This is a genomic window from Martelella sp. NC20 (genome assembly GCF_013459645.1).
In the GTDB taxonomy this organism is placed as follows: domain Bacteria; phylum Pseudomonadota; class Alphaproteobacteria; order Rhizobiales; family Rhizobiaceae; genus Martelella.
Genome location: NZ_CP054861.1, coordinates 912948 through 969664, shown reverse-complemented (window position 1 = coordinate 969664; position 56717 = coordinate 912948). Strand labels below are relative to the sequence as shown.

Genomic DNA, 56717 nt, shown 5'->3' with positions numbered 1-56717 from the left:
ATCGGGCGGGTCCATCGGGTGGTGCTTCGCTTCATAGACATCGATCAGCGTCGCCAGCACGTCGAGCCGGTCGCCGTCGGGCGTTCCGCTCTTCGCCCCCCAGAGGCGTTCAACTTCCTCAAGCGCTGCGTCGTAATCCGCCTCGGTGCGGATGGGTTTAAGTTCAGTCACCATGCTTCACCTCCGTCACGTCGATCTTGTCGTAGGCCTTGTGAGTGCCGATCCACTTGATCCAGACGATGCTCTTCTCGAAATCGACCGCCACCACGAGGCGGTAGTCGTTGCCCTTGATGTTGAAGACGATCCGCTCGGCCGTGACGATGCTGGCCGTCGCATAGTGTCTCTTCACATCCGCGGAACTCGCCCACTCCGCCTTGCTGACTTCGTCGAACCAGGCATCGAGTGCGGCCTTGACCGCCGACTGGTTCTTTTGCCCCGCGAGGCTGTCGATGAATTGCCGCAGCGTGCGGCGGGCGATGATCCTCATTCTAACCTCTGTACCACGTTACCATAATGGTAGCAATTGAAATATGCCAAGGCTCCGACGGTCGGAGCCGCAAGGGGGGTGGTCAAGTGGAAGAGTGCCTCTTGCACCGACTTGCTTTCCGTTCCTGCGCTTCTTTGCGCTCGAATTGCTCTCGGGCGATCTGGTGGCCGATCAGACGGGCCAGGGCTTTCAGGGCAGCGTCTTTACACGCGGGATCACTCCGGTCCGCTTCCGGTCCACTCGAGGGGCTGACCTCGATATTGATCTTGTTCCGCTTGACTGCCATCGTCTCCAAAATCCAAGGCCCCGGAAACGGGGGCGACATCATGGAAACGGGGAATGCCTTTGTCGGGAAGAGCGCAAGGCAGGCCATGCGGTCAATAGGATACCTTAGCGCAGGAAAGGGATGGGTTAGTCGGAAGTGATATATTCCACTATTGTCCGGTCGTCCTTGGGTGAATTCGAATCCCACATGCTCCGGCGGGTCGAGCGGCGATCATCGAAGGGCCGTACCCGGTGAGGAAGAGCACTACATCGACGCTATAGCCCTCTCAGCCGCGCGATGCGACTTCCAATGCTAACTGACGCAGTATAGCTAGCGGTTTTGCCCATTTTCGAACGGCTGGATCGGCGCAGGAAACGGAATGGCAGGTTGCGAGCGACGGCGCTGTGAAGCCAGTCCAGTAATTAAGGCCGTTTCCACAAGCTGATCACGTCTCCGCTAATCTCTATATTGAACACAACGATTTTGTTGTGTAAAAGGAGATGATGGAGATTTCGGTGATTCTTAATGAACGGGAAGCACGCGACGCTCGGGCAATAGCTTCCGAGCTCGATCAGCTATTGTCTTCGGCACGGGCGTTCGAACCGATAGTCGCCGGTCTTCCGCCCCAGGTAGTTGACGGCTTCCGAAACGCCATCAAAGCCGAAAGAGGCGAGCTCGAAGCTCTGGTCAAGGCGTATGAGGCGGCGAAGTCTGGGGACTTTGAAGATCTTGAGCATCGGGCCGACAACGACCCTGGCCTCACGCTGATAGTCGCTCGTATTGCGCGGGGGCTGACGCAAAAGGAGTTGGCAAGAAAACTGGGCCTAAAAGAACAACAAATTCAGAGATACGAGGCCGACAGGTACAGTTCCATAAGCCTCGCCAACTTTCGACGCATAGCGAGGTTCTTGGGCGTCGATTGGAAGATGAGCCTATCCAGCTGGTTCGGCGGCGGCTGGAACATCGCTCGCGATGTTTCTGCGGCCGAGGTTAGGAAGGTACTGAAGCATGCTCGCGCGAACGGCTGGTTCGGGGATGATAATCCGGCGGTTCTGGCCGACGAGGAAAGCTTCAACTATCTTCAGCGCTACGTGTCGGACCACATATTGAAGTACGGCAGCCCTTCTCTGCTGCGAACTGGCTTGAATGTGCAAGACCACTCTGAGGACCTCCTGCTGCTTGCTTGGAAGGCGCGGATGACCCGCCGCGCCGAGCAGATCATTACCGCCCACGCCGTGGTCTATCGTCCGCTCGATATAACATGGCTCATGGACCTGGCTAGGCTCAGCCAGCACAAAGACGGGCCGGCGCGTGCGCGCGACCTTCTACTGAGTAAGGGGATCGTGCTGGTGGCCGAGCCGCAGATACCCGGAATGAAGGTCGATGGTGCCGCATTCTTGTTGGAAGGCGTGCCGGTCATCGGCTTGACGCTGCGGCGAGACACGGTGGACAACTTCTGGTTCACGCTACTGCACGAGGTCGGGCACGTCATCCTCCACTACCGGACCGGCCTTCGCACGGGTTTCTTCGACGACACGGACACAACCGGCGTCGACGAGATCGAGCAGGAGGCGAACGAGTTCGCCTCCAACGTGCTCATCCCCGAAGAGCAATGGAAGCGGTCGCCGGCCCGCATCACGAAGTCCCCCGCAGTAGTCGAGAAGTTCGCGAAGGAGTTGGGGATAAATCCCGCCATCGTCTTCGGTAGGATACGAAAAGAGAGGGGAAACTACGCGATCTTCTCGAACTTGATCGGAAGAGGCGCGGTTAGGAAATACCTGATCGAGTTTTCGAAAGGAACCTAGGCCCATGGCTCGCACTCGCCCCATCTACGTGCCGGCGCTTCGCCTAAAGCAAGGCGAGTATCGCGGTCTGCAGCGTCTCGCTCCTGACGTGGCGGACAAGATCGTCCCGCGTCTCGTCGTTCCTCCTCCCAAGGAACGCGACGCGGAGAAGCACCGGCCCCTCACCAAGGACGAGATCGTCCACGAGACCGGCCGACGCATCGCCGATCACTGGAAAATGCGTGACGCCCTCCTCGACGTTCGCTTCCTCTTCGCCGAGTTCGGAGAGGCGGAGTGCGTCGAGTGGCTGCCTAAGATGTTCGATGTAGCGCGCAAGGCCCATGCCCAACCGATCCCCATCATGGGGCTCGCAGATGCTCTCGGACCTCGAGCAGCTGCCTTTCGCCTGGCCCTGGCAACCGAGACCACGACAAAGGTCGCGATACGGGTGGAATCCGGCGAAATCGACAGGGATCTCGGTGACCGCCTTGTTGCGGCCGTGTCCGCGCTCGGAGTAACCCCGGAGGGGTGCGCAGTCCTAGCGGATTTTTCGGACGCCGATTTTTCCGACGCACTCGCGGTGGCTGGGATCGCGCAAGCCGCCCTCGAAGACCTGCAAGGCATTGGCCGCTGGCACTATGTGGTGTTCCAAGGAACGAACTACCCGGAGGTGAACCCCGCGGAGTCGGGAGGCGACGCGGTCGTCCCCCGCAACGAGTGGCTAGCTTGGAAGGAGGCGATCAAGCTCGACGGAGCCTCGCCCGAGCACTTGGTGTTCGGCGACTACGGAGCAGACTGCGCGAAATTCGAGTTCAATAAGGCCTCCGGCGGCATTCCTATCCGGCACTACCGGTACACGACCCCCGACAGTTGGCTCGTCGTCAGAGGCTCAGCTGAGGGACAGGCCGCGGCCGTTATGCGCGGCGTCTGCGAGCGCATCCTGCGGAGCGGTAAGTTCGCCGGGCGAGGTTTCAGCTCGGCCGACGATTATATCTTCAAGACCGCTAAGGGGTGGGACGGCCCAGGTAATGGTTCGACGTGGCGCGAGATCAACACGACCCACCACATTACGCGGGTGGTCCGCGACATAGGCGACATCAAGGGGATGGCCTTCACGGAGACAACTTTTAGCGATCCTTCCGATCAGCTTTCATTTATCTGATGTGGATTTGCCCCCCAGCGTAGCATCGCGCAACGTTACCAGACTTTTCGGACGTCGCCAGTGACTTTCGAACGGCCGCAAGAAGCTCGAATCCTGGTAGTATAAGACTTCCCGTATGTCATTGTTGAAAATCCGTATCTCTGGCCGTTTGGCTCTCGACGGCGTCTGCTAGGTATGTCGCAGAATATCGCGCCATAGAGTGAGGCGGCCCGGGAAATCTGCACAGCTGGGATAAGTGGAGTTTCTGCCTGACTTCGGCTTAGATGCCGGGAACAGGAGATACCATGACGAGACGACCGCGCCGGAACCATAGCCCGGCTTTCAAGGCGAAGGTGGCGCTTGCCGCCATCCGAGGTGAGCAGACGCTGGTGGAATTATCTCAGCAGTTCGATGTGCACGCCAACCAGATCAAGCAATGGAAAGATCAGCTGCTTGAAGGGGCGACCGGCGTTTTTGGCGATGAAACCAAGGCGGAACCGGCGGGACCAACCGTCGATGTCAAAACCCTTCATGCCAAGATCGGCGAGCTGACTCCGCGACACTCCACCTGTGAAGCTTGCGCTGCATGTCGAGGACGAACACGGTATTCACCGCATCGGGCTTCATCGACCCACCTCCTGCCGGCTTGCTTCACTCACTGTCTCCCTTCGCCATGTGGACGGCTTTCCCACCCTCGGACTACTACGAAGACTCCGCCCCCTGCCGCGCCGATCATCGGTCGCCTCGATCATCTCGCGCAATCCTGCGGGAGAAAACACGGCAAGGTTCCCAAGTTCACCTGCTGTCCCTTCGCCTGCCTTAGGGACCGACTCTACCCCGTGAGGATTCCGGCCACCGGCCACCGCAAGCTGGGCCGCTGGCTGACGCGCGCACCAGCACGCGCCCCTGGTCCCCGTACATCCAGCGGGGACCGGCACTCCTCCGGTCTTTCGACCGATCCGCCCACTTCCGATTTGGCGGATTCCATGTTGCAACGAGGCTTCAAGCATCGGTTCGATCACCCTTCCCATAACAGGCACGCTCACCGGACCGACTACGGGCGGAAGTCCCTTATCGTCCGGCTTTGACGGGTTCTGCTTATTTATGGTTCGCCGGAGGCACCCGGTTTACCTCACCCGTCTGCTTCACCCCCGCGCTTGCGGCGCGTTGGCGTCGGGGTCTCCCACCCCGCAGGGGCAACAAGTGCGCGTGACGGTTTCCAGCCGTCACTCTTGGCGCACGAACACGACAATGGCAACCATCGGCACTTTCACCCGGAACGAGAACGGCGCGGGCTTCACCGGTGCAGTCAAGACCCTGACCCTCAACGTCAAGGCCAAGTTCACCGCCACCGAGGGCGACAGCGAGCGCGGTCCCGATTTCCGCATCTTCGCCGGAGCCACCGAGTTCGGCGCGGCCTGGAAGAAGATCGCCCGCGAGACGCAGCGCGAATACTTCAGCGTCAAGCTGGACGATCCGAGCTTTCCGGCCCCGATCTACGCCAGCCTGGTCGAAGCCGAAGACGGAAAGTCCCACAACCTCATCTGGTCCCGCCGCAACGGCGACTGAGACCTAAACCCGAGACCGCCCCGCTCATCCGAGCGGGGCTTCTTTTTGCTCATTGCCGCCGCCGCTCTTGGTACAAGGAGATCGGGATATGGGGTTCCGGCTTTCAGGCTTTGCGTATCCCGATCAGATCTTCTCCCCCGGCCGCCGCTACGCTTTGGCCGGGCCGGTTCCTTGGGGGCGCTGCCCCCTGGCGCGGCACAAGGGCGGACGGGCGGTATCCCCAGCCTTCCGCGCGGATACATGCTTCGCATCTTCGTCACGACTTCGATCCGCTTGTGCAGGCCGGGTGATCCCCCTCCGCCCGTCCGCCCTTGCGCCTTGCACCCCCCGGTCTCGCCGACGGGCAGGGTTGCAGCGCAGCGCTGCGCTCCAACCCAAGCCCATGAAAGGAAAAGACCATGAACACCATGACCCTGAACCCTCAGCAGCAGCCCGTTTCCAAAGGCTTCCGCGTGGACATTTCGCGCGGCGAGAATATCAGCCGAGTTTCGTCGGAATGGTTTTCGCGCCCGGATGATGAACGCTATCTGTCGCTGACCGAGCTTTACGACGCCGTGAAGACCTGCGCGGATCGCGCCAAGGCCCGCACCGTGGAAAGCCGCGCCGTGCGCGTGGAGGCGAGCCGCGACGACGCGGAACGGCTTTCGCTGATCGTTCCCGGACAGGAGCAGCCCGTCGCCCCGACGCATTGGAGTTTCGCCCAGCTTTGTAGCCTTGTCGGCGCACCGGCCCGCTACCTGCGCGACCTTCCCGCACCGCTGGCGGGCATCAATCTGCAACATGGCCTTGTCAGTCATCGCGGCGAATTGGTGAAGACGCTGGAAACCGGGGACGGGCGCGTGGAGCTTCGTGCCGTGACCGGCCCGGATTATGGCCGCATCTGGGACCATGAACTTGTCGCCGCCGTCATGAAGATCGCGGGCAATGGCGTCGGCGATACCATGTGGAAGGTGCCGGGCGTGCTGGATTGGGCGACCATGACGCACAATCCATTCGTGGACGTGACCAAGGACACAACCACGCTTTACGCCAGCGACCGGGATGTGTTCCTTTTCCTCGTGGACGATACCCACCCCATCGAAGCCGGCCGCCTGCCGAACGGCGACCCTGATCTTTATTTCCGGGGCTTCTATTGCTGGAACAGCGAAGTCGGATCGAAGACCCTCGGCATTGCCTCTTTCTATCTCCGGGCGGTTTGCATGAATCGCAACCTTTGGGGCGTGGAGGGTTTCGAGGAAATCAGCATCCGGCACAGCAAGTTTGCCGCGCAGCGTTTCGCCCATGAAGCGGCCCCGGCATTGACCAGCTTCGCCAATTCCTCGCCCGCGCCCTTCGTCGCCGGGATCAGGGCGGCGCGGGAACGGATCGTCGCTCGCACCGACGAGGACCGGGAAAGCTTCCTGCGCAAGCGGGGTTTCAGCAAGGCGGAGACCGGCAAGATTATCGAAACCGTGTTGCAGGAGGAAGGTCACCCGCCCGAAAGCATCTTCGATTTCGTGCAGGGCATGACGGCCCATGCCCGCAGCAAGGCCCATCAGGACAACCGCCTTGAACTGGAGGCGAAGGCCAGAACCTTGCTGGAAAAGGCCGCATAACCGGCAGAGCCGCGCAACCAGAAACCCGGTTGCGCGGCTTTCCGCTTTTCAGGTCTTCCGACCTCCCGAATTTCCGCCGATCCGGCATTGCGGATCGGCGTTGCGCCCATGCCCGAAAACATGGCCGCCGCTCGCCGGGCTGCGCCCGGCTCGCGAAATCATAGCAGAACCATTTATCTGAGCGGCGACAAGTGTTCGGATTAGGCGAACAACATATCGCACTATTCCCTCTACTGGCCGATTGATCCGTGGTGGAAACTCATGGATCGGGCGTGGTCTCGCACGTCCGTGAGGAGGACACGCCATGATCAAAATCGATTGGCGGACGCCAGCGGCTTACGGGCATGCGAAGACCCTTCCCGCTGCCGGTTTCGCCTGGGAGTATCTTCGTCGCAATGACGAGTATCATAGGGATTTTCAGCGTCTGGCCCGGACCGGGCGTTCGGATGAGAGTGAGCTCGAAAACTTTGTACGACGGTGGGGATTGCGGTTTCCCGCACGATCCCGAGACATCGCCAAAGCACGATCCGCTGTTCTGGTCACCCCGGTTTCAGCCGCAGGCCGTCAAACTGGTACCGACCGTACCGGACGAGGTGACCCGCCAGCCAGTCGTCGTTCTCGCCCATCTCGACGGCCTCGAACTGCGCCGCGCCGCCGATGGCTGGCATGGTATCTGGCAGATGGATGGCGTCGAACATCAGTTCTGGCTACCCGAATCCTTGCCTAATACGGCTGCATTCTACGTCGTCACTCTTCCGATGGACGAATTCCTCGAATTGCGCGCCCACGCAGCACGTCGCCTATGGAGGGCCCTGCGCGGCAGAAAGCCGGGGCCGGACTTCAGGAATATTCCCGATCAACTCCGCGCGTGGCATATTATGTCATTGCGTGCGCTTGATGCGCGCCTGCAGGGTGAGAGCTATCGATCCATCGCCGAAGGGGTGCTCGGGTTTCACGGCACGAAGGAGGATTTCGAGAGCGACCCGCGAAAGAATAGGGTGCGTCGCCTGGCTGCCCACGGCATCAGGATGATGCGCGGCGGCTATCGGCTTATGCTGCACTATCCGATCAAGGTCCGACAAAGGTAAGGTAATATGCTGTCTTCGTCGTCCCGCGGGTAGCTGTGTCAATTGCCGACCTTGGAGCAATGCGCAGCGAATGGCTCCTTCAAGCCCAAACTGACCAGAGCGCGTCAGGCCGATTTTGCACGCGCAGCGACGCGCTCAGCTTATCGACCGGCCCTGAACGGACATTCGAACCAGGTACTGGGCATGACCAGTGTCATTCCGAAGCGGAAGGCCAACCAGAGCGCAGTACCGACAAGGGCACTCGTTTCAGGGACCTTTCAGTTGACGCAAAGTCGTAGTCAAATGTCCCCCCAAAAGCTCTCCTAAGGGAAAATCCCACTACTTTTCGAAGTCTCAGGTCGTTGTGGCTGACCAGTCAGCTTTATACATATTGGCCCTACATTTATCGGCATACACCGAGTCTATCTGGCCTGCGAACGCGATCAGGCCTAGCAGATGTTGCCGTAAACCCTCGACTGAAGTGAAGCCTCGTACTTTTGCATGTCGACTTGGGCCATGCTCGTCATGGGTAATGTGTTATAGATGCATTCGAAGCCGTGAACGAAACTCCCTCGTCAAGCGTGGACGCTGACCATCGACCAGCAAGCCAAGAACCACTTTCCTGGCCCCAGGTGCTATTATCGAGGTCTTGGATCGATTCGGAGAAAGGCCGCGTGCGATAATTTCTTGGTAAATCTCACCCACCAATCTTATAGAGTTGCTGCGGCCAAAGGATTTCTTAGTCGTGGAGAACGTCAGATCATCTGCATAACGAGAATATCGAAGTCCAAACTTCTCTGCAATAAGGTTTAGATTTGCGTCTAAGTCAGAAACTGCAAGGTTGGAAAGCATTGGACTCGTCGGAGCTCCTTGTGGGAGCACGCCCAAATGCTTGCGAGGATACAGCGCTTCGATGTCAGGTCCACGATATCGCGACCGCCGGCGTGACGGCAAGTAACTGGTCGGAACTCGGTGCTTGTCTCGCAGGCGGGTGCATAGCCGCGCCAATTCAAAAGCAACCAGGGCCTGATACCCCCTGTCGCGAAAAACCCGAAACGCATCTATTTCTGTTATCGACTCGAAAAAATCCTGAACGTCAAACTTAATCATCCACTGAGCCTGACAGTGTGGTCTTGCTGCAGCAACCAGCCTGCTTCCAGGGGCAAAAGCTGTACTGGCCGGATGGCAGGGCGCACGGTTCAGAATTTCACTTGCGATCCAGGATTGCACCCTAGGCCTTAAACCCATAAACGGTTTCACTTCTCCGGAATGATTTGATTCAATGGTCTCAGGAAAGGAGACCCTTGATGCGCCGACGTTTTGACCTGACGGATTTCGAGTGGGCGGTGATCGAGCCGCTTTTGCCCAACAACAGCCGCGGCGTGCCGCGGGTTGATGATCGTCGTGTGATCAACGGCATTCTCTGGCGCTTTCGCACCGGCAGCCCATGGGCGGATGTTCCGGAACGCTATGGTCCTCACACCACCTGTTATAATCGCTTTGTCCGCTGGCGGCGGGCTGGTGTCTGGGATCGCCTTCTCAAGGCGATTTCTTCCGCCTTCGACGGTGATATTCAGATGATCGATTCGTCGTGTGTTCGCGTGCATCAGCATGGCGCCACCGGTAAAAAGGGGGCACCAATCGAAGCATGGGACGTTCCAGAGGCGGCCTGACGACGAAGATCCACGCTCTCGTCGATGCCGACGGGCTGCCGATTGATCTTCGCCTCTCGGAAGGTCAGCATGCTGATTGTCGCTACGCCGAAGATCTGCTCACCAGACTTCATGCCGGAACGACGCTTTTGGCCGATCGTGGCTATGACACCGACGCCATCCGCGCCACGGCAACTCAGGCAAAGGCATTCGCCAACATCCCGGCGAAACGGAACCGGAAAAAGACCTTCGCTTTCAGTCCGTTCCTCTATCGCTATCGAAACCTCGTCGAGCGGTTCTTCAACCGCATCAAGGAAGCGCGCTGTCAACGGCGGCGTAAAAACCGGCCACGGGGCGGAGCAAAAGTCGGCCACCTCGGGCGCAGGTATGAGGCCCGCGGGAGGGCGTAGCCCGAGCGGGGGCCTCATACCTGCGTAGCGATTTTTGAAGGGTTTCAGCTGGCCTTTCGGGCACGGCTTTGGGCGAGACGATAGCTGTCGCCATTCATTTCGAGAATGTTGACATGGTGCGTGACGCGGTCGAGCAGAGCGCCGGTCAGGCGCTCGGATCCCATGATTTCTGTCCATTCGTCAAAGGGCAAATTGCTGGTGATCAGGGTGGCGCCCCGCTCATAACGTTGCGAGATCAACTCGAACAGCAGTTCCGCGCCAGTCTTGGAGAGCGGCACGAAGCCGAGTTCGTCGATGATCAGCAACTTGTACCCTGCCATCTGCTTCTGGAAACGCAAGAGGCGCCGCTCGTCACGGGCTTCCATCATCTCACTGACCATGGCTGCGGCTGTGGTGAAGCCAACGGACAGGCCCTTCTGGCAGGCTGAAAGGCCGAGGGCGAGCGCTATGTGCGTCTTCCCGGTTCCGCTGGGGCCGAGAGCGATGACGTTCTCGCGACGCTCGATCCATTCGCAGCGGGCCAGCTCCAGCACCTGCATCTTGTTGAGCTTCGGGATGGCGGCAAAATCGAAACTGTCGAGGCTTTTGACAACCGGGAATTTGGCTGCCTTGATACGCCGCTCGACCTTGCGGCGATCCCGTTCGATCATTTCCCGCTCGGCAAGCCGGGTGAGGTATCCGATGTGGTCGACACCCTCGGTGGCGCAAAGCCGGGCCAGTTTCTGATACTCCCGCTGGAAGGTCGGCAGCTTCAGGCTCTTGAGATAGTGGGCAAGCAGGATCTCGGGTGCTTCGGCGCTCATGCCGCTTCTCCCTTCCCCGATGACAGGAGGCCCATATACGCCTTCGCCGATGTCGTCTCGACGGTTGCTCTCGGCAGATAGGGATAAATCGACAGATCCAGTCGCGGCGGCCGGCGCTCTATCCGGCAAAGAATCAGATGTTTGACGGCGTCGAAGCCAATCGCCCCGAGTTGCAGGGCTTGCTTGATCGCCGCATGCAGGTCAGCCATATCGAAGCTTTCCAGCAGACGAAGAACCTGCACGTATTCCCGCCTGCCATGTTTTGCCATGCGGCCTTCCATCAGGCGGCACAGTGTGGCGAATTCCTCCGGGAGATCCCAGCCCTGCAAAGGGGCTGCCTGATCCAGCGCATTGATCTTCCGCTCGATCAGCGGCAGGTAATGCACAGGGTCGAAGATGACATCCTCCCGGTCCCAACTCCGGGGATGGCGGGCGATGATCTCGCCGCGGCAGCCGATCACCACCTTGTCGACATAGCCTCGAACCCAAACGTCCTGATGACCGTAGGCGACAGGCACGGAATAGTCGTTGGTCTTGTAGCGAACGAGAGACTGGGCCGTCACCCTGGCGCTGGCTTGGTCGCAGGCGTCAAATGGCGACGCTGGCAAGGACTGCATGGCAGCGAGATCGCGCTGCAGCCGTTCACCGATCGTCTCGCTCTCACCGCGCAGCCTGTCACGTTGGCGCTTCCGGCACTGTTCTTCCAGAAAGGCGTTGAACGCATCAAAGGTCGCAAACTGCGGGATGGGGACCATGAAGTTACGCCGGGCATAGCCCACGAGGCCCTCGACGTTACCCTTGTCATTGCCCTTTCCGGGGCGGCCATAGCGATCCCGGATCAGATAATGGGACAGGAACCCGCTGAACAGTGTTGCCCGCTTGCGCGCGCCGTCAGGCAGGATCCTGGCCACAAGGCAGCGGTCATTGTCATAAACGATCGATTGCGGCACGGCCCCGAAGAAGGCGAACGCATGGACGTGGCCATCAACCCAGGCCTCGGCCACCGCCGCCGGATAAGCCCGCACGTAGCAGCCGTCGCTATGCGGAAGGTCGAGCACAAAGAACCGGGCTTTCTGCTCGACACCGCCGATCACCACCGTCGCCTCACCGAAATCCGCCTGCGCATGGCCGGGCGGATGAGAAAGCGGCACGAACACTTCCTGACGGCGCTGTTCCCGCTCCCGGATATAGTCCTTGATAATCGTATAGCCGCCGGTGAACCCGCACTCATCACGAAGCCGGTCGAAAACACGCTTGGCCGTATGGCGCTGTTTGCGCGGCACTTGTCTGTCTTCATCCAACCAGTGGTCGATCGTCGAAACGAACGCGTCCAGCTTCGGCCGCCGGACTGGTGATTGTCGCTGATAGCCAGGTGGCGTCGAATACGACAGCATCTTCGCTACGCTGTCGCGGGATATGTTGAAGTGTTTGGCTGCCTGACGCCGGCTCATCCCTTCCGAGACGGCCAGACGAACCTTCAGATAAAGATCCACGGTGTAAATCCTCTGTCCCTCCTGCGCTCATTGCAGAAGGAAGATAGGTGGCCGGATTTTACTCCGCCCGCGGACGAATTATTCCGCCGCTTCCGTGGCCGACTTTTGCACCGCCGATCTCAGGTGATCACGCCGGACACGAGGTCGACGTCATCGACATCGAGGTTCAAGGCCTCGCTGACCCGCATCCCGGTGACGCTGAGCAAGCCGTAGATGGTGTAGTGGCAAAGGCAATAGAACCGCGTGGCACAGCCTCGCGACCGCAGGCTCGCCGCCAGAATGCGCGCGATCTCTTCCCCGGTGAAGATATGCGGCTGGAAGGAACTCCGTTGCCTCGGCAACAGGTCCGCTGGCGGAATCTCGGTGCGCGGGTCCGTCAGGATGCGGTAGCGGGCGAAGCTGCGCACGGCGCGCAGCCTGCCGGCGTGGTAGTTCGGGTCGGTCGATGCTGGTTGCTGCGCCCATCTCACCGCCAGCTTTACCGTGATGTGCGTGGCATGACGCCGTTCCATGAACACCGCAAAATCCATAAGCAGCCGCTCGTCCGTTCTCAGCTTGAAGCCCAGAGCGCGGCGCAGTTCCAGATAATCGGCGATGGCGATGCGCAGCCCTGTCATGGCAGCGCCCCCGGCCATGGCAGGGCAACCTCCCGCAAAGCGTCGAGATCGACCTTGGCGTATCGGCGCGTTGCATTTGCGCTGCTGTGGCGGAGCACCTGGCCGATATCCGTCAGCGATGCCCCCGCGCGCAGCATGTCGATGGCCAGCGCATGACGAAGTTGATGCGCTCCATTCGACATGGGCTTGATGCCGGCGCGCATTATCGCACGCGCGACGATCTGGCAGATGTCGCTGTGCGCTTTGAGGCCGTCGAAGGGAGCGCGGGAACGCACAAATACCCTTCGGCAGGGCGTTTCCGGTCGCCCATGTTCAAGATAGGCGGCGATCGCCTCTCCCACGTCATGGGGCAATGGCAAGAGTCGTTCCACGCCCCCCTTGCCGTGGACACGCAGGAACCCTTCGTTCCAGTCTATATCCTTCAATTCGAGCCTAATGACTTCCTTGGCCCGCAACCCAAGCCGGGCGAGCAGCAACAGGACGGCACGATTACGCAAGCCAGAGGGCGTTCGCCATGTCTTGCTCGCGGTCAGAAGAGTTCGAACCTGTTCGGCAGGCATCGCCCTCGGGATCGACGCCATAGACCATCCGGCAACGGATGGAACCGTCGCCGCCAGATCGATGAGGATGTAATCGCGGTAGCGGGCGAAGCGGAAGAACGACCGCAGCGCCGTGACGATGTGCTTGGCGGCGGCGAAGGTGCGATCCTTCGGTGCAAGTCGGCGGATATAGTCCGTGATCTGACCGGGGCGCACAGAGGCAAGGCGCAATTCCGACCCGCCGGATACCTCCCTCAGGAACCGGCCGACATAGCCCGCGTAGTTCTCGATCGTCGCCGACGCCAGTCCGCGATCTTCGCGCAACCAGCTTTTGTATTCCAGCACGATGCGATCCAGGTCGGACATATCGTCCAGCATTGCGACGGGGTCCCCGACGATACCCTGCTGCCGCAGCCAATCCGTCACGCCGGACAGGGCAATGCGGTCGCCGCCCTTGGGAAGGCGATAACGGGCGCGATCACGCAGGAACTCCTCCTCGTGGCCGCTCGTGATCTCGTCAACCGGAACGCCTTCGCGCTCCAGCCACCGGCTGAACTCGTTGACGAGGAAGGTCTTCCGCCAAAAAGCAACCTGCGAATATCCGCGCTCGGCGAGGTATTCGGCATAAGGCCCCATGTGAGGAGCCAACGGCCCTTCGGCACGAAGCCGGCAGGGCCGCTTTCTGCAGGCCCTGTTCATCGGAATAGCTCCGCCGGTCGAGCCCGGCTGAACCGGACTATGCCGACCGACAACTCCAAAATACCATGGAAAGGAAGAAGATGCACACGAAACACGGCATAGTCCCGATGGCGGCATATGATCTGGTATTCGAGCCGGCAAGAGGTTGATCATGACGAAACTGAAACTCGGGCCGCTGCCCGACGACAAGCCGGTGAAGGTGACGGTGGAACTGCCTGCGCCGCTTCACCGCGATCTGGTCGCCTATGCCGAGGTGCTGGCCCGTGAAACCGGCCAGCCCGTCGCCGATCCCGTGAAGCTCATCGTGCCGATGCTGGAGCGCTTCATCGCCACAGATCGCGGTTTCGCCAAAGCTAGGCGGGCGACGTCACCTTAGATCGTGGCCTGTTTCCGCGCGATTTCGAACAAGTTCCGAAGTGCTCTCGCGGAGTTATGGGTGACCAAACTACTCCGAACCTTGCCGGTTCCGGCTCGTCCAGGAGCGGAATGAAAGCGACATCGGGAACAGCTATAAAGCTGGTAGCCTTGTGCATAGGGCCGCCGCCCAGCAGATATTAACTGAGTGGCGCGAAAGGATCCCTTGTCGGAAATCGGACGTATGTCCAGCAGCCGCGCGCTTAGCGGTTGACAGCGAGATGGGAAGACGAAGTATTCGATATATTGTGGTATTATTTTGGTGATGTTGCTAGATATGGTGAAATTCGAGCTTGGCATTCGACTGCATAGAGTGCTAGATGTTGAGAACATAAGCTGAACACCGAGGCCGCTATGACGCCGAATGCCAGATTTGCCGAGTTCATCAAGGACATCACTCCGAGCGAGACGACTTTGTCGAACTGCAAGAGCGCTCACACGTCGGTGCGGGCGGCGTTGCTCAAAGACGACGAGTTCAAAGACAGGGTGAAGCGGGTCTTTTTGGGGGGCTCTTACAAACGTTACACCGCCATTCGGCCACGAACAAAAAACGGCTCGACCGAGCGACCTGATGTGGACCTTTATGCCGTTGTTGATGGCACTCCATGGGATTCTGATCCGGTAGAGCTCATGGATGAGCTGTATGCCGCATTGAATCGGGCTCGGGATGAGCTCGGTATCACTTCGATCAAGCGGAACAGGTGCTCGATCGCTCTATCGATGAACAAGGCAGACCTTGACGTCTCGATTCTGCTCGATCGGCAGGAGGACAACCTTTTTCGGATCGGTAATCGCAATACCGGGGAATGGTACAAGACAGACCCGGAAGAGCACACGGATTGGTCGGCAGCGCAGAACGAACGTTGTTCGGGCCGGTTTAATCCAATGACGCGCATGGCGAAGTGGGCGCGTCGCCAGAACAAGACCATGTCCCGGCATCCAAAGAGTTTTGCGCTCGAAACCCTCATCGCACCGCACATCAGTGAGACCGAGACAAACTACGGCCAGCTCTTTCATGATTGGTGTCAGTCATTTCTTGACGCCTATGCTAACGATCGGATGTTTGGGACATGCCCGTTTCTCGACGATCCGGCTGTGCCGGGAGGCGACATACTTGCCGGAGTGACGAACGAAGAATTCTGCGCCTACTACGACAAGATCGAAAAGCACCGTAACGACGCCGCCAAAGCGCTGGCTGCGGATGATCAAGACAAGGCCACGGATTATTGGCGTCGGATCTTCGGTGATCGGTTTCCCAAACCGAAAAAATCCGGGCTATCCACGAAAAGCGCTGCTGCCGCGATGTCTCCCTTGAGCTTCACGGGTGCGCAGGCGGCGCCGTCAACACGGCCAGCGAAGTTCGCATAGGCTTATGTGGTGGCTGACCGACCAGACGCGATTGCGAGTTGAACGCGAAGCCATTGAAGCGCTTGACGCGGACTGGTTTCAAAACCCGGTTTGGTCCGTGGATGAGCAATTGCGATTGACGCTTGGCTTCGAAATCGTGATCGCGCGCGGGAATTATCCTCTCCGGTTGACCTATCACAATACGTTCCCCGCATCGCCACCGAGCATTGTTCCTGCCGACGGCGACGCCCGGCTTTCCGGTCATCAATACGGTGCCGGTGGAGATCTCTGCCTCGAAATCCGCAACGACAATTGGACGCCGGACGTAACCGGCGCAATGATGATCGAAAGCGCAAGGCGGCTCCTTGAAACTGAGGCGCCGGATGACGACGGAGCTGCGGTCCGCGCGCCGTCAGCGCATGATTTCCCGGCAACATTGGCTCTGCGGTCCGAGGTGACACGATTCTATGTCGGCCCATTGGCGCGCCTTTTTTTGGCGGATGACAACATTGATGGACTGCCGCTGGAGATCGGCATCGACTCCTACAGCGGTCGGACATTCATGGCGCATATTCTTTCGATATGCGGCAAGGCGAATGGCGAAAAACAAAGCCTTACGCCCGATGCGCTTCGAAAAACCTGTGTTGTAAAGGAGGGTGCTGTCTTCGCAACGGATACACCGACCACGGTGCTGAAGAAGATCAAGACGTTCAAGAAGTTGGTCGATCTGCTCGGTGATCGGCTCTCCATGGCGGAAGATGCGCATTGGGCGGTTGTGCTTCGCGGGTCGGAGGGCGGGCTTACGTTGCTCTGCCATTTTGCGAATGATGATGACCTCATGACGTTTACAACCGTCCTTGCCCCATTCGACGGTGATCGATCGGGCCTCACATTAGCTGATATCGGGAATAAGAAGGTCGGGATTGTCGGGCTCGGGTCGCTCGGCTCCAAGATTGCTGTCTCACTTGCAAGGTCAGGCGTTCGCCAGTTTGAACTAGTCGATGGCGACATATTGCACTTCGGTAATCTGCAACGTCATGACGGTGACTGGCGGGATGTAGGACGTCACAAGGTAGAGCTGACGGCGCATCGGCTGCGCCTCATTGGTCGCGACGTTGAGGTCGATGTTTGGAGAAGTGCGATTGGCGCACAGGTTTCGTCACAGGAAGCCGCGAATGTTAACCAGGCGCTCGCTTCCTGTGATGTCATCATCGATGTCACCGCCAATCCGGACGTATTCAATCACCTGGCCGGCCTGAGTCTGCGCCACAATCGTTCGTTGCTATGGGGAGCTGTTTACGCCGGTGGCGTCGGCGGTGAAATGGCGAGGGCGAGGGTCAACAAGGATCCTTCGCCTTATGATATTCGCGCAGTAATCAACCAGTATTACGAGATCAGCGATGAGACGCCACCGGTTGCGACAGGGCGCGGTTATGACGGTTCCCTCGGCGACGCCGCGCCAATGCAGGCAACAGATGCCGATGTATCAGTATTCGCTGCCCATATCAGCGCCTTTGCACTCGATACGCTGAGCGACACCGAGCCATCGGAATATGATGCACATGCCTATCTCGTGGGGTTGAAGCGGGGGTGGCTGTTTGACGGCCCGTTTGATGCGCGCCCCATCATCGCTGATGCTCCCGTCCGAAGCACAATATCCCCAGATTCCGAAGCCGCTGTAGAATCGGACTTCATCAAATCCTTATTTCAGGGTGCAAGCGGTGAAACTGCGGATTCCGAAGACCATGATTGAACGCTGGGCTTCCGATCTCAAGAAGGCGGGGCGCAAGGAAATAGGCGGCGTGCTCTTTGGCGAGCAGGTTTCGGAAGGGGACTTCCGCGTCGCGGAAGCAACGCGCCAGCGTTTCTTCGGTGGGACGGCGGCGACGTTCAATCGTCGCGGTGGAACCGCACGCAGGGAAATCCTGGCGCTGCACATGAAATTCGGCGGCAATCCGGAACGGTTCAACTACCTGGGCGAATGGCACTCCCATCCGAATGTACCGGCTCTGCCGAGCCTTCGGGACGAGACCACCATGTATCAACTCCTCGCTGATCAGGGCGAGGCGGTTAATTTCCTTGTGTTGATCATCGTGAAGCTTGGCGGAGATGCCCGGTTTCACATCGGCGCTACGACCTATCTTGCTTCGGGGCATAAGTTGAATTGCGAGATTGAGATTGAAGATGCCGAGGGTAACGCCGCGGGAAGCAGCCAGGAGGATGAGAGATGAGCGAATGGTCGCTGAAGGATGTGCTTTCAGGCTTGCACGACGATATTCAAAATCGCCTTGAAACAATTCGCAAAGCAATGCCGCACCCAGTGTCCAAGGGAGACGCAAGTGAACGGGTTTGGAATGAGCTTTTCAATACCTATCTTCCGGCGCGCTACAAATCGGACAAGGCGCATGTCGTGGACAGCAAAGGCACAATCAGTCAGCAGATTGATGTTGTCATATATGATCGCCAATACTCGCCATTCATTTTTCACTACGAGGGCGAAGTTATAGTTCCTGCGGAAAGCGTCTATGCGGTTTTCGAGGCGAAACAGTCGGCCAATGGCAAACATGTCCAGTACGCGCAGGAAAAGGTTCGGAGCGTGCGAGCGCTTCATCGAACGAGTCTGCCGATACCGCACGCAGGAGGCACGTATCCCGCGAAGCCGCTCATCCCGATCTATGGTGGACTGCTGACCTTTGAAAGTGATTGGAAGCCTGGACTCGGAGATAGTCTCGTTGACGCGTTGAAACAGGATCAGGAAGAGGGGATGATCGACTTCGGTTGCGTAGCCGGACACGGCTTTTTCCATGCGGACGAAGTTTTGTCAGAGTATGTCATGCATACCGGTGGAAAACCGGCCACTGCGTTTTTGTTTAAGTTGATATCGCAGCTTCAGTTTAGCGGCACTGTTCCAATGATCGATATTCAAGCCTACAGCGAGTGGCTGGCGGAATAGCTTGCCTCTCGCATTTTATGGTAATCGGCCGGTTTAGGCCGCAGCAACGATTGGACTGGCGTCGGCCGGTCGCCAGTTCCAGGGCAGCAGCTCATCGAGCGCGTTTATCTTGTGATCATTGATGCGGCGAGGATATCGGTGAGGTAAGCCTACGGATTGAGGTCGTGGAGCTTTGCCGTCTCGATGATGGTCATCGCATCGGCGAGCGTTTCCCCACCTGCATCGGAGCCGGCGAACAGGAAGTTCTTTCTTCCGATTGCAATGGGCCTGATGGCGCGCTCGGCAGGATTGTTGTCGATCGCCACGCGCCCATCTTCGAGGAACAGGGTAAAGGAAGCCCAGCGCTTAAGGGCATAGCGGAAGGCCTTGGCAACGTCGCTCTTTCCCGAGATGCGCTGGAGCTGATCCTCGGCGAAGCGCTTGAAGGCATCGGCGCCCGGCCTGCTCTCGGTCTGCCGGACAGCCAGACGTTCCCGGGCCGAACATCCGGTGATGCGCCGCTCGATGTCGTAGAGCACGCCGATGCGATTGATGGCTTCGAGCGCAATGGGGGATTTGCTCGACGTCCATTCGTCGTGGAAGTCGCGTCGAAGATGCGCCCAGCACGACGCCTCGCGGATCCGCTGCTTACCAGTCATGGGGTCGGGTTTGTAGAACTGTCCGAACCCTGAATAGGCATCGGCCTGCAGGATTCCCGAGAACCCGGCCAGGTGCGATTGTGGATGTTCGCCCTTGCGGTCGGGCGAGAACAGATAGGTGATCGCCGGCGGGTCGTCGCCTGCAAAGGGAGTGTCGTCCCGGACATAGACCCAGATGCGCCCCTGCTTGACTGCGCGTCTGGCGCCACCCGAAGCCATCGCCACCTTGGGATCGAGAACCCGAATGGGGGTATCGTCGGCATGGAGCCGATCTGCGGCAAAGACATGGTCACGAATACGGGAGACCAGGGGCTTGAGCACGCCAACCGCCTGGCCGCACCAGTCGATCAGGGTGGAACGCGGAATATCGGCGCCCATGCGGTCAAAGATCTCCCCCTGGCGATAGAGTGGCAGGTGGTCGTCATACTTGCTGACAAGGATGTGGGACAAAAGACCGGGGCCGGCCATGCCCCGGGGCACCGGACGGGCCGGGGCCGGCGTCTGGACCATGGTCTCGCACTTGCGGCACGACTTCCTGGGCCGGGCGATCTCAATGCGTTTGAGCTGCGCGGCAACCAGGTCGAGGATCTCGGAAACGTCTTCGCCCACCAGGCGCAACGCGCCGCCGCAGTCGGGGCACTCTGAGCCGGGATCGAGGGTGCAGCGTTCCGCGAGAACATGCTTGCTCAGAACCGGCTTGCCGCGTCGGCGGGGAGAAGAGGTGTTCTGTGGCGGCGCAGCGGTCTCGTCGTCACCTGCGCTCTTGTCGATCGCGGCCCTTGCGACCTCCAGTCCCTCCAGGGCCAGCTCGAGCTGCTCGATATTGCGCGTCACCTTCTCGGAGGAGGCGCCGAACTTCTGCTTTTTGAGCCGCACGATCTGAACCCGCAGGGCATCGATCAGCGCTTCATAGGCGCGGTTGGATCGGGAGAGCTCCTGGATATGACTGGCCTGCGCGGCGATGATCGCGCGCAGCGCCCCAAGTTCGTCAGCGGGGTGTTCGGCAGGGCTCGTCATGATGAGCAAACCCTAGCAGAATCGGGTGCCCCACACCAGAATCATCACGCAAAAACAGAGAGATAATGTACCAATGGGACCGCTCAGCGGCACGATGCTGATGCGGCAATGACCCGCAGGATCACGCCAACAAAGTCCTTCCATAGCGAAGGATTAATCGAGCCCACATTCATGATTAGAAAATCGAGAACTTGCCTGTAGCGAACAAGAGCCTCTCCGCTCAGGGCTGTAAGAACGCGTGCGGATTCCGAGGCTTCATCTCTGAAAAATCATGATCGGCCCGGCGCAAGAGCTCCAGCATGCCTTGGGCGACCGCACGGGCAACGGGATGGGAAAGCCGAGTGCGTTGCGCCTCTCTATAGGCGCGCATCACCTCGGCGGCGATCTCCGGTGCCATCATGTGGTCCCTGAGACCAGAGAGCACACGGCTCTCCAGTTCATCCTGCCGGATGGTTCGGCTGTTGGGGCAGGTTCCCTTGCTGATGTGGTTGGAGCAGGCGAAGCGGCCTGCACCGCGCAGCGAATAGGGACCGCCGCAACAGCCGCAGAAGACCAGGCCGGACAGAAGAGACCGAGGCTGGCGCTTGCCGTTGAGCTGGTTCTTCATACGACGCCACGCTTGACACATATGTTTTCTTCCGAGCTTGCGCTACATCAACGTCCCTCCCACTCGGGTTGTTATCCTTCCGGGATTGCTTCGAGAAGCAGAGTACCGACGCCAACATGGGCCAACCGGTGAGGGAGAATCGAGCCGTGACCATGCCTGCCGATAGCCCAAACCGTTCCGACGTCGCTTCACGGCTGCGCCGGGTGTTGTCTTCCGTGGAACTGGATTGCCGCTGCCGGACGAAACTGGACGAAGCGCTCGATCGCTTTTCCGCTCTCGAAAGCCGTCATCAGTTGAGGAACGGATTGAGGGAGGCACGCCACCGGAGGGATTGGATTGCCGCGCAACTATCGTTCCTCGCCGAAATCGACGAAATCACCGACCGCGAGAGCGATCCCACCGTTTTCATGGAGATGGCACTCTTGTTCGACGAAATCGCCAGCCAGGCGGTTGAAGCTGCCCGTCTGTTGCGCGATACGGCGGCATCGTCGACCGATGGCGTGAACAAGAAACCCTCTTGACGACATACTCGCTCGACCTGAGTTCTCAAGAAGGCCGAAAGGCACAGCACACATGCGGGTCCGTCTCGATCCGGCCCGCCCCGATCAGGTCCAGGCGATAGGGGATCGCCGGGAACACGGCATCCAGGCAGACATCGATTGAAGCGGGCTTGCCCGGCAGGTTGACGATCAGGGTGTGTCCACGAGTGCCCGCCATCTGCCGCGAGAGGATGGCGGTGGGCACGGTTTCCAGGCTGACACGACGCATGAGCTCGCCAAAGCCCGGCAGTTCACGTTCGATCACCATCTGCATCGTCTCCGGGGTCAGATCGCGGGGAGCCGGCCCCATGCCACCGGTGGTGAGGATGAGATCGGCATGATTCCTGTCGCAAAGAGAGGTCAGGGCGCTTCGGACTGGCTCGATGCCATCGGGGACGATACGCCGGTCGGAGGACCAGGGTGAGGTGATGGTGCGCGTGAGCCAGGTTTCGATGGCATCGCCGCTCGCATCTTCATACTCCCCACGGCTCGCGCGGTCGGAAATGGTGAGAATGCCGATCCGGATCATGACCATTGAGCGCTCGGCGGTGTCAAGCGCATCGGCAGGCACCTGAGCCAGGCCCGGCGCCGCCCGGCACCATGCGAGCACCGCCCTTGCATCCGCCGGAAGCCACGCCGCCATTCCGTCGTGGAATTGTCCTCAGGCGGAGGCATATTCCCCACGAACCGCAGTGAGCACCAGCACCCCGGCCAGGATCGCCCGCTCGATGATGGGCCGCAGGTCAGCGCCCTCCGCGTTGGATTTGCCGAAGTGGTTGAGGATCAGAAGATCGACACCCGTGTCGACCGTAGCTTCAAGCCGGCGCGCCGCCTCGGCAAGTGCACCCGGATCGAGGCGGCAGCCGCGGGCATGGCGGCCGAGATCCTGTGAAATCTGTATCAGCGTGTCGTCGGAAAGGTTGCGCAGGCGCGTGGCGGAGCGTGCACCGCCAAAGCCGGGATGCTCTTCCTGCAGGATGCCACCAATGCGCAGGCCGCAGCGACGCAAAGCGGCTGTGACGTCGGCAAAGATCGGATCGACGGGTTTGCCGGCTTCGGCGCGGATAGCTGTTATTGCGGGATTTTCCATGAGCATGCTTAGAACCTTTCGCGTTTGATCAGGCGACGGCAGTCGCTTTCAGATCGCCGACGTAATGCAGCAGGATCGCGCGGAGCGCGGCAAGGCCAGGATCCTCGGCCCGCCCCATGATACCGACAAGCTGAAGCCAGGTATCGTCGTCGGCCTGGTCGAGGAAGCTGCGGACTACCGCCGCCACGCAGTCTGCGACGGCCATATCGTTGGCGGAGGCATATGAGCGGATTGTCGCTTCGAGCGCGGCATTGTCCAGTGTTGCGCCTTCAATTGGTAAGCTAGAAGTCAACCCTGCCATACCTGCGCAATCGCCGGCGCGATGCGCAGCAAATCGACCGCCTGACGCGCGATCTGGTCGATTACGTCATCTATGTCACGAGGACGCAAGTAGAAGGCCGGAACCGGCGGCATGACGATTGCACCCATCTTGGTGACCGCCGTCATTGCCCTCAAGTGTCCGAGGTGAAGCGGCGTCTCGCGGGCGATCAGGATGAGCGGGCGGCGTTCCTTCAGGTGCACGTCAGCTGCACGGACAAGAAGATTGTCCGAGAACGAGTGAGCGATGGCCGACAGCGTCCGCATCGAACATGGCGCGACAATCATGCCGGATGTCGGCGTGGAGCCCGAGGCGATATCGGCGCCAACATTGACCGCTCTGTGGCGGCGCGCGGGCAAATCGTTCATTGCGGTCAGCGCATGCGGCCCCAGTTCCTCAACGATGGTTTGCTCGGCGGCAGGCGAAATGACGAGATAGACGCAGGCACCCAGGCCTGCCAGAATCTGTACCACCTGCGCACCGATGGCCGCACCCGACGCACCGCTGATACCGACGACGACACGTGCGTTCATCTCACTCCCCTTCCGCTTCAGGTTTATCCATGCGCAAGCTAAGACGGGGCCAGAGCGCATCGATCCGCGCGGAGATGTCGACGGGCATGGCGAGCGGCCGAGCCCACTCGCGGTGCGTCTCCGCACCGATCTTGTTCGTCGCGTTGATGCCGAGCTTGCCGCCCAGGCCCAGCTCCGGCGAGGCGAAGTCGAGGTAATCGATCGGCGTGCGTTCCATGAGCATGAGATCGTGCGACGGGTCCGCCCGCGTCGAGACAGCCAAAAGCACATCCGCACCGCTTTTCACGTCGATGTCGTCGTCCACCACGACGATGCCCTTGGTGTAGCTGAACTGGGGAAGCATCCCCCACAGTGCCGCCATCACCCGTCGCGCCTGTCCCGGATAGCGCTTGCGGATAGCGACCACCGCCAGCCGGTACGAACAGGCGGCCGGCGGGAGATAGAGATTGGCAACCTCCGGTATCTGCTGGCGGATGCGAGGCAGGAGAAGTTCGTTCAGCGCTTTCCCTATCACCGAAGGCTTGTCCGGTGGTCGGCCGGTGAAAGTGGAGATATAGAGCGGATCGCGGCGGGTCGTGATCGCAGTCACCCCCATCACGGGGAATTCCTCTATCCCGTTGTAGTAGCCGGTGTGGTCGCCATAGGGTCCCTCCGGTGCTGTCTTCGTGGGTGAAACCCAGCCTTCGATCAGGATCTCCGCATCGGCCGGCACCATGAGCGGCACGCTGGCGGCCGACGTGACGCGTGGCCGCTCCCCGCGCAGCAGGCCGGCGAAGTTCAGTTCCGAAAGATTCTCGGGCAATGGCATGACCGCGGCCAGCATCGTGGCGGGGTCGGTGCCGATTGCAACTGCAACCGGCATTTCTTTCCGTTGCCCCGCCCAGGCGCGGTGATGGGCGGCGCCGCCGCGATGGGCCAGCCAGCGCATAATCAAGCGATCGCGACCGAGCACCTGCATCCGGTAGACACCGGAGTTGAGGCCGGCGCTATCTGCGGGGTCGGCATCCGGCGAGCGGGTAATCACCAGCGGCCAGGTGATGAGCGGCGCCGGCTCAGTGGGCCAGCAAGTCTGGATCGGCAGGTCGCTTAAGCTCACCTCGGCGCCTCTGCGCACCACCGCCTGCACAGGCGGGCGTGCCACGGTCTGGGCGCGCGTCCGCAGGGCGGCCTTGAGCATCGACCAGCGGTTCACCGCGTCGCGAACGCCGTTCAGAGGTTGCTGCCATCGGAGCGCAGCAAGCGCCTGTCCAAGCACAGGAAGGCGCTCCGGCCGGACTCCGAAGCCGGCCGCGACCCTTCGCGCAGTACCAAACAGGTTGACGATGACGGGCATGGCAGCACGTTGCCCGGGGGCGTCTCGCGCATGCTCGAAGCAGAGCGCCGGTCCGCCGATCGCAATCACGCGGCGATGGATTTCGCTGATCTCGTGGACGAACGACACGGGCTCTGAAATGCGAGCGAGATCGTCCGCCTCCGCCAGATGACCGAGAAAATCGCGCAGGTCACGAAAGGGGGAAAGTCTCGGATGGGCACAAGCATCTCCTTGAACCTTCCATGAGGGTACGAAACTCCTGCCGTCTTTGCGCTGGCGCAATGACGGCGCGGCCTTTCCCTGCATGCTGTCCGGTATGAACGACCCCACCGACTTTGCTCTGCCGCCGACGGGTGTTCGGCTCTTCCTGCTGCCCTTGCCGCTTCCACCCCTCGGCCTGTTATTGCGACAAATGGCGAAGAGCGTGGGCCGGCTGCAGCCCGGGCTCTTCGCCCGGCTCGGGGTCCATGCCGAGAAGGTCTTTCTTCTCGATCCGATCGATCTCCCCTTCGTCTTTCGCTTGGAACCCCGCCGTGACCGCCCACATATCGAACCCTGTCGCTGCGAGGTCGGCGGCGCGTGGGATGTACGCGTCGCCGGCACGCTCGGCGCGCTCCTCGGTCTCGTTCACGGTGCGGCCGATGGCGACGCGCTGTTCTTCTCCCGCGACATCGCTATCGAGGGCGACACAGAGGCCGTGCTGGCGTTGCGCAATGCACTTGATGACGCCAAATTCGATCTGTTTGCGGAGGCAGCAGCCACGCTGGGCCCGGTGAGCAACGGAGTGGAGCGCATAACCCGACACCTGTGCCAATGGTCTCTCGTCTGACAGGCTTGGCACTGACGCGCTCCGACAGGGGTTGACGATGGGAGAGGGCAACAAACTCGAACTCGTATGTCCGGCCGGCACGCCTGCCGCGCTCCGCACCGCCGTGGATGCGGGCGCGGACAGCATCTATTGCGGCTTCCACGACGAAACCGACGCACGCAATTTTCCTGGCCTAAATTTCTTGCCCGAGGAGTTGGCGCAAGGTGTCGCCTATGCCCATGCGAAGGGCGCGCGCGTCCTCGTCGTCATCAATACTTTTCCGCGGGCGGGCGCCGCTGAAATCTGGCACAGGGCCGTGGACGAGGCGGCAGGGGCTGGAGCCGATGCGATGATTCTCAACGATATCGGTCTCATCGCCTATGCCGCCGAACGGTACCCCGGCCTGCGGCGCCATTTCTCCGTGCAGGCGACGAAGAATGCCGATACGATCCGCTTCTATGTGGAAGAATTCTATGTGAAGCGCGTGGTGCTGCCGCGCGTTCTCACCGTGGCCGAGATCGCCGCCATCAACCGGGAGGCGCCGTGCGAGACGGAGGTCTTCGTCGTTGGGGGCCTGTGCGTCATGGCCGAGGGGTGCTGTTCGCTCTCCTCCTACGCCACCGGCAGGTCGCCCAACATGAACGGCGTCTGCTCGCCGACAAGCCATGTCCACCACCGCGAGGAAGGCGGCGAGCTCGTCTCACGGCTGGGCGTATTCACCATCATCGACCGTGTTTCGAAGCACGAGCCGGCGTCCTATCCGACGCTGTGCAAGAGTTGCTTCTCCGTTGGCGGCAAGCGCGGCCACGTCTTTGAGGATCCTGTGAGCCTCGACGCTGCGACACTGATCCCCGAGCTCGCACGTGCCTGCGTGACGGCGCTCAAGATCGAAGGCCGCCAGCGCAGTCGCTCCTACATTCGCGATGTGGTAGCGAGCTTTCGCCGCGCCGTGGATGCACAAGCCGCCGACAATTCCATTCCCGTAGGCGAACTCCGGCGCCTGAGCGAGGGGCAGACGACGACCGCCGATGCTTACCGCAGGACCTGGTGCTGAGGGGGGAACCCACATGACAGAACGTCCCACAATCATCCTTGGCCCGCTGTTCGCCGCAGTGGCGGTGGACGCCTCAACGCCGGCGGCGATGTTGCTCAAACTGAAGGGCATCGGGCTGGAATTCGCGACGATCCTCCACGCCGAAGGGTTGTTCCGGCACTTCAATAACCGCAGGCAGGTGGCCGCGTACGCAGGACTGGCGCCGTCCCCATGGAACAGCGGCACGATCGATCACGAACAAGGCGTGTCAAAGGCCGGCAATCCGCGGCTGCGAACGACGATGGTCGAACTAGCCTGGCTGTGGCTGCGCCATCAGTCGGCCTCGGGCCTGGCCCGCTGGTTCAACGAACGGTGGCGCGCAATGGCGACCGCCTCAAAAAGGTTCACCGGCAGAGAGACGCAGCCATGTCTCTGGTTCGAGGTCTTGTGCGACTTCCCCAGCGGTTCCGGCGACCGGAGGCTTGCCCACCCAAGAGCCGAAGTGGTGGTCCAACTTGACCCCGAGAACATAGCCTTTACAGGCTCGGCGCAAGGCCTGTTCGACATCGCCGACGCCATACACCGCATCCGCGGCAACCCAGGAAAAAGGCACATCTGCTATCAGCGCTCGACGGATCACTTGAACAGCCAGCGCCGGTTTGGTGGCAAAAGCTACAGCTTCAGGGACATGGATCGCGCGGATCGCCGGCCCAGCTCTTGGGCAAGTACAAAGCGCGAGCGATAAAGGCGTGACCGCGAGCGGACACGTAGGCGGCAAACACACCGATCTGGCAGTTCGTAATCTTACCGGCCGAACCGGTGTATTGGCGTGCAACACCGCAGGATGCCTTGCCCTGCTTGAGGAACCCGGTCTCATCGATCACCAAGACCGCGTCGTCTGTGGCCAGGTTCTCGACAACATAATCGCGCACGATATCGCGCAACCCGTCAGCGTCCCAACGCCCCCGGCCCAAAATGGCCTGCTGTCGCCACGGCCCGGGATCGCCAGCCGCCTCGGCCCGCTTCCAACCTGTCTTGCGGCGCTCGTCCCCGAGCAAGCCGTCCAGAAACAGGTTCGCCGATGTGGCAACGCGCTCTTGCGTGAACAATCCGCGCATGCGCCCCTTCACGTCGCGCAACGAGGACGCCCAAACCTCCAGTGTCTCTTCAATCGATGCACCCATCATCCATGACCTCCGAATCATGGTCACCCTTCGATTCAGAACTCACTTCAAATTGTAACTGTAATGAAACATCCAACTTATCACCGCTGTTCAGATTTTCAGAGCCACCTCTCTTTGCCTCACCTTTCTGCGTAGAATGCCAGGAATCTGGTCAAACTTCATGGGTGGTGACATTCACTGACCCAGCGGTCGACTCCTAGCTACACCCGGTTGTCGTCCCACAGGTGTCGCACTTCAGGCAGGTTCCGTTCCGCACCATGGTGAAATTGTTGCACTCTGTGCATTGATCGCCGGTATAACCCTTGATTTGAGCCTCTGTCCGGAGGAGATCGACCTTTTTTGCTGGCGGCGGGGTTATATCTGCTGGCTTAAGAGCCGTTGACCTCGGGGCGATGTTGAGAGCTGCGGCGGATTTGAGGGTCGTCAGAGTTGAGATCTGCTGGCTCAATGACTCCGCCTGAGACTTTGACACCAGCATAAGCGAAGCGTTCTGCATCTTGCCGCGGGTCATGCCGCGGGAGACAAAGCGCTCTGCAGTCACAGTCACCGGGGCGGGGGCAGGCGCGGTACGCGCACCCTGCTCCTCGGCAACGCCCTTGCCGAGCGAAGTGGGGCTGTCCGGATTGACGTGGGCGAGATCGTTCCGGTCGAGATAAGAAACGGCCAACTCACGGAACAGATAATCCAGAATCGAGGTGGCGTTCTTGATCCGGTCATTGCCCATGACCATGCCGGCCGGCTCGAAGCGGGTGAAGGTGAAGGCTTCTACATATTCGTCCAGCGGCACGCCATATTGCAGGCCAAGGCTGATGGCGATGGCGAAATTGTTCATCATAGCGCGGAAGGCGGCACCTTCCTTGTGCATGTCGATGAAGATTTCCCCGAGGCGCCCGTCATCATATTCGCCGGTGCGGACATAGACCTTGTGGCCACCAACGACGGCCTTCTGCGTGTAACCCTTGCGGCGATCTGGCATCTTTTCGCGTTCGCGGAAGGCCTTTTCAACGATCTTTTCGACAATCACTTCGGTGCGTACGGCGGCAGGCAGAGCGGCAATGGCTTCCACAGCGTCGTCCTCGTCGTCATCGGCGGCGAGCACGGAAGAATTGAGCGGCTGGGAGAGCTTGGAGCCGTCGCGATAGAGTGCATTGGCCTTGAGCGCCAGGCGCCAGGAGAGCATGTAGGCGTTCTTGGCGTCCTCGACAGTGGCGTCGTTGGGCATGTTGATGGTCTTGGAGATCGCGCCAGAGATGAAGGGTTGAGCCGCCGCCATCATAAGAATGTGCGATTCGACCGAGAGGTAGCGCTTGCCGATCTTGCCGCAGGGGGTGGCGCAATCGAAGACGGGCAGATGCTCGTCCTTGAGGAAGGGCGCACCTTCCAGCGTCATGGCCCCGCAGACATGGATGTTGGCGGCTTCGATGTCCTTTTTCGAGAAGCCGAGATGGCTAAGGAGGTCGAAGGAGAAATCGCCCAGTTGCTCATCGGTGACGCCGAGGGTTTTCAGGAAGTCAGCGCCCAGCGTCCACTGGTTGAAGATGAACTTGATGTCGAAGGCCGAAGCGGCCGCGGCGTTAAGCGCGGCGATCTTGTCGTCGGTGAAGCCCTTGGTGCGCAAGGTCGCCGGATTGATGGCGGGAGCCTGATTGAGATTGCCATAACCCACCGCATAGGCCTCCATCTCAGCAATCTGACCCTCGGAATAGCCGAGGGTCCGCAGGGCCGGGGGCACGGCACGATTTATGATCTTGAAATAGCCGCCGCCAGCCAGCTTCTTGAATTTGACCAGGGCAAAGTCCGGTTCGATGCCGGTTGTGTCGCAGTCCATGACAAGCCCGATCGTGCCGGTGGGAGCGAGAACGGAAACCTGCGCATTGCGGTAGCCATGTTGTTCGCCAAGTGCGAGGGCATTGTCCCAGGCCAGCCTGGCACGTTCACTGAGGGACGCGTCCTGGAGGTTGCCGTGGTCGAGCGGGACCGGGTTCATGCTCAGTTCTTCGTAGCCGGTCGCATTGCCATGAGCGGCATTGCGATGGTTGCGGATGACGCGCAGCATGTGCCTGGCGTTGCGCTTGTAGTTCTCGAAGGGCCCCAGTTCCTTGGCCATTTCGGCCGAGGTCGCATAGGAAACGCCGGTCATGATCGCGGTTATAGCGCCGGAAATGGCGCGGCCCTCGACCGAGTCATAGGGAATGCCAGAGGTCATGAGGAGACCACCGATATTGGCGTAGCCGATGCCCAGGGTGCGGTATTCGAACGAGCGTTCGGCAATGGCGCGGCTCGGGAACTGGGCCATCATCACCGAGATTTCGAGCACGATGGTCCAGAGGCGCACGGTGTGTTCGAAGGCGGCGGTATCGAAGGACGAGTCAGCATTGCGGTAGGGCAGCAGGTTGATCGAGCAGAGATTGCAAGCCGTGTCGTCGAGGAACATGTATTCCGAGCACGGATTGGACGCCACGATCAGACCGGCCTCGGGGCAGGTATGCCACTCATTGATGGTGGTGTGGTACTGGATGCCGGGATCGGCTGATGCCCAGGCGGCGTAACCGATCTGTTCCCAGAGGTCCCTCGCCTTGAGTGTCCTGGTGACATTGCCCTTGATGCGACCGATCAGGTTCCAGTCGCTGTCCGCCTCTATGGCGTTGAGGAAGTCGTCGGTGACACGGACCGAATTGTTTGAATTCTGGCCGGAAACGGTCAGGTAGGCCTCGCTGTCCCAATCGGTGTCGTAGATGGGGAAGTCGAGATCGGTATAGCCCTGGCGAGCGAACTGGATGACGCGGAAGATGTAGTTTTCCGGCACCAGGGCCTTCTTGGCGGCGCGGACTTCGCGCTTGAGAGCCGGGTTCCTGGCCAGATCGAAGCAGTCATTGCGTGAACCGCCATCGCAGTTCAGGGCGGCCATCATGATGGCCCTCAAATGCTTGGATACGGTCTTGGAGCCGGTGACGAGAGCGGCAACCTTCTGCTCTTCCTTCACCTTCCAGTTGATATACTGCTCGATATCAGGATGGTCGATGTCCAGCACGACCATTTTTGCGGCGCGACGAGTCGTGCCGCCCGATTTGATGGCACCGGCGGCGCGGTCGCCGATCTTGAGAAAGCTCATCAGGCCCGAGGACTTGCCGCCTCCCGAAAGCACTTCACCTTCACCGCGGAGTTTGGAAAAATTGCTGCCGGTACCGGAACCGTATTTGAACAGACGGGCCTCGCGGACCCACAGATCCATGATGCCGTTTTCGTTGACGAGGTCGTCGCCCACGGACTGGATGAAGCAGGCATGCGGTTGGGGATGCTCGTAGGCCGACTTGGACAGCACGAGCTTGTGGGTGAACGGGTCGACATAGAAATGGCCTTGGCCAGGGCCATCGATACCATAGGCCCAGTGGAGGCCCGTGTTGAACCATTGCGGGGAATTGGGAGCGACACGCTGGGTCGCGAGCATATAGGCCAACTCGTCGAAAAAGGTGCGCGCGTCGTCTTCGCTATCGAAATAGCCGCCCTTCCAGCCCCAATAGGTCCAAGTGCCGGCGAGGCGATCGAAGACCTGGCGGGAGTCCGTTTCCGAGCCGTAGCGTTCGGATTCGGGGAGCTTGGCCAGCGCCTTCTCGTCGGGTATAGAGCGCCAGAGCCAGGATGGTATGTCTTTTTCTTCGACCTTCCTGAGTAGTTTCGCGACGCCAGCCTTGCGGAAATATTTCTGGGCAATGATGTCGGTGGCAACCTGCGTCCAGGTCGCGGGCACGGCAATCTCGTCGAACTTGAAAACCACCGAGCCATCGGGGTTCTTGATTTCGCAGGTTGCCGAGCGGAACTCGATGGAACCGTAGCGATCCGCGTTGGCCGTCGTAAATTGGCGTTCGATACGCATAGTCGTTGTATTCCCCAGTGTCGGGCGTATGCCCAGCAGCCGAACATCCGGCTTCTCATTTAGATCTGTGTGACGCCTCGCCTAGCGAAGTCACCCGAAGGAGCGGCCCCCGCGAATTTGCCCTACCCTGTTCTGCAGCATCTGTGTTGCCGCTTCGGGTCCTGGTATTTTGTCCGCTCAGGTTCCGGCAATTCATGTATCGAGTCAAAAAATACACCACATATAGCGCTTCATCAAGAGCATGATACAATATGTTGAGCAGGCGCAACTGAAGGCGCCCAATGCGCGGATCATAAACAGCGGCATCCAGCCGCCCATGCGCTCGGAGTAAAAGGCGTTGTCATTCTCGACCGTCCACCAAAATCAGGGACCGCAGCAGGCTCTGCCATCCCAAGCGGCGGCCTCCGCCGCGCCGGGCAGGTCGAGCATGTCGATGGCTCGAGCCGCAAGATTGTCGATCACATCGGCGATGCTTTGCGGAAGATTATAGAAGGTGGGCACAGGGGGCATGATGATCGCCCCCATTTCGGTCACTGCAACCATGTTGCGCAGATGGCCCAGATGAAGCGGCGTCTCCCTCGTCAGGAGCACAAGGCGTCGCCGTTCCTTGAGATGCACGTCTGCGGCCCGCATGATCAGGTTGTCGGACAGCCCGGAGGCAATGGCGGCCAAGGTCCGCATCGAACACGGCGCCACGATCATGCCAGCGGTACGAAACGAGCCACTTGCAATTGTGGCACCTATATTGCCGGCCAGATGCACCGCTTCTACGTGGCCGACCAATTGGTCCCAGGCATCAGGACCAACCTCATGCGCGAGCGTGAGCCGGGCCGCGTCGGACACGACGAGTTGAGTGGTCACGTCTTGCCGCGTGGCCAGCCGTCCGGCGATGCGCATGCCAATCGCAGCGCCGGATGCACCAGTTAACGCCAGGACAACGCGAATATTTGTGGTCATTGCGCGATCCCCAATTCAGACCATAGTGCATCGATACGAGCGGCGACGTCATCCGACATGGATAATTTTCTTCCCCATTCACGGTCGGTTTCCGGGCCGATCTTGTTGGTGGCATCGATGCCCAGTTTGCCGCCGAGCCCCGGCCGGGGAGAGGCGAAGTCGAGATAATCGATGGGCGTATCGGGTATGGTGATCAGATCTCGCATCGCGTCGAAGCGTGTTGCAACCGCCCACATGACATCGGACCAGTCGCGCACATTGATGTCGGGATCGACCGCAATGATCAGCTTGGTCATCGAAAACTGTGGCAGCATCGACCAGAGTCCCATCATCACGCGCCGGGCCTGACCCGGATAGCGCTTGTCAATGGACACGACCATGGCTCTGTAGGTACACGCTTCGGGCGGCAACCACAGATTGGCGATCTCCGGGAATTGTTGCCGCGCCAGAGGCACGAAAAGCGGCGTCATAGCCTCGCCCAGGCGCGACGGCTCGTCGGGCGGCCGCCCGGTGTAAGTGGACAGGTAGATCGGTTGGAGGCGCATGGTAATGGCGCTGAGCGTCACCACAGGAAATGGTTCGACTGAATTGTAGTAGCCAGTGTGGTCGCCATAGGGCCCCTCGGGGGCCATCTCGGTGACGCTCGCGGCACCCTCAAGCACGATCTCCGCCTCAGCCGGCACGGGCAGTGCGACGCTCATGGCGCGTACGACCCGGCTCTGACGGCGGCGCAACACCCCCGCAAATGCCATTTCATTGATCCCATCGGGCAACGGCATGACGGCGGCCAGCAGCGTGGCCGGATCGGCGCCTATGGCAACGGCAATGGGCATGTCCTCACCCCTGTCGCGCCACAAACGATGATGCCGCGCCCCGCCCCGGCTGGGAAGCCAGCGCACAATGGCGCGATTCGGGCCTAACACCTGCATGCGATAGACACCGATATTGATGTCGCTTGGATCTTCTGGCGCGCGCGTGATCACCAATGGCCAGGTGATCAGCGGCGCTGGCTCTCCCGGCCAGCAGGTCTGAACGGGCAGACGACCAAGATCGATCTGGTCACCACGCCAAACGACAGCCTGGCATCCCGCCTTGCTGACCGGCTTCATACGCAAGCTCAGGGCAGCGCGGAGCATATCCCTCTGCGCCCATGCTGAACGGAGGTCCCGCGGTGGCCTTGGCGAGCGCAGTTGGGCCAACCCTTCGCCCAATGGATCAAGATCCTGAACTTCCAGCCCCATTCCCAGAGCGACCCGCTCGATCGTGCCGAACAGGTTGACCAGGACCGGCACACTCGAGGGCATGCCGCCACCTGCAACCGGATTTTCTATCAGCAAAGCCGGTCCATTGGCTTCGAGCACACGTCGATGAATCTCAGTAATGTCGTGCCTCATTGAGATCGGCGTATCGATGCGACGCAACAGTCCACGTCCCTCGATCTGCTGCACGAATGACGCAAGTGACTGGGCAACGGGATAGCGGAGTGGAGGCAACAGGGGCTGGGTCATGCCTCAACCTTGCCATAGCCATCTGTTCCCTTCCTTGCGCTGCAACAAGGTACTTTGTGGCAGCCCCCTCTAGTGTACGTGGCGCGTCCACTCAACAGGAACAGCCAGATGCTGCTGCCGCGCCCTCTTGCACTCGCCATCAATCGCCTGCCTCTTGCCTTGGTGCAGGTGATCGTTGGCAAGGTATTCGACAAGACGTTGCAGCAGCACCCTGACCTGTTCGACCGATTGGGGGCAGAAGCCGGTAAACGGTTCTGCTTTGCGCCGACTGATCTTGACCTGGTCTTTTTGATACATCCGGCAAGCAAGTCTATCCGCGCATTCCGCAAGATCAGAGCTCCCTGCGGTGATGGCGCTGTGGCAGCCCCCATGCTCACACTTCTGGCACTGCTCGAAGGCCGGATTGATGGTGACGCCGTTTTCTTTTCACGCAGCCTCTCGGTGACCGGCGATATGGAAGCAATGCTCGCCCTGCGCAATGCCCTGGATGATTGCAGCTTCGACCTGCCATCCGATCTTGCCGGTCTGGCGGGCCCGTTTGCCGGACCATTCCGTCAGCTGGCCGAACTGGTGCGCCGCCGCGCCCTCAACGGACTGGTCTAGCAACATGGAACTCATCTGCCCTGCCGGAACACCCGCAGCCTATCGAGAAGCCGTCGAAGCCGGTGCCGACGCGGTCTATTGCGGCTTTCGTGATGAAACCAATGCCCGTAATTTCCCGGGCCTCAATTTCAGCCGCGAGGAACTGCGCGATGCCATTGCGCTGGGCCGATCAAGGGGCGTGCAGACCTATGTGGCTCTCAACACCTTCATGCGGGCCGGCAACGAGGGACTTTGGTATAGAGCCGCCGATGACGCGGCGGCGGCCGGAGCTGATGCGGTCATCCTTGCCGACATGGCGTTGATGGATTACGTGGCGAACACCCATCCCGAGCAACGCCTGCATGTCTCAGTCCAGGCCTCGGCGTCCAACGCGGATGCGGTCAACCTGCTGGTCGAGAGCTTTGGCGCCAAGCGTCTCGTACTCCCGCGCGTCCTCACCGTCCCCGAAATTGCCAATCTGGCCAGGCAGGTCGATTGCGAGCTCGAAGTCTTCGCCTTTGGCGGGCTCTGCGTCATGGCTGAGGGGCGCTGCTCACTCTCTTCCTATGTGACCGGCCAGTCTCCCAATATGCAGGGGGTCTGCTCCCCGGCCAGCCATGTGCGCTATCGCGAGGACGGTTCCGACATGGTCTCGGAGCTGGGTGGCTTCACCATCAACCGTTTCGGCACGGGCGAGCCGGCGGGATATCCGACGCTGTGCAAGGGACGGTTCCACGTCGCCGATGATGATGGTTATGCCTTTGAGGACCCGGTGAGTCTGGACGTGATGGACCATCTCGATGCCTTGCGCGATGCCGGGGTCACGGCCCTCAAAATCGAGGGGCGTCAGCGCGGCAAGGCCTATGTCGCTCAGGTCGTTTCCAGCCTCCGGGCTGCCCTTCGGGCCCCCAAAGATGAACGACCGCAAAAGCTGGCGCAGCTACACCGCCTGAGCGAAGGGCAGCGCACCACTTCAGGCGCCTACGAAAAGAAGTGGCGGTGATACATGGCTGAGACATCCGCCCTCAAGATCACCATTGGTCCCGTGCCCTATCTGTGGTCCGGCGAAAAATGGCGCGATTTCTATCACCGCATCGCTGAATCGGGACATGTCGACGCGGTGACGCTGGGTGAAGCGGTCTGTTCCAAGCGAGACCATTTCACCCGGCCCTACCTGCCTCAGGTCGTCGAAAGGCTGACCGCTGCCGGCAAATCGGTCGCGCTGGCGTCGCTCGCCCTGGTCACCCAGGAGCGCGAAGTCGCCCAGACCCGAAAACTGGCCGCCGAAGCCCCCCTCGCCGAAGCCAACGATCTTTCGGCCCTGCGTCTGTTCGCCGGCAAGCCGCATCTCGTCGGGCCCTTCGTCAACGTCTACAATGGCGCCACCGCCAAGCTACTGGCAAAACGCGGCGCCACCCGCATCTGTCTGGGGCCCGAACTACCAGCCGACTCGATCGCCGCGATCATTGCGGGCGCACCAGGGATCGAATACGAGGTCATGGCTTTCGGCCGCCTCCCACTGGCCATTTCCGCCCGCTGCGCCCATGCGCGCGCCAAGGGACATACCAAGGATAACTGCAAGTTCGTTTGTGGAGAGGAACCAGATGGCCTGGATATCGACACGCTCGACGGTCAGCCCTTCCTCAGCCTCAATGGCGTCCAGACCATGTCGCGCCATTGTCAGGTCCTGCTCGCAGAGTTGCCGGAACTGGCCCGCATGGGCATCACCCATTTACGACTCTCTCCCCAGGATTGCGACATGACCGCAGTAGCCGCAATTTATGCCGGCGTACGCGACGGCCGCATGGACGCAGAAGAGGGCATAGTGAAGCTGAAGGAAGTCTATTCGGCCGCGCCATACGCCAATGGATTTCTGCATGGCGCCGCGGGCATGGCGTGGGTGGCCGCATGAACCACCATGTCCCCGACCGCGTAATATCTACCCCCGAGACGCTGGTAACGCGCATCCACCCCATCATAGGAACGGTCGCGCTCGACTGTGACTGTCGGCAGCGCGTCAACGATTCGCTCGGACGTTTTATCGAAATGGAACAGCAGCGCGAAACCCGCCGGCACCTGCTGTCTTCGCGCCATCAGCTGGCCGCCATTGCCACCCTGGTCGACCTTTTGGCCGAATTGGAAGAGATCAGTTGGCAGGCGGTCGATCGCAGCGTCTTTTGCAGAATTTGCGCTGCTGTTTGAGGACATTGCTCAACACGCCCTACGTGGTGCCGAGGACCTTCGGCTGAGGCGACAGAACGATGTCAGCGAGTGTGTAGTGATCGAATACGTTCAGGAAGGATGTGAGTGCCTCGTTCAGTATCGCCGGCAGCTTGCAGGTTTTCGTGACCACACATTGATTTCCGGTCGCAAAGCATTCGACAAGCGCGAAATCGGACTCCGTTGTGCGGATAACTGCGCCGAGGTTGATTTTCTCGGGCGGCAGCGCCAGCCGGAAACCGCCAGAGCGACCGCGAACACTGATCAGGTATCCGTTTCTGGTCAGCGCATTCACGACCTTCATCAGATGTGTCTTCGAGATCGAATAGGCAGCCGACGTCTCCTCGATCGTGATCAGCCGGTCGCCGGCAGATGCCGCATACATCAGCACGCGCAGCGCATAATCGGAAAAGGTTGTCAGACGCATCGGCAAACTCCGTGGATGCTGTGTCGGCCGAATGGATCCGTCAGATGACGTTCCGCATCCGGGTATTTCTTCTGTACTGGCAATATCATATATCGTAAATGATTCTTATTTTCCGCACGGCGACGGGACCAAAACATGACGAATTTCCTGCTCGCGATCCTTGCTTTCCTGCTGGCCCACGTGGTCCCACCGGCACCACCCGTGCGTGTCCGATTGATCGCACTGCTCGGGCGTCGTGTCTATCTCACCGCCTACTCCGCTGTGTCGACCCTACTTCTGGTCTGGATCGTCGTCGCGGCACGATCTGCGCCGTCGATCTACCTGTGGTATCCCGCGCTGTGGCAGGCTCTTGTTCCGTTGATCGCGATGCCGTTTGCCTTCTGGTTCATCGCCGCAGGGCTTGCGGCGCAAAACCGGATTTCGATCACCTTCCGGCGCAGCGGCGAGGCGGCCTTGCAAGGCCCGATCACCGCCATAACCCGTCACCCCGTGCTGGTCGGTTTTCTGATCTGGTCGCTGGCGCACATCCCGCCGAATGGGGATGTTGTATCGCTGATCCTGTTTGGCGGCATGGGGCTGCTCGCCCTCGCGGGAATGCCGGTGCTCGACCGCCGGGCGCGGCGTCGTCTTGGTGATGCCGAGTGGGTGGCCGTCCGCGCGCAAACCTCCATCGTGCCGTTTCTGGCAATCGTTGAAGGGCGCGCGCATTTTAATACGGATCGAAGCTTCTGGCTTTGGACCGGCCTTGGGCTGGCTCTTTACGCCTGGTTCCTGTTGCAGGGCCACCGCATGCTGATCGGCGTCGACCCGCTGGCCTGGTTCTGATTGTTTCAGCCGCGGGGCCTGAACAGCATTGGCCCGTAAGCCACGCAGAAGCCTGCAAAGGCGAGGACCCATGCCAACCCGGCCAAGGGCATCAGTGAGAATGTCCAGTCCGGGTTGAATGCCGCCGCAAGACGCAGGACCAGAGCGATCATGATGGCCAGATAGATTGACACCGTTGCCGGCGGTGCCGTCAGCGGATGGCCGGTGTGGCCGCGGCTCGCGCGGGTCATGATGGCAAGCGTCATGCCGCCGATGGCGCCGACGGTCCAGCAGTGTATCGCAGCGCTTTCGGCGCCCGCACTGCCCGAAAGCGCTGCATAGCCGGCGAACACAAAGCCCAGACTGACCGGCAGGAATGCAAGATGCAGAATGAAGACCAGCGGCTCGGCAAGGGTTTTCAGCGGTCGCCAGCGCCATTGCCGCACGATGTTGAGGATGCCGATGGCCATCAGCAGGACACCCAGGACCGGCTCTTCGATGGCAAATGCCGGAAGCACGATCCATGCGCAAAGACCGGCAGCGCTCATCACCATCACAAACCGGTCGAACTGGCCGAAAGAGGGCGGAAGAACCGGATAGTCGTGCTTCTTGAGCCAGTTCCGGGTGAAGCTCGGGATAACCCGGCCGCCGATAATCTGGATCAGCATGATGACGAGGACAATAGCGGCGCGTTCGGCATAGACCGACGTGCCGTAGCGGATGTTTTCATAATAAAACAGGAGCTGTGTCGCTGTGAACAGCGACAGGACCACGATCATCTTCAGGTTCCGCCAGTTGCGCCCGGCCAGAATTTCCCGTGTCAGAAATCCGATCAGCGCCAGTGGAAAAGCCAAAGCTGCAAGATAGACGAATGCGGAGGGCAGCATGGCCGAAAAGGCGATGATCACGCGCGCACCAAGCCAGAGGCCGAACAGGCCCGCAAGCGGCCAGCCGACCACCGGCAGGCGTCCCGTCCAGTTGGGAACGGCTGTCAGAAGAAAGCCTGCGATGATCGCCGGCACATAGCCGAACAGCAATTCGTGGACATGCCAAGAGACGGGTGCGAACATGCTCGGAACCTGGATGAACCCCAGATACCAGGGCACCCAGAGCGCAATCAGCAGGGCGGCGTCAAGCGCGCCGAAAAAGAAGAAGGGCCTGAAGCCATGACTGAAAATCGCCGGTCCCTGCCATGCGCGCTGTCTTGCCATTGTCGTCATTGTTTGTCTCAGCAATCATGTTGGTTGAGTGTTGCGGGATCGGCGAACGCTGGCCAGTAGACCCTGAGCCAGAGCAGAAAGCCGCCGGCCCAGAAAATTGCCGCCACTGCGTGGTGGTGACCGACGAGCTCGGATACGATCCCGAGCTCGGGAAGTGCCCGGATAGCTATCGCGATGACGATCATTGCGATAGCTATCCGGGTCTCTGCGGAGAATATTAACGGCTGTCCGGTATGCCTTAATCCGGCGATGCAGAACACAGCGATTATGCCGAGGCCCAGTCCGCCCATGAGCGCAACGTGCAGGCCTGTGGTTTCCATGACCGGTAACCCAAGCCGGGCGCAGCCGATGGCGATGAGGCCGGTGCCTGCCAGCGCGCTTGATCCGGCAAGAACGGCGATTTCGGCCCGGAAGAATGCGCGCCCGACAAAGGCCTCGGCCACCCTGTCAAGGAAGGCGGCGCCTGCAGCGATAAATACAAATCCTGTGACCTCGGCGGAAAATCCAAGCAGTTCAGCGGCGATGGCGACAGCCATGATACCGGGAGCGAGATTGAGACGTCCGGGATGCGGCCTGAACGGGGATGTTGCCCCCGAAGGGTCGAGAATGTCATTGGTAACGGGCACGGTGATGCGTGCCAGCGCCAGCCCGAGCAGTCCGAGGAAGATGAAACCCGAAAGGTGGCTGAAAAGCTGCGCATGCTCGCCGTTTCCGATCGCGAAGGCATAACGGGTCGCCGTTTCACAAAGCCACAGAGCTGCAAGCCATAAGATGAATCCGGTCAGTCTGCTGTTCTTCTTGTAAATACTGACACGAAGCACATAGGCGGCAAGAAAGCCGGTCCAGACAATATCCGTGATGGCTCCTGTCCACAGCAAGCCATCAGTGCCGGCCAGCCCGCAAATGCGTGCAACAGTCCAGATCGCCGCGAGTGCGTAGAGCGCCTTGCCACGCAGGCGCGGTGTGTCCGTCCATTCCGGGATGGCGGTTGTTATGAAGCCGAGAAGTGCTGCTCCGAACGCCCCGATGATCATCTCGTGAACGTGCCAGATGCTCGGCGGTATTGCCCCTACCAAAGGGAGGTCATAACCATGAATGACGACCCACAGGAACGGCCAGACAGCCGCATAGACGGCGCTCAAGGGGAAGAACAGCCTAAAACCTTCATCACCGATGACGCTTAACGTCTTGAACCTGGTCCGCAGAACGGGTGTGTCGACAAGGCTCATCGGCTCATCCTTTCATCGACATCGTGGATATGGCGAAAGGCGGGGTCTTCCCGCGCCCAGCGCTGTGAGAGTGTGAAAACCGCGGCATCATCGCGCATGCCAGGCGTTCCGGGAACCAGACGTTCGCCGACAATCCCGGCGCCGCCGACATCCAGCACGGCCACACGATGGGCGACCCGCGCGGCTTCCATCAGGTCGTGGGTCACGAAGATACCACCGAAGCTGGACGATTGCGTCGCGGCAATTACGAGATCCTGCATCCGCCGCTTCAGCGCAACATCCAGGGCGGTGAAAGGCTCATCGAAATAGATGAAGTCCGGTGCGACAATCAGCGCGCGCGCGATTGCGCAGCGCTGGCGCATTCCGCCGGAAAGCTCGCCCGGATATTTTTCAAGATCCTCCGGTTGGAGTGCAACCTTGGCTGCAACAGTCTTCAACTTCGCCCTGGCCTCCCTGCGCGAGGTGCCCGAGATCCTCAAGGGGTAGGCGATGTTTTCGGCTGCCGTGGCCCAGGGCAGCAATCGCGGTTCCTGAAAAATCATCGCATGGCGTTTGTAATTGCGCTCAACCCGACCGCCGATCGGCGTCAGCAAATCAGCAGCAAGGTGAACCAGCGTGCTTTTTCCGCTGCCGGAGGGACCAACCAGGGCGACGATCTCGGACGCTGATACCTCAAGGTCGATATGGTCCAGCACCGTGCGGCCGAGATAGGCATGACGGAGCCCTTTCAGGGTGAGGCCGGTCTTCATCGTTTGATCCCCCACGGGATTTCGGCGCGTCGCCAGCTCTCGAACTCGGACCGGATTGGATGGATGACGCCATATTCGAAGATGAGCAGCGCGATCACCGCGATCATGACCCAGGCGAGCGCCTGCGTGATATCGAGATAGCTGCGGGCTGCCGACAGTTCGCCGCCGATCCCGCCGACATTGGTCAGCAGTTCGGCCATGACCGCGACCTTGAAAGACATGCCGAGGGCAAGCGTCAGGGCGGGAAACAGATGGGCGGTGAGTTGTCGCAAGCGCAGGCTTGTCATCCTGCGCCAGGCATTTGCGCCGAAGACGCGCGCCATGTCATCGAGCTTCCGGTCGCGGCTCAGAATACCCTCGGCCGTTCCCGCGAAGATGATGGGGACGGCCGTCACCACGACCGTCGCGATGACGGTTCCGTCACCTGCGCCGAACCAGATCAGAGCCAGAACAATCCAGGCAATCGGCGGCACACCGATCAGGAGCGTGATCAGCGGCCGCGCCAGCCGGATCGTTGCCGGGGAGTGGCCGGCGACCATGCCGAGCAACGCACCGGAAAACGCGGAGAGGAGGAAGCCTTGGAGCGCACGTCCGACAGTCTGCGCGATCAGCGACCATGCGGCCGGATCGGACAGGATCGACCATGTGGCGGTAAGCGTTGCAAGCGGGGAGGGCAGAATGAACGCCCCCCATTGCTCGTGCCCGTATTGCCAGACGGCGGCAAGCAGCGAGAATGCTGCCAGCCCCGCAAAGCCGGACCAGAGAAACTGCCCGGTCCGGCCGAGACGATCCAGCACGGGGCGCAAGACGCTTGCGCTAAAGTGCGTAAAATTCGTCATCAGGAAGCTTTCCGCCGATAATGCCGGGGTCGCTGTCGGCAAGGATCGACAACAGGGATTCGATCTCTGGCCTGGCCTTTGTCGCCTGTGTTGCCGCCAGGTTGGAATGGCCGATCGCTTCTTTCAGAACAGGCCAGGGCATGCCAAGCGCAGCGGCCGCATTGCTCGCGGCTTCCGCCGGCTCTGCGTTGACGGCGGCCGTTGCCTCAACCAAGGCCATATGAAGTTCCGGAATGAGGCTTCCATTGTCTTCGAAGAATGCCTCGGTCACCGCAAGGCCGGCCTGCGGCAGAAACGGCGGTACACGCATCGTATCGCCCCAGGCTTTCTGCACGTCGATCACGCGGATGACTGTGACGCCGGAGGCCTTGCCTTTGATAATGGCGGCCGAGGCAGCCGGCTCCGGCACAAGCGCGGCATCGATCCTGCCGCTCAGCAGGAGCTGCATGGCTTCGACGGGCGTGCCGGTGGTGTCGAGCGACAAATCCTGTTCTGGATCGATATCATGAGCCTTGAGAAGCCGCTTGAGGATCAGATCGGGCGTGTCGTTGCGGAAGGGAACCGCAAGCCTTTTGTCGCGCAAGGCACCGATCGTTTGCAGAGACGGGTCGGTGGCAATGATATAGAGCAGTCCGTTGGTCAGCGTGTTGACAAGCCGAACACCGAAGCCGCGATTATACATGTTGGCGGCGGCCTGGACTGGCATCACCACCAGCGACATCTGGCCGGAGGTGATCCCGGCACGGACTTCGTCGGGATTGCGCCAGACGTTGAATGCGGCCTTGTCGGCGATCTTCGAGAACGCGCCCGTGGCCGCGGCCTGGGCGAGCGTGATCGACGGTCCGGCAGGCGGCCCGGATAGCGATATTTGCGCAAGCGGCGCCGCGGCCGCTGCATGGCCCGCGCCAAAGCCGATTGCGGGCAGGCTTGCCATGCCGGCCATCCCGGTAAGGAAAGTGCGGCGGCGAAGTGGGAAGTTTGTCAGGCCGTTCATGACGGATTCCTTTCGACTGCTTCAGGACAGTCGATCTGCTTGTCGGGATGCGCCATCGAAGACTTCCTTTTGCCTGTCGTGTCGTTCAAAGCGCGTCGAGATAAGCCTCGAAGCGCTTGCGCGCGCGTGGCGGGACACGACGGCCGACGAAGTCCTCAGGCGCCCGAACCTCACCGACCGCGATGATCATGACCATGCCCATGGCGTAATGCGGTTTGCACTTGATGGCGTAAACGCCCTCTTTATCGGGCGAGAACACGACCTCCTCGTTCAGCCGACCCTCAAAGCCGGCTGCGCCCTCTGGAATCATGCCGTCAATGGTTTCGGCATTGTGACCCCGGTCAGCGGCAACAAAACGCACCGTGTCGCCGGGCTGGATGACGAGCACGCCGGGCTCGAACACCATGATTCCATCGTCACCCCGGTTGAGCATGTTCACGACATGATCCTCGGCCCACACCGGAGCCATTGTGGTGGTTAGCGCGAGAAACGAAAGGGCGAAGATGCGGAACATGGGTACACCGGTAAGAGTATCGGCCAGTCGCTAGCGACCGAGCCAGGCTAAACATGTATTTTATATTCATCTTTTATGGTGACGATCAACGCTTGCTGTGGGGGCGGGTCAAGTTGACGCAGTGCGACCGGCTATTCGCGCATCCTGCGATGCCGAGGACCCTTGAACGGTATGAAACCAATAGCCGGATGCTCGACAGTGACCGGGCGAGCTGCTTCAGAAACACTCAGCGCAAATGCTGGGAATCATGTGCCGGCAATGGTCTTGATGACCGGCGGGCAGGGCGCGCCTGACGGCGCGTTCCGACGACGAACCACGTATGGGGACAGGCTTCGTCTCATTGCGACGCTCCGCGTGTCGTTCTGTTGGTCAAACGGCGCCGTAGCGGCTGGGCAGAACGCCCTTCTCGGCGCGGAAAACCTTGCTGAAGTGGCTCAGATTTTCGAAGCCGACGGCGAGGGCGGCTTCTGTCACGTTTGCGCCGGCGGAAATCAGTTCGGCGGCGGCTTCGATCCGGGTCGTCCGCAGATAGGCGTGGATCGATTTTCCGATTGTCAGGCGGAAGCCTTCTTTCAGCCGTCTTTCGTTCAAACCGACTTCGCGGGAAAGCCGCGCGATCGTCCAGTCCGCCGAAAAGCGCTCCTCGATCAGCGCGATTGCGGCATGGACCTTCCTGCTTTCCGGTTCCGTGAGCGGTTTCAGACGCAGGCCGTTTGTCTGCTGACGCCCGACGGCGTCGATTGCGATGCCGAGCGCTTCCACGGCCTTGCTGTAGAGGAACAGGTCTTCCGCCATGCCAGGACTTGCCGGCCGATCCATCATCGACGCAGCTATGGAAAGCAGCTTCGCGGGCGCCCTGAAGCCGATAAGAAAGATATCCTGTTCCGGCAGGCTGTTTTCGCTCATCACCGCGCCGCCGAGCCGGGCGAGCGACACGCCGCCGAGTTTCCTGAGCAGTGGCGGCTCGAAACGGATGTCGACCACCCGCAGCCGGCTACCACCCTGAAGGCTGTTTTCGCCGCGCGTGTAACGGTTGCTGGCAAACAGGACGCCGGATCCGTGCGTAATCTCCAGCGGCGAAGCGCCATCGACCGAAAGCGTTCCGCGTCCCTCCAGAAACACCGACAGGGAAAAGGTCTCGGGCCCCTCCGGCCGGAACACGCGGTCCTCTTCCATGAAGGAGTCAATTGTGTAGACGGTCACATCCTCGCCCGACCGCATCATCCGGGTGCCGGCACGCCAACCCTGCTGATCGATGGCATTGTCGACCGAGGCCTGCCAGTGATCCGGGCGTTCGGTTTTCGTCCCTGGATCTCGTGTTCCGGTTTCCGGCATCGGCAATAGTCCCGTTTGCGTCAATCGCTGTTCCGAATGCGTTAGCGCGTTCCGTTGAAAAGTAGAATTTATTACTCATGTTTAGATTCGGATCGGAACGGTTGCAATATGCATGACGTGAGAAAGACAATGCTGGCGGGCACGGCCTGCTTCTGGGTGTTTGCCGGGCCGGGGGCTTTTGCACAGGAAGACACCGGGGTGACGGTGCTGGAGCCGGTGACGGTGACCTCGACGAAGCGCAGCGAGGAGATCGGCAAGGTCGATGCCGCCGTCACGGTCGTCAGCGGCGCGGAACTGGAAGAGCGCGGTATCCGCACCGTCGAAGGGTTGCAGAAGGTGTTTCCCGGCCTGACCATGGGCAATCGCGGGAACCGCATCTATGCCAATGTGACGGTGCGCGGCCTTTCCTCGCCCGATTATTTCAATCCGACGGTGCAAGTGCTGGTCGACGGCATCCCACAAGCGCCCTCGACCTTCTCCCAGCCGCTTGTCGATGTCGAACAGGTCGAGTTTCTGCGTGGTCCGCAGGGCACGCTTTACGGCGCGAATGCCTATGGCGGCGTGATCAACATCGTCACCAGAGAAAACTATCGCAACACCGCCTATATCGAGGCCAATGCCTCGCCTCAGGAGCCCTATGGCAAATTCGGCGGCACGGTCGAACTGGTGCCCGACACACTTTATTTCGATTACGCCGGACTTTATTCCTATTATGCGGGCGATATCGATGATGTGGCGACCGGCAAGGATAATATCAATTCCTCGCGTGACGGCGCGGCACGGTTCGCGCTGCGCTATGCGCCCCTCGAGGGCAATTTCGACGCGTCACTGATCTATTCGCGTGAAAAGCTCGAGACCCATGAGGAAATCTACGTTCTTCAGGAAGATGTCGACGACCGCGACTACAACAGCGCGTTCTACGGCGACTATCCGTTGCTGAAACGGGACATGACCAATGTGGCGGGGCAGTGGAGCTACACATTCGGCGATTTCACGCTGACGAGCATCACAACCTTCCAGGAAAGCGATGTGACGCGGGATTTCTCGTCCGGCGCCGGCACGCGCTACATCTGGCCGCAGGACGAGCGGCTGTTCACCCAGGACCTGCGGTTGACCTATGACGGGCTGAGGTTCAGCGGTGTCGGCGGGCTGTGGTACAGCCATGACGATTTCAGCGGATGGAAGAACGGCTATCCCGGCTATTATGGCGACTCAAAAAACAATGTCGTCACCGACAGTTACGCGGCCTATGGCGAAACCACGTGGCATGCGACCGACCGTCTCGATCTGACGGCCGGCCTGCGTGCGACCTATGAACGCTCGAAAATCGATGCCTGGCGCCAGGACAGCTATGCGACCGGCTACGGCTTCGACTTCGAAAACAGCGCCGATTTCAGCGGCTGGCAGCCCAAGGTCGCCGTCGGCTATGAGTTGACGCCGGATGTCCGGCTCTACGGCGTCATTTCGCGCGGCTACAAGCCCGGAGGCTTCAATCACAGTATTTCATCGATCATCGACGCCGAGCCCTATGAGGCCGAATCCAACTGGAATTTCGAGACCGGCCTGCGCTCGACGCTTTTCGACGACACGCTCGATCTCTCGGCGTCGCTTTATTACATCCGCTCGAAGGACATGCAGTTCTATGTCGGGCCGATCGGCCAGCAGTTCATCGAAAATGCCGGCGAGGCCTACAGCACCGGCCTGGAGGTCGATGCGACGTGGCGCCCAACCCACCGGTTCACGCTGTCCGGCGTTGGTGCGTTCGGACGCGCGGAATTTCTCGACTACACCAACTCTTATACGGGCATATCCTATGACGGCAATCGCGTGCCCTATGCGCCGGATGTGACCGCGCATGTCAACGCCGCGTTTCTGCTGACCGAGGACCTGTTCGACGGCGGTAGCCTGGTCGCCAATCTCGGCGTCAACTACACCTCCAAAACTTATTTCGACGATGCCAATTCGACCGGCCAGGATGCCTATGCAACGGTCGATGCCAGCCTCGATTTCGAAGGCACGAACGGGCTGTTCGCGCAGCTCTACGTTCAGAACCTCACCAACGAGAGCTACAAGACGTCGGGCTATGCCTCTGGTGGCTATGAGCTGGGAACGCTCGGCCAGGCCCGCACCTTCGGCCTGACGGTGCGCAAGGAATTCTGAAGTGACGGCAACCGTATCGCCGGCCCGGCTCACTGCGGTCCTGGCCGCCTCGGGCGGCATCTACACCGCGCAAAGCCTGATCGGCGGCCTGACATTCATGGGCGTGCCGACCGTGTTGCGCGCGGCCGATGTCGCTCTCGACCGGATCGGTCTTGTGTCGCTCACCATGCTGGTGTGGGCTCTCAAGTTCCTGTGGTCGCCGCCGGTGGAGCGGTGGCGCATCCGGCCGGACGGACGACGCCGGTCGCGGGCGATTATTCTGGCCGGGGAGGGGATGGCGGTCATTTTGCTTCTGGCACTCGCTTTTTTCGATATCGCCCGTTTTGAGCTTGTTCTTGCGGGCCTGCTGGCGCTGGCTGTGGTTGCCGCCACGGTCGATATCGCCTGCGACGCGTTTCTGATCGAGCAGGTGCAGCCGGACCGGCGCGGCTTTGCCAATATCGCCCAGGTCGGCGGCGGCTATCTGGGCATGATCTTCGGAAGCGGACTGTTCGTCGTCGTCTATTCGCATGCCGGCTGGCTTGTGGCGCTAGTCGCTCTCGCCGCGCTGCTGCTCGTGCTGAGCCTGCCGATGGCCTTCGTCCCGGAACCGGCTGGCATCCCGCGCGATGGCAATGCTATGCCCGCGCTCAAAACCGCATTCGCGCGGCCGGAAATCCGCATCGGCCTTGCCATCACGATCGTGTTCGAAATGGGCGGGCGCTTCGTCCAGATGCTGACCGGGCCTTTTCTCGTCGATGCCGGCGTGTCGCTTTCAGTGATCGGCGTCCTGAACGGGGTGGGCGGTATTATTGCCGGGATTATTGGCGCCGTTGCCGGCGGCTTCGTCGTGCAGGCGGTTGGTGCGGCGCGGGCGGTACTGATTGTCGCGGCGCTGCAGATATGCGTGCTGGCGTCGCTCTGCCTAGCCATCTCGACCGGCCTTGCGCCTCTTGAGGCGCTTATTGCCCTCTTCATTCTCGAAAGCGCCGTCATGACGGCCGGCTTCGTCGTCGTCTATTCGCGGCTGATGGCGCTTGTCGGCGCGTATCAGCCCGGAGTCGACTTCACGCTGTTTCAGTCGGCCAGCGCGATTGGCGCGGCCGCGTTCGGCGCCGGTGGCGGGCTGGTCGCCGCCCATGCGGGCTATGCGGCCGGTTTCGGGCTGGCGGTCGTCTTTGCCGCCATCGCCCTTCCGCTTCTCAGCCAAATGGACATCCGCCTGAACAAGGAAAACACAGCATGACAAAACCCCTTGCCGTCATCATTGGCGCCGGCGTGGCCGGGCTCGCGGCCGCCTGGTGGCTGGATCGGGCCGGCTGGCGCTCGCTGGTCGTGGAGCGCGCATCCTCGCTGCGTGAAAAAGGCTACATGCTCGGCCTTTCGGGGCTGGGTTTCGAAACTGCGGGACGGATGGGCCTGCACGAAGCGCTCGACGCGTGTTCCTACGCCATCGACGAGAATGTCTACAAGGACAGTAGCGGGCGCGAGCTTCTGCGCCTGCGCTACCGCGATTTCATCCGCGATCTGCCGTTCATGGCGGTCCGGCGCAGCGATCTGGTGCGGGTGCTTTTCGATGCGTTGCCCGAGACGGCTACGGTCCGGTTCGAGACTACGGTTTCCGGTTTTCAGGATAGCAACGACCATGTTTCGGTGACGCTTTCGAACGGTGAGACGATCGATGCGGACCTGCTGATCGGCGCGGACGGCTTTCGCTCGAGGACGCGGCAACAGCTGTTCGGCCCCGACGATGCCTGTCTGGCGCCGCTTGGCTATTCCTTCGCTGTCTATGATGTCGATGCGCCGCGCAGCTTTGAGAGCGATTTTCTGTCCTATGCCGAGCCGGGCCATCTGGCCGAATATTACGTTCTCCACGACGGTCAGCTTGCGGCCATGCACGTCTGGCGCAATGAAATGGCGGGGCAGGCGGACAACGGGTTCGGTCAGCTTGAAGACGTCTGCGGTAAAAGCCATCCCGAGGTTCGCGCCATTCTCGAACGGGCCGAGAAGACCGGGGCCGTTCCGATGATCGACACGCTGACGATGGTGGAATTGCCGGAATGGTCGAAAGGACGCGTCCTGCTTCTGGGTGATGCGGCCCATTGCCTGACACTGGTGTCCGGTCAGGGGGCGGGCATGGCGCTTGCCTCGGCGGAAATGCTCGGAAGTGCGTTGACGACCTCTCCCGATCTCGCATCCGCTATTGAAACGCACGAGGCGGCGCTGCGCCCCATCATCATCCGGCTTCAGGTCCGCAGCCGCAAGATGGCCTCCGTTTTCATCCCGCGCGGAAAATTCACCTTCCATCTGCGCAATGCGGTGATGCGGCATATGCCGCGCGCATGGCTCGGTCGCTATTTTACCAGCGCGATCAAGGCGGAGATCGCGCTGGTGCGGACAGACGGAAAGGCCTGAGGCCCATTCATGCTTGAGTTTTCGAGATGAGCGGGATCTGAGACCAACTCGGAATGTCACTCGAACTGGCTGATAATCTGCACCGCCCTGTTCTCCGTTCCGGATTCTCGAAAGCGTCAGAATAAGGGTATTGAGCGCTCTACCCATATTATAACGCCTGAAAAAATCCATCGTTGATCAAATACCCTTATTATCGCGCTTCACTCCCAAGTTAACGGACAGAGCGTTATATGCATCCTTCAGGCGTTTCGTTGCGCAATATAAGCTTGGAGTAATGGTCTTATACTCCGGCCCGATAGACACACGCCAATCAGCAGCGAATTATCGATGGATGGCAGCCTGCAACTTTCACAGTCAAATTTTGAACTCTTCTGATATCGCGCGGCGCCGCCGCAGGCCATATCGACTTTTCGTTTTCCTGGATTTTCAGGTTCGTCATCGGTGTTGGCCACGGTTTTTGCACTGACACTGATTCCAGTTGCGTCCCATTGAACCCAACTAACAGGTCTATTCATTGTCGTGGCGCAACAGTTTCGGTCCACTTCGGGCCATAGTACCTCCTGTGTAGCGACCCAGGAGAAGCATACGTCACGTGAGCGATGCACATCGGCTTGGCCGGCGGCATCGCCGCTCATCATCCTCTTTGCACTGCCTTGCCCGGGGTGGGCGCGTTGCGTCCGAGCGCGACCGTCACGGCGGCCCTCCTGTCGGCCGCTATCGCGACGGTCTTTTTTCTTACCCAGTAGGCAGCCGTGTTCTTTCGGACCGGAAGTCGCCCGTAATTGCCCACGCTGTGTCGGCCGGGCTTTTGAGGCGCTGACGGTGTTGAGGATTGTCTTGAACGTGTTGGCGCCGGGGCTGAGACGGGCGGTATCAACGACGGTTCGGATGTCGGATTCGCCTTTGGCGGCCCACATGGCGCGGTAGCCGTTGGTGACCTTGCGCTGAATGACGGCCGGTCTCAGAGCCCGTTCGCACCCGTTGTTGGTTGCCTCCACCAAGCCCGGCCAATGGGCAAAGGTTAGGAGTTGGTCGCGGGCGCGCTCGAACTTGCGCTGGATGCCACGGGCCAGATCTCATGATGTCGGTGTGGTCAGGATATCGGCAAGACTTCGCTCCAGCGCACGGCGTTTGGCGGCGATGGTCGACGGCGCGAAGGTTGCGATGCCATCGGCAAGGGCGAAGGCCCGCTTCAGCCAGAGTTTGAGACGCGCGGGCAGCATGTCCTCGCTCGCCTCGTCGGCATAAGCAACGTCGCGGGCCAGATGCGCCAGGCAGGTCTGATGGGCGCCGGCATGGCCCTGCTGTGCGGCGTAGCGATCGGAGCACCAGACATCGAGCCGGTGCCCGTCCATCAGATCGCGCACCACGACGGCCCCGCGGGTCGGGACGGCCCGATGAACGACTGCCTCAGTGCAACGGAACACCCACTGGTAGGCGTTGCTGCCTTCGATCCGCACGCCGGTCTCGTCGCAGGCGACGACGCTGGCCCGGCGCAGGGCGGCGACGGCCGCATCGCGCCCGGACACGAAGGCCCGTTGAGCCCTGCGCAGCATGTTCATCAGGCCGCCCTGACTGATGGTGAGACCGAAGAGATCCGCAAACGCGCCCTGCAGGCGTTCGTAGGACAAGGCCTGGAAGGTTTTGAAATACGTCGCCATCGCATGCATGCGCGGCCTGAACGGCGTCCCTTTCGCCGCATCCGGCACGGGCGCGACAACCCGCGTTCCACAGGACGGGCAGCTCACCGCCAGACGTCGATGGCGTTCGACAGACGGCTTGATCTCGGGAAGATCGATCCTGTCGTGCGCACTGACCGTCTCGGCGGCAACATCGCATGACAGGCAGGCCAGGCAGCAAGGGCATTGGTCGGGGCGATGATCGACGAGTTCATCGAATGCGTCGCTCATCGATCGGCTGTGACCCTCATGACCCGGCTTGGCATCGCCGGGTCTGGCCTTCTCCCGGCGCGCCTTGCGATCCGTCGGCGGCGGCTTCGATGAGGTCCGCGACGTCTTGTCCGGGCGCTGCATCCGCAGCACCAGGTCAATCAGTTTGTCCTTCGAAAGCCGCTGCAAATCACCTCGATCCATGGCTGTATGGATTCAGAAATCCGGGCCCGTGACAAGGGGGTGGGCAAATACAGTCGCCCTGGGATAACCACTATGGAGTCGACGGGCGGAAGAACTACGATGCCCATGACGCCTGATCACTACATCGATGATGTCATGCGCCGTTGGCCGGAAGCGATCCGCGTCTTCTCAATCACAAGATGCACTGTGTCGACTGTCTATCGACTTCGAGTGCTTCCTTGCCGATCTTCGGGCGATGATTCAGACAAACATGGAACATGGCGGCATCGATGAGAATGATCCGCCCGTGCGGGCATTCCGGGTCGAGACGCAAGTGCGTCAGGTTCAGAAACGCTTCTCGTTACCCGAACTACCGCCTCGCCAGGTCGAGCAGCTTGTGAGGCTCGCGGAGCACGATGCGCAGACGCCCGATTTCAACGAGGCCTCGTTCCGCCCAGCTACCGAGAATGCGGCTCACCGTTGGGATCGTGGTTCCCGTCATCTCCGCGATATCCTGGCGGGTTACGGGAAAGTCGATCAGGATCCCCTCTTTTGTTCGGCGGCCCGCATGCATCGACAGCCGCAACAGCGCATGCGCCATGCGGCGTTCGACGTCTTCCGTCGAAAGTTCCCTGACCCGCGCATGAAGCTCCTGCAGGTGCCGGGCGACCATATGCAAGGCATTCATCGTGAGCGCCGGATGATGCTCCGTCATGTCGTCCCACAACCCGGAGTTCCATGCCAAAGCCGTGCTCTCCAGCACCGCCGTCGCCGTGCCCGGATAGTCCGTGCGGCGCAATGCCTTGGCGACACCGAACAGTTCGCCCGGATTAACGATGCGGACGACAATCTGGTGGCCTTCTTCAGTCACCTGCACGACCTTCAGTCGGCCTTGGAGCAGCAGATAGAAGTGACGAGCTGCATCCCCTTGCCGGAATACAGCTTGGCCTTGTTGAACCCGGTGCACTCGGGCTGGGCGCAGGATGTTCTCCAACTCGGATTCGCTCATCGCCTCGAACAAACCGAACCCACGAATCAAGGCGCGGTCGAGGCCGGGCAGGACATCGTCACGGATATGTTGATGCGCCATAGGTTCACTCCAGCCCAGTCGATCCAATGTTGCCGCCATCGTCGGCACAAGCGGCCTTTTTCATCGCCGTATGGGGCACATCGCTCCACGCTTTCTCGGAATCGTGAACTGTTGCAAGGCGTCCAGCCATTTGCCGTTTGCGGAACATGGGACATTTTGCAAGTTGTCGTGAGACATGGTCGTCACCGCCGAATAAGAATAAAGATATATTTATATTATATCTTTATTCTCTCGCAGAGTTCAAGCGCTATCGCAAGGACACAATACGCGTCGTTTTGTCCAAGTTCGCATGTGAAAGGTAGGCATATCATGTTCAGCCAACGCGGCAGTCAGGTCTCATCGACGGGAAGCCAACCCCATCCTCCGATGCCGTTTCACGTCATGGTCAAGCCCGGCGGTCCGCGCTGCAATCTTGATTGCCGGTATTGCTATTATCTCGAGAAGGAACGGCTTTATCCGGATACACGAAAATTCCGGATGAGCGACGATGTGCTCGAGATCTTCATAAGGGACTACATAGCCTCCCAGAGCCGGCTGGCCATGCCGGAGATCTGGTTTTCATGGCAGGGCGGCGAGCCGACGCTGCTGGGTATCGCGTTCTTTCGGAAAGTCGTAGACCTCGAAGAGAAGTATTGTCCGAAAGGAAAAGTCGTCCGGAACGCGATACAGACGAACGGCACCTTGTTGGATGAGGACTGGGCGGCCTTCTTCAAGGCGAATGACTTTCTCGTCGGCATCAGCATCGACGGCCCGCGGGAGCAGCATGATCGCTACAGGGTCGATCGTCGCGATATGCCAACATTCGGCAAGGTCGTCGCCGCCCTTGAACTCCTGCGTGACCAAAAGGTGGAATTCAACACCTTGACGGTCGTGCACCGGCAGAACGCGCGCCGGCCGAAGGAGGTGTATCGCTTTCTCAAAGACATGGGCGTGGAATTCATGCAGTTCATTCCGCTGGTCGAGCGGGCGGCGGAAGGCGGAATGCTCGCCGGTCCGCCGGAGCAGGAAGGCGGCGCGACAAGGGTACGGATAACGCCCTGGAGCGTGTCGCCGAAAGCCTACGGCGAATTTCTTTGCGGCGTCTTCGACGAATGGATCCAGCAAGATGTCGGGCATATCTTCGTGCAGCTCTTCGACGTGCAATTGGGCCTATGGATGGGCGGACCATCCAGCCTCTGCATCTTTGCCGAGACCTGTGGCCAGCAAATGGCCCTGGAGCACAATGGAGATCTCTATGCCTGCGACCACTATGTCTACCCGCAGCATCTGCTCGGCAACATCGCGAAAACGTCGCTCGACGTACTCGCCGGATCTCGCGGGCAGCGCCAGTTCGGTGACGACAAGCGGAACACCCTGCCGAACTGCTGCCTGACTTGCGAATACCGCTTCGCCTGCAATGGTGGCTGTCCCAAGCACCGCTTTCTCGAGACGCCCGACGGCGAGCCAAGCCTCAATTATTTCTGTGCGTCCTATAGGCGCTTCTTCGAGCATGCCGGTCCATATCTGCTGACGATGGCGAACCTGGTACGCCAGGGCCAGCCCGCAGCTCGTGTGATGGAGATGCGGCGAAACCGACATTTGCAGGGCAAATCCATAGGTGGTCAGTCAGGTAGAAACGAGCCGTGTCCCTGCGGGAGCGGTCGGAAATTCAAAAAGTGCTGCGGACGTGAAGCAGGCCGATAAGCCACATCTGGAGTAGCCACGTTCGGCTGCCGTACACACGGCGCGACTATAGGGCTCGTCTGACGACTCGAGATAAGCGTCGAAGGCCGATGCGACGCTGCGCACCAGAATGGAAGCCTCTTCAGAGACGAAAATGATGGATCCGTCAATCTCCACGAGCCCCCCGGCGACCGGATCGCACAACCGCTGATTCGCGTGCAGCAAGACGTCGGGTCGCACGGCGTGCTTCCAGCATACTTCGTCCACATCAACGCGAAAGTCGCACATGAAGCGTTCGATGACTTCGGCCCAAAGCCGATCCGCTTGTTGCCCGCTTCCATCAACAGAGCCGCGATCGCTTCCGCTTGTGCGAGGCGACCCGTGCAGTCGGCAAGTGTGGCTTTATCGATCTTGCGCTGAAGTTTCTTGAACTGTGGAACATGCGCGTAGCCGAACACGGCGAATCGGTCAGGGCGCAGCGCAAGACACTGCAGGACTGTCGGCGCTGCGGTCGAAAGCTCACATTGCGATACACGGGCACGCAGCACAACATCCCGCGCTATTCCTGTTGGCGGGGTCTGCTCGATAATGGCGAGCCGCGTTGCATCGCCTTCGGCGAACTGCGCGTCGACGATGCGATTGAGGAAGCGCTGCTGCGTGTCGTCGAGCCGGGCGCAATTGCGGCCGCCGCCGAAGCGGAGGCGCAGGCAGTTGGTCGTCGCGACCAAGTCCGGGACACCCTCTGCCGCGATCTGGAGGCCGCCCGGTACGCCGCCGATCGGGTCTTCCGGCAATATGACGCCGCCGACCCTGCGAACCGTCTGGTCGCAGCGGAGCTGGAGATACGATGGAACCGCTCCCTCGCACATGTTGATGAAGTCGAGAGCAGGATCGCCGCGCATGATGCCGCGACGTCACGAACATCGTCCATGTCGGCAAACGGACCTCACGGCCCTGGCTGTAGATATTCGGACTGTGTGGTCGATGCCAACGACGGATGCGCGGCTCAAAAAGCGCATCGTGCGCACCGTCATTCAGGGGGTGCTCGCTGATATCGATGACGAAGCCTCTGAGATCGTCCTGCTGATCCATGCGGTTGGAGGCGTAATGCCGTGGCGACTGGCGTAGCGCGGCAACAGCCCGTAACGGTCCGCATGCTGGGGGAGTTGGCGTTGCGGCTTGTGTCGTCCTGGTAAAACAAATATCTTCAGTATACCTTAAGTGGGTGGGGAGTACGCAACGGTGGGTCTGCCGCATTCGAGAATGTCCGCATTCTCCGTCTTGTTGATCATCGTTGCGGCGGGTTGGCTGGGCATGCTGGTTGGTGTTTCCTTCCTCGCCACCCCGGCAAAATTCCTGGCACCGAGTCTCACGCTGCCGGTTGCTCTGGACGTTGGCCGGCATACCTTTGCTGTCTACAACAAGGTCGAATGGGAATTCTCCGTCGCATTGTTGCTGCTGGCGTTTCTGGGAAGGCGCGGCTGGATCAGCGCTGCGTTCACGATGGTCGCTGTATTGATTGTTGCGTGCGAAACCCTGTGGCTGCTGCCTCTTCTCGATGCGCGAGTCGGCGTCATCATTGCAGGAGGCGAGCCTGCACCGTCGAACCTTCACACGCTTCATATCGCGCTGGAAGCCGCGAAGATGGTGGCAATCGCTATCGTCCTGGTAGAGATCTCATGGCGCGTCCTGCGGCGGCCCAACGAGCGGAACCGCCGCTGTCCTTAACTTTCGCGCCGTCGAGTTTCATCTGCCGGCACATCGATAGAATTCGATGAAGAAGCGACCCGGCTCCAGGAATTCGACATGATGCAGGACCTCGGGCTCGATGACGATAGTTTCGGGCGCCGCCGCTTCTCGAATTCCGTTCTTCGGAGGCTCCAATTCGTAACGAACTCTTCCTTCCAGCACATGGAGGAGACCCCATGTGCCGGCTTTGGTTGAATGGGCGGAGCGAAGTTTGTCGGGAAGATTGTCCGATGTGAAATCAGGTGAGCGTCCGTAGGCTTCGGCGTCATCGGGCAGCTTGGCTGGGATATCGGTCATTGATAGCTCCATTGGCATTCGAGGGGGCCAACGAGATCTCGGTCTGAATGTCCTTTCGGAATCGTGGCGACGTGTCGGCAGCTCGATCCCGGAGCTGGCCGACGGAATGTAGATGAACACGCGCGA

Annotated in this window: 51 protein-coding genes and 6 pseudogenes (2 of these 57 cut by a window edge); 28 read left to right on the top strand and 29 right to left on the bottom strand. The window is 60.4% G+C overall.

Features of this window, described 5'->3' with window-relative positions:
* Both HQ843_RS04780 and HQ843_RS04775 read right to left on the bottom strand, forming a co-directional pair.
* Positions 1-174, bottom strand: the start of a protein-coding gene (locus HQ843_RS04780) for a helix-turn-helix domain-containing protein (RefSeq protein ID WP_180899590.1). It extends 207 nt beyond the left edge of the window; 174 of the gene's 381 nt are visible here — the first part of the coding sequence; the start codon lies at positions 172-174; its stop codon lies off the left edge, out of view.
* Positions 164-487: a type II toxin-antitoxin system HigB family toxin gene (locus HQ843_RS04775; protein ID WP_180899591.1), complete on the bottom strand. Its 324-nt coding sequence runs from the start codon at positions 485-487 to the stop codon at positions 164-166. The genes HQ843_RS04780 and HQ843_RS04775 overlap by 11 nt, the downstream gene beginning before the upstream one ends.
* Before the next feature lie 768 nt (positions 488-1255).
* On the opposite strand from HQ843_RS04775, the gene HQ843_RS04770 reads away from it, so the two are divergent.
* From HQ843_RS04770 to HQ843_RS30190, 7 genes and pseudogenes are all read left to right on the top strand, one after another.
* Positions 1256-2557 (top strand): XRE family transcriptional regulator, encoded by a 1302-nt coding sequence (locus HQ843_RS04770; protein ID WP_180899592.1) that lies wholly within the window; start codon positions 1256-1258, stop codon positions 2555-2557.
* A 4-nt stretch (positions 2558-2561) separates the two neighbouring features.
* Complete coding sequence (locus HQ843_RS04765) at positions 2562-3698, top strand: beta family protein (RefSeq protein WP_180899593.1); 1137 nt, start codon at positions 2562-2564, stop codon at positions 3696-3698.
* Positions 3699-3982: 284 nt separating this feature from the next.
* Positions 3983-4231: pseudogene (locus HQ843_RS04760) on the top strand (transposase); the annotation flags it as partial.
* 697 nt (positions 4232-4928) lie between these two features.
* Positions 4929-5246, top strand: a complete 318-nt coding sequence (locus HQ843_RS04755) for a DUF736 domain-containing protein (protein ID WP_180899594.1) — start codon at positions 4929-4931, stop codon at positions 5244-5246.
* Between the two features lie 398 nt (positions 5247-5644).
* Positions 5645-6841 (top strand): DUF932 domain-containing protein, encoded by a 1197-nt coding sequence (locus tag HQ843_RS04750; RefSeq protein WP_180899595.1) that lies wholly within the window; start codon positions 5645-5647, stop codon positions 6839-6841.
* A 304-nt stretch (positions 6842-7145) separates the two neighbouring features.
* Positions 7146-7277 (top strand): annotated as a pseudogene (locus HQ843_RS30195) (transcriptional regulator domain-containing protein); the annotation flags it as partial.
* A complete protein-coding gene (locus tag HQ843_RS30190; RefSeq protein ID WP_180899596.1) occupies positions 7237-7929 on the top strand; it encodes a DUF2285 domain-containing protein in 693 nt (230 codons plus the stop codon). The pseudogene HQ843_RS30195 and the gene HQ843_RS30190, both read left to right, overlap by 41 nt.
* 516 nt (positions 7930-8445) lie before the next feature.
* Here the strand turns inward: HQ843_RS30190 and HQ843_RS29975 are convergent.
* Complete coding sequence (locus HQ843_RS29975) at positions 8446-9156, bottom strand: reverse transcriptase family protein (RefSeq protein WP_371822201.1); 711 nt, start codon at positions 9154-9156, stop codon at positions 8446-8448.
* Positions 9157-9212: 56 nt separating this feature from the next.
* On the opposite strand from HQ843_RS29975, the gene HQ843_RS04735 reads away from it, so the two are divergent.
* A protein-coding gene (locus tag HQ843_RS04735; protein WP_371822076.1) for an IS5 family transposase occupies positions 9213-9970 on the top strand; the annotation gives its coding sequence in 2 pieces (ribosomal slippage) (positions 9213-9539 and positions 9542-9970; 756 coding nt in all).
* Between the two features lie 44 nt (positions 9971-10014).
* Here the strand turns inward: HQ843_RS04735 and istB are convergent.
* The 4 genes from istB to HQ843_RS04715 all read right to left on the bottom strand — a co-directional run bounded on the left by istB (position 10015) and on the right by HQ843_RS04715 (position 14058).
* Entirely contained in the window at positions 10015-10773 is a 759-nt protein-coding gene (gene istB / locus HQ843_RS04730) for an IS21-like element helper ATPase IstB (protein ID WP_180899597.1), read from the bottom strand.
* On the bottom strand, positions 10770-12266 hold the full coding sequence (istA, locus tag HQ843_RS04725) for an IS21 family transposase (RefSeq protein WP_180899598.1): 1497 nt from the start codon (positions 12264-12266) through the stop codon (positions 10770-10772). The genes istB and istA overlap by 4 nt, the downstream gene beginning before the upstream one ends.
* A gap of 119 nt (positions 12267-12385) precedes the next feature.
* Complete coding sequence (locus HQ843_RS04720; protein WP_180899599.1) at positions 12386-12883, bottom strand: hypothetical protein; 498 nt, start codon at positions 12881-12883, stop codon at positions 12386-12388.
* Positions 12880-14058 carry a tyrosine-type recombinase/integrase gene (locus HQ843_RS04715; protein WP_180899600.1) on the bottom strand — a complete coding sequence of 393 codons (1179 nt, stop codon included), beginning with the start codon at positions 14056-14058 and terminating at the stop codon, positions 12880-12882. The genes HQ843_RS04720 and HQ843_RS04715 overlap by 4 nt, the downstream gene beginning before the upstream one ends.
* Before the next feature lie 214 nt (positions 14059-14272).
* Between HQ843_RS04715 and HQ843_RS04710 the strand changes: the two genes are divergently transcribed.
* The 5 genes from HQ843_RS04710 (at position 14273) to HQ843_RS04690 (ending at position 18835) form a co-directional block, all read left to right on the top strand.
* Positions 14273-14497 carry a DUF2274 domain-containing protein gene (locus HQ843_RS04710; RefSeq protein ID WP_180899601.1) on the top strand — a complete coding sequence of 75 codons (225 nt, stop codon included), beginning with the start codon at positions 14273-14275 and terminating at the stop codon, positions 14495-14497.
* Positions 14498-14889: 392 nt separating this feature from the next.
* A complete protein-coding gene (locus HQ843_RS04705; RefSeq protein ID WP_180899602.1) occupies positions 14890-15903 on the top strand; it encodes a nucleotidyltransferase in 1014 nt (337 codons plus the stop codon).
* A gap of 4 nt (positions 15904-15907) precedes the next feature.
* On the top strand, positions 15908-17635 hold the full coding sequence (locus tag HQ843_RS04700; RefSeq protein ID WP_180899603.1) for a ThiF family adenylyltransferase: 1728 nt from the start codon (positions 15908-15910) through the stop codon (positions 17633-17635).
* Positions 17628-18113, top strand: coding sequence for a Mov34/MPN/PAD-1 family protein (locus HQ843_RS04695; protein WP_180899604.1), 486 nt, complete (start codon positions 17628-17630; stop codon positions 18111-18113). Before HQ843_RS04700 ends, HQ843_RS04695 begins: the two co-directional genes overlap by 8 nt.
* Complete coding sequence (locus tag HQ843_RS04690) at positions 18110-18835, top strand: DUF6602 domain-containing protein (protein ID WP_180899605.1); 726 nt, start codon at positions 18110-18112, stop codon at positions 18833-18835. Before HQ843_RS04695 ends, HQ843_RS04690 begins: the two co-directional genes overlap by 4 nt.
* A 33-nt stretch (positions 18836-18868) precedes the next feature.
* On the opposite strand, the pseudogene tnpC (HQ843_RS04685) reads toward HQ843_RS04690, so the two are convergent.
* Together tnpC (HQ843_RS04685) and HQ843_RS04680 are read right to left on the bottom strand one after the other, a co-directional pair.
* A pseudogene (tnpC, locus tag HQ843_RS04685) lies at positions 18869-20490 on the bottom strand (IS66 family transposase).
* Positions 20491-20710: 220 nt separating this feature from the next.
* Entirely contained in the window at positions 20711-21097 is a 387-nt protein-coding gene (locus HQ843_RS04680; RefSeq protein WP_246710279.1) for a zinc ribbon domain-containing protein, read from the bottom strand.
* Between the two features lie 152 nt (positions 21098-21249).
* Between HQ843_RS04680 and HQ843_RS04675 the strand changes: the two genes are divergently transcribed.
* Entirely contained in the window at positions 21250-21618 is a 369-nt protein-coding gene (locus HQ843_RS04675) for a hypothetical protein (RefSeq protein ID WP_180902319.1), read from the top strand.
* A 25-nt stretch (positions 21619-21643) separates the two neighbouring features.
* Here the strand turns inward: HQ843_RS04675 and mog are convergent, their stop codons facing one another.
* The 5 genes from mog to HQ843_RS04650 form a co-directional block, all read right to left on the bottom strand.
* A complete protein-coding gene (gene mog / locus HQ843_RS04670) occupies positions 21644-22162 on the bottom strand; it encodes a molybdopterin adenylyltransferase (protein ID WP_180902320.1) in 519 nt (172 codons plus the stop codon).
* A 135-nt stretch (positions 22163-22297) separates the two neighbouring features.
* Complete coding sequence (locus tag HQ843_RS04665) at positions 22298-22732, bottom strand: DUF2478 domain-containing protein (RefSeq protein ID WP_180899607.1); 435 nt, start codon at positions 22730-22732, stop codon at positions 22298-22300.
* A 22-nt stretch (positions 22733-22754) separates the two neighbouring features.
* The gene (locus HQ843_RS04660) at positions 22755-23018 is read right to left on the bottom strand and encodes a hypothetical protein (protein ID WP_180899608.1); all 264 of its coding nucleotides are present in this window, start codon (positions 23016-23018) and stop codon (positions 22755-22757) included.
* Complete coding sequence (locus HQ843_RS04655; RefSeq protein WP_180899609.1) at positions 23015-23578, bottom strand: UbiX family flavin prenyltransferase; 564 nt, start codon at positions 23576-23578, stop codon at positions 23015-23017. Before HQ843_RS04655 ends, HQ843_RS04660 begins: the two co-directional genes overlap by 4 nt.
* Before the next feature lies 1 nt (position 23579).
* On the bottom strand, positions 23580-25196 hold the full coding sequence (locus HQ843_RS04650) for a UbiD family decarboxylase (protein WP_180899610.1): 1617 nt from the start codon (positions 25194-25196) through the stop codon (positions 23580-23582).
* A 10-nt stretch (positions 25197-25206) separates the two neighbouring features.
* On the opposite strand from HQ843_RS04650, the gene ubiT (HQ843_RS04645) reads away from it, so the two are divergent.
* The 3 genes and pseudogenes from ubiT (HQ843_RS04645) to HQ843_RS04635 form a co-directional block, all read left to right on the top strand.
* The gene (ubiT, locus tag HQ843_RS04645; RefSeq protein WP_180899611.1) at positions 25207-25719 is read left to right on the top strand and encodes a ubiquinone anaerobic biosynthesis accessory factor UbiT; all 513 of its coding nucleotides are present in this window, start codon (positions 25207-25209) and stop codon (positions 25717-25719) included.
* A gap of 37 nt (positions 25720-25756) precedes the next feature.
* The gene (gene ubiU, locus HQ843_RS04640; RefSeq protein WP_180899612.1) at positions 25757-26752 is read left to right on the top strand and encodes a ubiquinone anaerobic biosynthesis protein UbiU; all 996 of its coding nucleotides are present in this window, start codon (positions 25757-25759) and stop codon (positions 26750-26752) included.
* Between the two features lie 73 nt (positions 26753-26825).
* Positions 26826-27250 (top strand): annotated as a pseudogene (locus tag HQ843_RS04635) (transposase); the annotation flags it as partial.
* Here the strand turns inward: HQ843_RS04635 and HQ843_RS04630 are convergent.
* The 4 genes and pseudogenes from HQ843_RS04630 to HQ843_RS04615 form a co-directional block, all read right to left on the bottom strand.
* Positions 27135-27936: pseudogene (locus HQ843_RS04630) on the bottom strand (IS701 family transposase); the annotation flags it as partial. The pseudogenes HQ843_RS04635 and HQ843_RS04630 sit on opposite strands and share 116 nt — an antisense overlap.
* A 175-nt stretch (positions 27937-28111) precedes the next feature.
* Complete coding sequence (locus HQ843_RS04625) at positions 28112-31789, bottom strand: vitamin B12-dependent ribonucleotide reductase (protein WP_180899613.1); 3678 nt, start codon at positions 31787-31789, stop codon at positions 28112-28114.
* Positions 31790-32152: 363 nt separating this feature from the next.
* A complete protein-coding gene (locus HQ843_RS04620) occupies positions 32153-32746 on the bottom strand; it encodes a UbiX family flavin prenyltransferase (protein WP_180899614.1) in 594 nt (197 codons plus the stop codon).
* The gene (locus HQ843_RS04615; protein ID WP_180899615.1) at positions 32743-34254 is read right to left on the bottom strand and encodes a UbiD family decarboxylase; all 1512 of its coding nucleotides are present in this window, start codon (positions 34252-34254) and stop codon (positions 32743-32745) included. The genes HQ843_RS04620 and HQ843_RS04615 overlap by 4 nt, the downstream gene beginning before the upstream one ends.
* Before the next feature lie 108 nt (positions 34255-34362).
* Here HQ843_RS04615 and ubiT (HQ843_RS04610) point away from each other — a divergent pair, with 108 nt between their 5' ends.
* The 4 genes from ubiT (HQ843_RS04610) to HQ843_RS04595 are packed head-to-tail and all read left to right on the top strand — an operon-like array spanning position 34363 to position 37038.
* Positions 34363-34857, top strand: coding sequence for a ubiquinone anaerobic biosynthesis accessory factor UbiT (gene ubiT, locus HQ843_RS04610; RefSeq protein ID WP_180899616.1), 495 nt, complete (start codon positions 34363-34365; stop codon positions 34855-34857).
* Positions 34858-34861: 4 nt separating this feature from the next.
* Positions 34862-35839, top strand: a complete 978-nt coding sequence (ubiU, locus tag HQ843_RS04605) for a ubiquinone anaerobic biosynthesis protein UbiU (RefSeq protein WP_180899617.1) — start codon at positions 34862-34864, stop codon at positions 35837-35839.
* Positions 35840-35842: 3 nt separating this feature from the next.
* On the top strand, positions 35843-36748 hold the full coding sequence (gene ubiV, locus HQ843_RS04600; RefSeq protein WP_180899618.1) for a ubiquinone anaerobic biosynthesis protein UbiV: 906 nt from the start codon (positions 35843-35845) through the stop codon (positions 36746-36748).
* Positions 36745-37038 (top strand): hypothetical protein, encoded by a 294-nt coding sequence (locus tag HQ843_RS04595; protein WP_180899619.1) that lies wholly within the window; start codon positions 36745-36747, stop codon positions 37036-37038. The genes ubiV and HQ843_RS04595 overlap by 4 nt, the downstream gene beginning before the upstream one ends.
* A gap of 19 nt (positions 37039-37057) precedes the next feature.
* On the opposite strand, the gene HQ843_RS04590 is transcribed toward HQ843_RS04595, so the two are convergent.
* Positions 37058-37483, bottom strand: a complete 426-nt coding sequence (locus tag HQ843_RS04590) for an RrF2 family transcriptional regulator (protein ID WP_180899620.1) — start codon at positions 37481-37483, stop codon at positions 37058-37060.
* A 135-nt stretch (positions 37484-37618) separates the two neighbouring features.
* On the opposite strand from HQ843_RS04590, the gene HQ843_RS04585 reads away from it, so the two are divergent.
* The gene (locus HQ843_RS04585) at positions 37619-38308 is read left to right on the top strand and encodes an NnrU family protein (RefSeq protein ID WP_180899621.1); all 690 of its coding nucleotides are present in this window, start codon (positions 37619-37621) and stop codon (positions 38306-38308) included.
* A gap of 5 nt (positions 38309-38313) precedes the next feature.
* Here the strand turns inward: HQ843_RS04585 and HQ843_RS04580 are convergent, their stop codons facing one another.
* The 7 genes from HQ843_RS04580 to HQ843_RS04550 form a co-directional block, all read right to left on the bottom strand.
* Positions 38314-39507, bottom strand: coding sequence for an NnrS family protein (locus HQ843_RS04580; RefSeq protein WP_180899622.1), 1194 nt, complete (start codon positions 39505-39507; stop codon positions 38314-38316).
* An 8-nt stretch (positions 39508-39515) separates the two neighbouring features.
* Entirely contained in the window at positions 39516-40736 is a 1221-nt protein-coding gene (locus tag HQ843_RS04575; RefSeq protein ID WP_180899623.1) for an NnrS family protein, read from the bottom strand.
* The gene (locus HQ843_RS04570) at positions 40733-41485 is read right to left on the bottom strand and encodes an ABC transporter ATP-binding protein (protein ID WP_180899624.1); all 753 of its coding nucleotides are present in this window, start codon (positions 41483-41485) and stop codon (positions 40733-40735) included. The genes HQ843_RS04575 and HQ843_RS04570 overlap by 4 nt, the downstream gene beginning before the upstream one ends.
* A complete protein-coding gene (locus HQ843_RS04565) occupies positions 41482-42324 on the bottom strand; it encodes an ABC transporter permease (RefSeq protein WP_180899625.1) in 843 nt (280 codons plus the stop codon). The genes HQ843_RS04570 and HQ843_RS04565 overlap by 4 nt, the downstream gene beginning before the upstream one ends.
* Positions 42302-43318 carry an ABC transporter substrate-binding protein gene (locus HQ843_RS04560; protein ID WP_180899626.1) on the bottom strand — a complete coding sequence of 339 codons (1017 nt, stop codon included), beginning with the start codon at positions 43316-43318 and terminating at the stop codon, positions 42302-42304. Before HQ843_RS04560 ends, HQ843_RS04565 begins: the two co-directional genes overlap by 23 nt.
* An 85-nt stretch (positions 43319-43403) precedes the next feature.
* Positions 43404-43832 carry a pseudoazurin gene (locus tag HQ843_RS04555; protein WP_180899627.1) on the bottom strand — a complete coding sequence of 143 codons (429 nt, stop codon included), beginning with the start codon at positions 43830-43832 and terminating at the stop codon, positions 43404-43406.
* A 369-nt stretch (positions 43833-44201) separates the two neighbouring features.
* Complete coding sequence (locus HQ843_RS04550; RefSeq protein WP_180902321.1) at positions 44202-45167, bottom strand: helix-turn-helix transcriptional regulator; 966 nt, start codon at positions 45165-45167, stop codon at positions 44202-44204.
* A gap of 108 nt (positions 45168-45275) precedes the next feature.
* Here HQ843_RS04550 and HQ843_RS04545 point away from each other — a divergent pair, with 108 nt between their 5' ends.
* Genes HQ843_RS04545 through HQ843_RS04535 form a run of 3 tightly spaced genes read left to right on the top strand, consistent with a single transcriptional unit; the run spans position 45276 to position 49721 of the window.
* The gene (locus HQ843_RS04545; RefSeq protein WP_246710278.1) at positions 45276-47327 is read left to right on the top strand and encodes a TonB-dependent receptor; all 2052 of its coding nucleotides are present in this window, start codon (positions 45276-45278) and stop codon (positions 47325-47327) included.
* A 1-nt stretch (position 47328) separates the two neighbouring features.
* On the top strand, positions 47329-48552 hold the full coding sequence (locus tag HQ843_RS04540; protein ID WP_180899628.1) for an MFS transporter: 1224 nt from the start codon (positions 47329-47331) through the stop codon (positions 48550-48552).
* The gene (locus HQ843_RS04535; RefSeq protein WP_180899629.1) at positions 48549-49721 is read left to right on the top strand and encodes an FAD-dependent monooxygenase; all 1173 of its coding nucleotides are present in this window, start codon (positions 48549-48551) and stop codon (positions 49719-49721) included. The genes HQ843_RS04540 and HQ843_RS04535 overlap by 4 nt, the downstream gene beginning before the upstream one ends.
* Positions 49722-50533: 812 nt before the next feature.
* Here HQ843_RS04535 and tnpC (HQ843_RS04530) read toward each other — a convergent pair.
* Both tnpC (HQ843_RS04530) and HQ843_RS04525 read right to left on the bottom strand, forming a co-directional pair.
* Positions 50534-51814: pseudogene (gene tnpC / locus HQ843_RS04530) on the bottom strand (IS66 family transposase); the annotation flags it as partial.
* Positions 51815-52163: 349 nt separating this feature from the next.
* Positions 52164-52883: a Crp/Fnr family transcriptional regulator gene (locus HQ843_RS04525; protein ID WP_180899630.1), complete on the bottom strand. Its 720-nt coding sequence runs from the start codon at positions 52881-52883 to the stop codon at positions 52164-52166.
* A 309-nt stretch (positions 52884-53192) separates the two neighbouring features.
* Here HQ843_RS04525 and HQ843_RS04520 point away from each other — a divergent pair, with 309 nt between their 5' ends.
* The 3 genes from HQ843_RS04520 to HQ843_RS04510 all read left to right on the top strand — a co-directional run bounded on the left by HQ843_RS04520 (position 53193) and on the right by HQ843_RS04510 (position 56273).
* On the top strand, positions 53193-54566 hold the full coding sequence (locus HQ843_RS04520; RefSeq protein WP_210275248.1) for an anaerobic sulfatase maturase: 1374 nt from the start codon (positions 53193-53195) through the stop codon (positions 54564-54566).
* A gap of 344 nt (positions 54567-54910) precedes the next feature.
* Entirely contained in the window at positions 54911-55597 is a 687-nt protein-coding gene (locus tag HQ843_RS29335) for a hypothetical protein (protein ID WP_246710277.1), read from the top strand.
* Positions 55598-55808: 211 nt separating this feature from the next.
* Positions 55809-56273 carry a hypothetical protein gene (locus tag HQ843_RS04510; RefSeq protein ID WP_246710276.1) on the top strand — a complete coding sequence of 155 codons (465 nt, stop codon included), beginning with the start codon at positions 55809-55811 and terminating at the stop codon, positions 56271-56273.
* Between the two features lie 18 nt (positions 56274-56291).
* Here the strand turns inward: HQ843_RS04510 and HQ843_RS29970 are convergent, their stop codons facing one another.
* On the bottom strand, positions 56292-56717 hold the 3' portion of the coding sequence (locus HQ843_RS29970) for a DUF1971 domain-containing protein (protein WP_180899631.1). Its footprint extends 483 nt past the window's final position; only the last 426 of its 909 coding nucleotides appear in the window; its start codon lies beyond the right edge, outside the window; it ends in the stop codon at positions 56292-56294.

Bases quoted from the DNA above. Each gene is read 5' to 3' on its own strand.
- HQ843_RS29975 (WP_371822201.1), bottom strand. From the start codon at position 9,156: ATGGGTTTAAGGCCTAGGGTGCAATCCTGGATCGCAAGTGAAATTCTG.
- HQ843_RS04570 (WP_180899624.1), bottom strand. From the start codon at position 41,485: ATGAAGACCGGCCTCACCCTGAAAGGGCTCCGTCATGCCTATCTCGGC.
- ubiT (WP_180899611.1), top strand. From the start codon at position 25,207: ATGAACGACCCCACCGACTTTGCTCTGCCGCCGACGGGTGTTCGGCTC.
- HQ843_RS04555 (WP_180899627.1), bottom strand. From the start codon at position 43,832: ATGTTCCGCATCTTCGCCCTTTCGTTTCTCGCGCTAACCACCACAATG.
- HQ843_RS04580 (WP_180899622.1), bottom strand. From the start codon at position 39,507: ATGACGACAATGGCAAGACAGCGCGCATGGCAGGGACCGGCGATTTTC.
- HQ843_RS04595 (WP_180899619.1), top strand. From the start codon at position 36,745: ATGAACCACCATGTCCCCGACCGCGTAATATCTACCCCCGAGACGCTG.
- HQ843_RS04545 (WP_246710278.1), top strand. From the start codon at position 45,276: ATGCATGACGTGAGAAAGACAATGCTGGCGGGCACGGCCTGCTTCTGG.
- HQ843_RS04565 (WP_180899625.1), bottom strand. From the start codon at position 42,324: ATGACGAATTTTACGCACTTTAGCGCAAGCGTCTTGCGCCCCGTGCTG.
- HQ843_RS04550 (WP_180902321.1), bottom strand. From the start codon at position 45,167: ATGCCGGAAACCGGAACACGAGATCCAGGGACGAAAACCGAACGCCCG.
- HQ843_RS04625 (WP_180899613.1), bottom strand. From the start codon at position 31,789: ATGCGTATCGAACGCCAATTTACGACGGCCAACGCGGATCGCTACGGT.
- HQ843_RS04525 (WP_180899630.1), bottom strand. From the start codon at position 52,883: ATGGCGCATCAACATATCCGTGACGATGTCCTGCCCGGCCTCGACCGC.
- HQ843_RS04585 (WP_180899621.1), top strand. From the start codon at position 37,619: ATGACGAATTTCCTGCTCGCGATCCTTGCTTTCCTGCTGGCCCACGTG.
- ubiT (WP_180899616.1), top strand. From the start codon at position 34,363: ATGCTGCTGCCGCGCCCTCTTGCACTCGCCATCAATCGCCTGCCTCTT.
- HQ843_RS04690 (WP_180899605.1), top strand. From the start codon at position 18,110: ATGAGCGAATGGTCGCTGAAGGATGTGCTTTCAGGCTTGCACGACGAT.
- HQ843_RS04765 (WP_180899593.1), top strand. From the start codon at position 2,562: ATGGCTCGCACTCGCCCCATCTACGTGCCGGCGCTTCGCCTAAAGCAA.
- HQ843_RS04575 (WP_180899623.1), bottom strand. From the start codon at position 40,736: ATGAGCCTTGTCGACACACCCGTTCTGCGGACCAGGTTCAAGACGTTA.
- HQ843_RS04715 (WP_180899600.1), bottom strand. From the start codon at position 14,058: ATGGGGCCTTATGCCGAATACCTCGCCGAGCGCGGATATTCGCAGGTT.
- HQ843_RS04755 (WP_180899594.1), top strand. From the start codon at position 4,929: ATGGCAACCATCGGCACTTTCACCCGGAACGAGAACGGCGCGGGCTTC.
- HQ843_RS04655 (WP_180899609.1), bottom strand. From the start codon at position 23,578: ATGAACGCACGTGTCGTCGTCGGTATCAGCGGTGCGTCGGGTGCGGCC.
- HQ843_RS04615 (WP_180899615.1), bottom strand. From the start codon at position 34,254: ATGACCCAGCCCCTGTTGCCTCCACTCCGCTATCCCGTTGCCCAGTCA.
- HQ843_RS04560 (WP_180899626.1), bottom strand. From the start codon at position 43,318: ATGAACGGCCTGACAAACTTCCCACTTCGCCGCCGCACTTTCCTTACC.
- HQ843_RS04675 (WP_180902319.1), top strand. From the start codon at position 21,250: ATGCCTGCCGATAGCCCAAACCGTTCCGACGTCGCTTCACGGCTGCGC.
- HQ843_RS04520 (WP_210275248.1), top strand. From the start codon at position 53,193: ATGTTCAGCCAACGCGGCAGTCAGGTCTCATCGACGGGAAGCCAACCC.
- ubiU (WP_180899617.1), top strand. From the start codon at position 34,862: ATGGAACTCATCTGCCCTGCCGGAACACCCGCAGCCTATCGAGAAGCC.
- HQ843_RS04510 (WP_246710276.1), top strand. From the start codon at position 55,809: ATGTCCGCATTCTCCGTCTTGTTGATCATCGTTGCGGCGGGTTGGCTG.
- HQ843_RS04710 (WP_180899601.1), top strand. From the start codon at position 14,273: ATGACGAAACTGAAACTCGGGCCGCTGCCCGACGACAAGCCGGTGAAG.
- HQ843_RS04665 (WP_180899607.1), bottom strand. From the start codon at position 22,732: ATGCTCATGGAAAATCCCGCAATAACAGCTATCCGCGCCGAAGCCGGC.
- HQ843_RS30190 (WP_180899596.1), top strand. From the start codon at position 7,237: ATGACGAGTATCATAGGGATTTTCAGCGTCTGGCCCGGACCGGGCGTT.
- HQ843_RS04750 (WP_180899595.1), top strand. From the start codon at position 5,645: ATGAACACCATGACCCTGAACCCTCAGCAGCAGCCCGTTTCCAAAGGC.
- HQ843_RS04700 (WP_180899603.1), top strand. From the start codon at position 15,908: ATGTGGTGGCTGACCGACCAGACGCGATTGCGAGTTGAACGCGAAGCC.
- HQ843_RS04770 (WP_180899592.1), top strand. From the start codon at position 1,256: ATGGAGATTTCGGTGATTCTTAATGAACGGGAAGCACGCGACGCTCGG.
- HQ843_RS04695 (WP_180899604.1), top strand. From the start codon at position 17,628: ATGATTGAACGCTGGGCTTCCGATCTCAAGAAGGCGGGGCGCAAGGAA.
- ubiV (WP_180899618.1), top strand. From the start codon at position 35,843: ATGGCTGAGACATCCGCCCTCAAGATCACCATTGGTCCCGTGCCCTAT.
- HQ843_RS04680 (WP_246710279.1), bottom strand. From the start codon at position 21,097: ATGAAGAACCAGCTCAACGGCAAGCGCCAGCCTCGGTCTCTTCTGTCC.
- HQ843_RS04650 (WP_180899610.1), bottom strand. From the start codon at position 25,196: ATGCAGGGAAAGGCCGCGCCGTCATTGCGCCAGCGCAAAGACGGCAGG.
- HQ843_RS04720 (WP_180899599.1), bottom strand. From the start codon at position 12,883: ATGACAGGGCTGCGCATCGCCATCGCCGATTATCTGGAACTGCGCCGC.
- HQ843_RS04620 (WP_180899614.1), bottom strand. From the start codon at position 32,746: ATGACCACAAATATTCGCGTTGTCCTGGCGTTAACTGGTGCATCCGGC.
- ubiU (WP_180899612.1), top strand. From the start codon at position 25,757: ATGGGAGAGGGCAACAAACTCGAACTCGTATGTCCGGCCGGCACGCCT.
- HQ843_RS04590 (WP_180899620.1), bottom strand. From the start codon at position 37,483: ATGCGTCTGACAACCTTTTCCGATTATGCGCTGCGCGTGCTGATGTAT.
- HQ843_RS04775 (WP_180899591.1), bottom strand. From the start codon at position 487: ATGAGGATCATCGCCCGCCGCACGCTGCGGCAATTCATCGACAGCCTC.
- HQ843_RS04705 (WP_180899602.1), top strand. From the start codon at position 14,890: ATGACGCCGAATGCCAGATTTGCCGAGTTCATCAAGGACATCACTCCG.
- HQ843_RS04535 (WP_180899629.1), top strand. From the start codon at position 48,549: ATGACAAAACCCCTTGCCGTCATCATTGGCGCCGGCGTGGCCGGGCTC.
- istB (WP_180899597.1), bottom strand. From the start codon at position 10,773: ATGAGCGCCGAAGCACCCGAGATCCTGCTTGCCCACTATCTCAAGAGC.